Source organism: Streptococcus mitis (assembly GCF_946188695.1).
Lineage (GTDB): Bacteria > Bacillota > Bacilli > Lactobacillales > Streptococcaceae > Streptococcus > Streptococcus mitis_DF.
The window spans coordinates 1-55,161 of sequence record NZ_CAMHWI010000008.1; the positions used below are offsets into that span (position 1 = coordinate 1).

72 protein-coding genes and 1 riboswitch (1 of these 73 only partly in view) are annotated in these 55,161 nt (G+C 40.5%); of the genes, 66 read left to right on the top strand and 6 right to left on the bottom strand.

The window, feature by feature from the left end; translation table 11 throughout:
* Positions 1–139: 139 nt before the first annotated feature.
* The 3 genes from N8L33_RS04590 to N8L33_RS04600 form a co-directional block, all read right to left on the bottom strand.
* The gene (locus N8L33_RS04590) at positions 140–1,306 is read right to left on the bottom strand and encodes a tyrosine-type recombinase/integrase (protein ID WP_261058657.1); all 1,167 of its coding nucleotides are present in this window, start codon (positions 1,304–1,306) and stop codon (positions 140–142) included.
* 161 nt (positions 1,307–1,467) lie between these two features.
* Complete coding sequence (locus N8L33_RS04595) at positions 1,468–2,292, bottom strand: KilA-N domain-containing protein (protein ID WP_138705661.1); 825 nt, start codon at positions 2,290–2,292, stop codon at positions 1,468–1,470.
* 443 nt (positions 2,293–2,735) lie between these two features.
* Positions 2,736–3,251, bottom strand: a complete 516-nt coding sequence (locus tag N8L33_RS04600; RefSeq protein ID WP_004255065.1) for a helix-turn-helix domain-containing protein — start codon at positions 3,249–3,251, stop codon at positions 2,736–2,738.
* A 206-nt stretch (positions 3,252–3,457) separates the two neighbouring features.
* On the opposite strand from N8L33_RS04600, the gene N8L33_RS04605 reads away from it, so the two are divergent.
* From N8L33_RS04605 to N8L33_RS04930, 66 genes are all read left to right on the top strand, one after another.
* On the top strand, positions 3,458–3,658 hold the full coding sequence (locus N8L33_RS04605; RefSeq protein ID WP_000040971.1) for a helix-turn-helix transcriptional regulator: 201 nt from the start codon (positions 3,458–3,460) through the stop codon (positions 3,656–3,658).
* 15 nt (positions 3,659–3,673) lie between these two features.
* On the top strand, positions 3,674–4,450 hold the full coding sequence (locus tag N8L33_RS04610; protein ID WP_261058664.1) for a BRO family protein: 777 nt from the start codon (positions 3,674–3,676) through the stop codon (positions 4,448–4,450).
* Positions 4,441–5,067, top strand: a complete 627-nt coding sequence (locus N8L33_RS04615) for a Rha family transcriptional regulator (RefSeq protein WP_261058666.1) — start codon at positions 4,441–4,443, stop codon at positions 5,065–5,067. Before N8L33_RS04610 ends, N8L33_RS04615 begins: the two co-directional genes overlap by 10 nt.
* Positions 5,068–5,506: 439 nt before the next feature.
* Complete coding sequence (locus N8L33_RS04620; RefSeq protein ID WP_261058668.1) at positions 5,507–5,959, top strand: hypothetical protein; 453 nt, start codon at positions 5,507–5,509, stop codon at positions 5,957–5,959.
* A complete protein-coding gene (locus tag N8L33_RS04625; protein WP_261058675.1) occupies positions 5,956–6,156 on the top strand; it encodes a hypothetical protein in 201 nt (66 codons plus the stop codon). Before N8L33_RS04620 ends, N8L33_RS04625 begins: the two co-directional genes overlap by 4 nt.
* 1 nt (position 6,157) lies before the next feature.
* Positions 6,158–6,373, top strand: coding sequence for a hypothetical protein (locus N8L33_RS04630; RefSeq protein ID WP_138703084.1), 216 nt, complete (start codon positions 6,158–6,160; stop codon positions 6,371–6,373).
* Positions 6,370–6,663 (top strand): hypothetical protein, encoded by a 294-nt coding sequence (locus tag N8L33_RS04635; protein ID WP_173304411.1) that lies wholly within the window; start codon positions 6,370–6,372, stop codon positions 6,661–6,663. The genes N8L33_RS04630 and N8L33_RS04635 overlap by 4 nt, the downstream gene beginning before the upstream one ends.
* A complete protein-coding gene (locus N8L33_RS04640; RefSeq protein ID WP_000058833.1) occupies positions 6,644–6,985 on the top strand; it encodes a hypothetical protein in 342 nt (113 codons plus the stop codon). The genes N8L33_RS04635 and N8L33_RS04640 overlap by 20 nt, the downstream gene beginning before the upstream one ends.
* Positions 6,978–7,253 (top strand): hypothetical protein, encoded by a 276-nt coding sequence (locus N8L33_RS04645; protein ID WP_000492148.1) that lies wholly within the window; start codon positions 6,978–6,980, stop codon positions 7,251–7,253. Before N8L33_RS04640 ends, N8L33_RS04645 begins: the two co-directional genes overlap by 8 nt.
* Complete coding sequence (locus tag N8L33_RS04650; protein WP_000534152.1) at positions 7,246–7,392, top strand: hypothetical protein; 147 nt, start codon at positions 7,246–7,248, stop codon at positions 7,390–7,392. Before N8L33_RS04645 ends, N8L33_RS04650 begins: the two co-directional genes overlap by 8 nt.
* A gap of 1 nt (position 7,393) precedes the next feature.
* Entirely contained in the window at positions 7,394–8,254 is an 861-nt protein-coding gene (locus tag N8L33_RS04655) for a primase alpha helix C-terminal domain-containing protein (RefSeq protein ID WP_173304409.1), read from the top strand.
* Positions 8,255–8,417: 163 nt separating this feature from the next.
* On the top strand, positions 8,418–9,914 hold the full coding sequence (locus tag N8L33_RS04660; protein ID WP_000785436.1) for a phage/plasmid primase, P4 family: 1,497 nt from the start codon (positions 8,418–8,420) through the stop codon (positions 9,912–9,914).
* Positions 9,915–10,249: 335 nt separating this feature from the next.
* Positions 10,250–10,426, top strand: a complete 177-nt coding sequence (locus tag N8L33_RS04665) for a hypothetical protein (RefSeq protein WP_000694570.1) — start codon at positions 10,250–10,252, stop codon at positions 10,424–10,426.
* An 82-nt stretch (positions 10,427–10,508) separates the two neighbouring features.
* Positions 10,509–11,039 (top strand): hypothetical protein, encoded by a 531-nt coding sequence (locus N8L33_RS04670; protein WP_173304407.1) that lies wholly within the window; start codon positions 10,509–10,511, stop codon positions 11,037–11,039.
* 70 nt (positions 11,040–11,109) lie between these two features.
* Positions 11,110–11,613, top strand: a complete 504-nt coding sequence (locus tag N8L33_RS04675) for a hypothetical protein (protein ID WP_173304405.1) — start codon at positions 11,110–11,112, stop codon at positions 11,611–11,613.
* A gap of 1,091 nt (positions 11,614–12,704) precedes the next feature.
* A complete protein-coding gene (locus N8L33_RS04680) occupies positions 12,705–13,097 on the top strand; it encodes an ArpU family phage packaging/lysis transcriptional regulator (protein WP_261058708.1) in 393 nt (130 codons plus the stop codon).
* 52 nt (positions 13,098–13,149) lie between these two features.
* Positions 13,150–13,284, top strand: a complete 135-nt coding sequence (locus N8L33_RS04685) for a hypothetical protein (protein ID WP_257994393.1) — start codon at positions 13,150–13,152, stop codon at positions 13,282–13,284.
* A gap of 469 nt (positions 13,285–13,753) precedes the next feature.
* On the top strand, positions 13,754–16,585 hold the full coding sequence (gene uvrA / locus N8L33_RS04690) for an excinuclease ABC subunit UvrA (protein ID WP_261058711.1): 2,832 nt from the start codon (positions 13,754–13,756) through the stop codon (positions 16,583–16,585).
* Positions 16,578–17,639 (top strand): M24 family metallopeptidase, encoded by a 1,062-nt coding sequence (locus tag N8L33_RS04695; protein WP_084954304.1) that lies wholly within the window; start codon positions 16,578–16,580, stop codon positions 17,637–17,639. The genes uvrA and N8L33_RS04695 overlap by 8 nt, the downstream gene beginning before the upstream one ends.
* A gap of 57 nt (positions 17,640–17,696) precedes the next feature.
* A riboswitch (M-box (ykoK) riboswitch) is annotated at positions 17,697–17,847 on the top strand.
* Between the two features lie 194 nt (positions 17,848–18,041).
* Complete coding sequence (mgtA, locus tag N8L33_RS04700) at positions 18,042–20,702, top strand: magnesium-translocating P-type ATPase (protein WP_261058729.1); 2,661 nt, start codon at positions 18,042–18,044, stop codon at positions 20,700–20,702.
* Positions 20,703–20,837: 135 nt separating this feature from the next.
* The gene (gene spx, locus N8L33_RS04705; protein WP_000591165.1) at positions 20,838–21,236 is read left to right on the top strand and encodes a transcriptional regulator Spx; all 399 of its coding nucleotides are present in this window, start codon (positions 20,838–20,840) and stop codon (positions 21,234–21,236) included.
* Between the two features lie 65 nt (positions 21,237–21,301).
* The gene (locus N8L33_RS04710; RefSeq protein ID WP_261058740.1) at positions 21,302–21,871 is read left to right on the top strand and encodes an SP0191 family lipoprotein; all 570 of its coding nucleotides are present in this window, start codon (positions 21,302–21,304) and stop codon (positions 21,869–21,871) included.
* An 86-nt stretch (positions 21,872–21,957) separates the two neighbouring features.
* Complete coding sequence (locus N8L33_RS04715; protein WP_000507059.1) at positions 21,958–22,224, top strand: IreB family regulatory phosphoprotein; 267 nt, start codon at positions 21,958–21,960, stop codon at positions 22,222–22,224.
* A 3-nt stretch (positions 22,225–22,227) separates the two neighbouring features.
* A complete protein-coding gene (gene ruvX / locus N8L33_RS04720; RefSeq protein ID WP_004239076.1) occupies positions 22,228–22,647 on the top strand; it encodes a Holliday junction resolvase RuvX in 420 nt (139 codons plus the stop codon).
* Positions 22,648–22,662: 15 nt separating this feature from the next.
* Positions 22,663–22,968: a DUF1292 domain-containing protein gene (locus tag N8L33_RS04725; protein WP_000017620.1), complete on the top strand. Its 306-nt coding sequence runs from the start codon at positions 22,663–22,665 to the stop codon at positions 22,966–22,968.
* A gap of 352 nt (positions 22,969–23,320) precedes the next feature.
* On the top strand, positions 23,321–24,571 hold the full coding sequence (locus N8L33_RS04730) for a folylpolyglutamate synthase/dihydrofolate synthase family protein (RefSeq protein ID WP_261058743.1): 1,251 nt from the start codon (positions 23,321–23,323) through the stop codon (positions 24,569–24,571).
* 84 nt (positions 24,572–24,655) lie between these two features.
* Positions 24,656–25,117, top strand: coding sequence for an SP_0198 family lipoprotein (locus N8L33_RS04735; protein ID WP_261058745.1), 462 nt, complete (start codon positions 24,656–24,658; stop codon positions 25,115–25,117).
* A gap of 139 nt (positions 25,118–25,256) precedes the next feature.
* On the top strand, positions 25,257–26,789 hold the full coding sequence (gene cls, locus N8L33_RS04740) for a cardiolipin synthase (RefSeq protein ID WP_261058751.1): 1,533 nt from the start codon (positions 25,257–25,259) through the stop codon (positions 26,787–26,789).
* 254 nt (positions 26,790–27,043) lie between these two features.
* Complete coding sequence (locus N8L33_RS04745) at positions 27,044–28,582, top strand: damage-inducible protein CinA (protein ID WP_261058756.1); 1,539 nt, start codon at positions 27,044–27,046, stop codon at positions 28,580–28,582.
* Positions 28,583–28,701: 119 nt separating this feature from the next.
* Positions 28,702–30,909, top strand: a complete 2,208-nt coding sequence (gene nrdD / locus N8L33_RS04750) for an anaerobic ribonucleoside-triphosphate reductase (protein WP_261058764.1) — start codon at positions 28,702–28,704, stop codon at positions 30,907–30,909.
* Positions 30,910–30,920: 11 nt separating this feature from the next.
* The gene (locus tag N8L33_RS04755) at positions 30,921–31,061 is read left to right on the top strand and encodes a hypothetical protein (protein WP_000521615.1); all 141 of its coding nucleotides are present in this window, start codon (positions 30,921–30,923) and stop codon (positions 31,059–31,061) included.
* A gap of 43 nt (positions 31,062–31,104) precedes the next feature.
* Positions 31,105–31,611 carry a GNAT family N-acetyltransferase gene (locus N8L33_RS04760; RefSeq protein ID WP_261058777.1) on the top strand — a complete coding sequence of 169 codons (507 nt, stop codon included), beginning with the start codon at positions 31,105–31,107 and terminating at the stop codon, positions 31,609–31,611.
* A complete protein-coding gene (gene nrdG / locus N8L33_RS04765) occupies positions 31,604–32,194 on the top strand; it encodes an anaerobic ribonucleoside-triphosphate reductase activating protein (protein ID WP_261058781.1) in 591 nt (196 codons plus the stop codon). Before N8L33_RS04760 ends, nrdG begins: the two co-directional genes overlap by 8 nt.
* Positions 32,195–32,447: 253 nt before the next feature.
* The gene (gene rpsJ, locus N8L33_RS04770; RefSeq protein ID WP_001284513.1) at positions 32,448–32,756 is read left to right on the top strand and encodes a 30S ribosomal protein S10; all 309 of its coding nucleotides are present in this window, start codon (positions 32,448–32,450) and stop codon (positions 32,754–32,756) included.
* A gap of 82 nt (positions 32,757–32,838) precedes the next feature.
* Positions 32,839–33,465 (top strand): 50S ribosomal protein L3, encoded by a 627-nt coding sequence (gene rplC, locus N8L33_RS04775; RefSeq protein ID WP_000160197.1) that lies wholly within the window; start codon positions 32,839–32,841, stop codon positions 33,463–33,465.
* Between the two features lie 24 nt (positions 33,466–33,489).
* Positions 33,490–34,113, top strand: a complete 624-nt coding sequence (rplD, locus tag N8L33_RS04780; RefSeq protein ID WP_000024549.1) for a 50S ribosomal protein L4 — start codon at positions 33,490–33,492, stop codon at positions 34,111–34,113.
* Positions 34,113–34,409 carry a 50S ribosomal protein L23 gene (locus N8L33_RS04785; protein ID WP_001055347.1) on the top strand — a complete coding sequence of 99 codons (297 nt, stop codon included), beginning with the start codon at positions 34,113–34,115 and terminating at the stop codon, positions 34,407–34,409. The genes rplD and N8L33_RS04785 overlap by 1 nt, the downstream gene beginning before the upstream one ends.
* A gap of 17 nt (positions 34,410–34,426) precedes the next feature.
* Positions 34,427–35,260 (top strand): 50S ribosomal protein L2, encoded by an 834-nt coding sequence (gene rplB, locus N8L33_RS04790; RefSeq protein WP_000512910.1) that lies wholly within the window; start codon positions 34,427–34,429, stop codon positions 35,258–35,260.
* Between the two features lie 103 nt (positions 35,261–35,363).
* Positions 35,364–35,645 (top strand): 30S ribosomal protein S19, encoded by a 282-nt coding sequence (gene rpsS / locus N8L33_RS04795; protein WP_000533766.1) that lies wholly within the window; start codon positions 35,364–35,366, stop codon positions 35,643–35,645.
* A gap of 11 nt (positions 35,646–35,656) precedes the next feature.
* On the top strand, positions 35,657–36,001 hold the full coding sequence (rplV, locus tag N8L33_RS04800) for a 50S ribosomal protein L22 (protein WP_000818137.1): 345 nt from the start codon (positions 35,657–35,659) through the stop codon (positions 35,999–36,001).
* Positions 36,002–36,013: 12 nt separating this feature from the next.
* On the top strand, positions 36,014–36,667 hold the full coding sequence (gene rpsC, locus N8L33_RS04805; RefSeq protein WP_000529936.1) for a 30S ribosomal protein S3: 654 nt from the start codon (positions 36,014–36,016) through the stop codon (positions 36,665–36,667).
* A 3-nt stretch (positions 36,668–36,670) separates the two neighbouring features.
* A complete protein-coding gene (gene rplP, locus N8L33_RS04810) occupies positions 36,671–37,084 on the top strand; it encodes a 50S ribosomal protein L16 (RefSeq protein WP_000960946.1) in 414 nt (137 codons plus the stop codon).
* Positions 37,085–37,093: 9 nt separating this feature from the next.
* Positions 37,094–37,300 (top strand): 50S ribosomal protein L29, encoded by a 207-nt coding sequence (gene rpmC / locus N8L33_RS04815; protein WP_000772918.1) that lies wholly within the window; start codon positions 37,094–37,096, stop codon positions 37,298–37,300.
* 24 nt (positions 37,301–37,324) lie between these two features.
* Positions 37,325–37,585, top strand: coding sequence for a 30S ribosomal protein S17 (rpsQ, locus tag N8L33_RS04820; protein WP_000440801.1), 261 nt, complete (start codon positions 37,325–37,327; stop codon positions 37,583–37,585).
* Between the two features lie 25 nt (positions 37,586–37,610).
* Positions 37,611–37,979: a 50S ribosomal protein L14 gene (gene rplN / locus N8L33_RS04825; RefSeq protein ID WP_000616545.1), complete on the top strand. Its 369-nt coding sequence runs from the start codon at positions 37,611–37,613 to the stop codon at positions 37,977–37,979.
* A 78-nt stretch (positions 37,980–38,057) separates the two neighbouring features.
* Positions 38,058–38,363, top strand: coding sequence for a 50S ribosomal protein L24 (gene rplX / locus N8L33_RS04830; RefSeq protein WP_000497691.1), 306 nt, complete (start codon positions 38,058–38,060; stop codon positions 38,361–38,363).
* Positions 38,364–38,386: 23 nt separating this feature from the next.
* Complete coding sequence (gene rplE / locus N8L33_RS04835) at positions 38,387–38,929, top strand: 50S ribosomal protein L5 (protein ID WP_000013542.1); 543 nt, start codon at positions 38,387–38,389, stop codon at positions 38,927–38,929.
* A gap of 17 nt (positions 38,930–38,946) precedes the next feature.
* A complete protein-coding gene (locus tag N8L33_RS04840) occupies positions 38,947–39,132 on the top strand; it encodes a type Z 30S ribosomal protein S14 (protein ID WP_001085697.1) in 186 nt (61 codons plus the stop codon).
* Positions 39,133–39,416: 284 nt separating this feature from the next.
* Positions 39,417–39,815: a 30S ribosomal protein S8 gene (gene rpsH, locus N8L33_RS04845; RefSeq protein WP_000245504.1), complete on the top strand. Its 399-nt coding sequence runs from the start codon at positions 39,417–39,419 to the stop codon at positions 39,813–39,815.
* 186 nt (positions 39,816–40,001) lie between these two features.
* The gene (gene rplF, locus N8L33_RS04850) at positions 40,002–40,538 is read left to right on the top strand and encodes a 50S ribosomal protein L6 (protein ID WP_000086626.1); all 537 of its coding nucleotides are present in this window, start codon (positions 40,002–40,004) and stop codon (positions 40,536–40,538) included.
* An 83-nt stretch (positions 40,539–40,621) separates the two neighbouring features.
* Positions 40,622–40,978 (top strand): 50S ribosomal protein L18, encoded by a 357-nt coding sequence (gene rplR, locus N8L33_RS04855; RefSeq protein ID WP_000624044.1) that lies wholly within the window; start codon positions 40,622–40,624, stop codon positions 40,976–40,978.
* Positions 40,979–40,995: 17 nt separating this feature from the next.
* A complete protein-coding gene (rpsE, locus tag N8L33_RS04860) occupies positions 40,996–41,490 on the top strand; it encodes a 30S ribosomal protein S5 (protein WP_000874202.1) in 495 nt (164 codons plus the stop codon).
* A gap of 13 nt (positions 41,491–41,503) precedes the next feature.
* Positions 41,504–41,686, top strand: coding sequence for a 50S ribosomal protein L30 (gene rpmD / locus N8L33_RS04865; protein ID WP_000057241.1), 183 nt, complete (start codon positions 41,504–41,506; stop codon positions 41,684–41,686).
* A gap of 144 nt (positions 41,687–41,830) precedes the next feature.
* Entirely contained in the window at positions 41,831–42,271 is a 441-nt protein-coding gene (gene rplO, locus N8L33_RS04870) for a 50S ribosomal protein L15 (RefSeq protein WP_000766088.1), read from the top strand.
* Between the two features lie 12 nt (positions 42,272–42,283).
* The gene (gene secY / locus N8L33_RS04875) at positions 42,284–43,594 is read left to right on the top strand and encodes a preprotein translocase subunit SecY (protein ID WP_000465403.1); all 1,311 of its coding nucleotides are present in this window, start codon (positions 42,284–42,286) and stop codon (positions 43,592–43,594) included.
* Positions 43,595–43,850: 256 nt separating this feature from the next.
* Positions 43,851–44,489 (top strand): adenylate kinase, encoded by a 639-nt coding sequence (locus N8L33_RS04880; RefSeq protein WP_001050436.1) that lies wholly within the window; start codon positions 43,851–43,853, stop codon positions 44,487–44,489.
* Between the two features lie 116 nt (positions 44,490–44,605).
* The gene (infA, locus tag N8L33_RS04885; RefSeq protein ID WP_001029883.1) at positions 44,606–44,824 is read left to right on the top strand and encodes a translation initiation factor IF-1; all 219 of its coding nucleotides are present in this window, start codon (positions 44,606–44,608) and stop codon (positions 44,822–44,824) included.
* A gap of 24 nt (positions 44,825–44,848) precedes the next feature.
* Positions 44,849–44,965, top strand: coding sequence for a 50S ribosomal protein L36 (rpmJ, locus tag N8L33_RS04890; RefSeq protein WP_001808836.1), 117 nt, complete (start codon positions 44,849–44,851; stop codon positions 44,963–44,965).
* Positions 44,966–44,982: 17 nt separating this feature from the next.
* Complete coding sequence (gene rpsM, locus N8L33_RS04895; protein WP_000090781.1) at positions 44,983–45,348, top strand: 30S ribosomal protein S13; 366 nt, start codon at positions 44,983–44,985, stop codon at positions 45,346–45,348.
* A gap of 17 nt (positions 45,349–45,365) precedes the next feature.
* Positions 45,366–45,749, top strand: coding sequence for a 30S ribosomal protein S11 (rpsK, locus tag N8L33_RS04900; RefSeq protein ID WP_001118385.1), 384 nt, complete (start codon positions 45,366–45,368; stop codon positions 45,747–45,749).
* Between the two features lie 42 nt (positions 45,750–45,791).
* A complete protein-coding gene (locus N8L33_RS04905; protein WP_000568988.1) occupies positions 45,792–46,727 on the top strand; it encodes a DNA-directed RNA polymerase subunit alpha in 936 nt (311 codons plus the stop codon).
* A gap of 11 nt (positions 46,728–46,738) precedes the next feature.
* Positions 46,739–47,125, top strand: coding sequence for a 50S ribosomal protein L17 (gene rplQ, locus N8L33_RS04910; protein ID WP_000331493.1), 387 nt, complete (start codon positions 46,739–46,741; stop codon positions 47,123–47,125).
* A gap of 264 nt (positions 47,126–47,389) precedes the next feature.
* A complete protein-coding gene (locus tag N8L33_RS04915; protein WP_261058784.1) occupies positions 47,390–47,656 on the top strand; it encodes an ACT domain-containing protein in 267 nt (88 codons plus the stop codon).
* A 9-nt stretch (positions 47,657–47,665) separates the two neighbouring features.
* On the top strand, positions 47,666–49,003 hold the full coding sequence (locus N8L33_RS04920) for a PFL family protein (RefSeq protein ID WP_173234359.1): 1,338 nt from the start codon (positions 47,666–47,668) through the stop codon (positions 49,001–49,003).
* 17 nt (positions 49,004–49,020) lie between these two features.
* Positions 49,021–50,514: an N-acetylmuramoyl-L-alanine amidase family protein gene (locus N8L33_RS04925; protein WP_261058791.1), complete on the top strand. Its 1,494-nt coding sequence runs from the start codon at positions 49,021–49,023 to the stop codon at positions 50,512–50,514.
* Between the two features lie 232 nt (positions 50,515–50,746).
* Positions 50,747–51,439 carry a histidine phosphatase family protein gene (locus N8L33_RS04930; RefSeq protein ID WP_000241548.1) on the top strand — a complete coding sequence of 231 codons (693 nt, stop codon included), beginning with the start codon at positions 50,747–50,749 and terminating at the stop codon, positions 51,437–51,439.
* A gap of 254 nt (positions 51,440–51,693) precedes the next feature.
* Here the strand turns inward: N8L33_RS04930 and N8L33_RS04935 are convergent, their stop codons facing one another.
* The 3 genes in view from N8L33_RS04935 to N8L33_RS04945 are tightly spaced (at most 12 nt apart) and all read right to left on the bottom strand, a layout consistent with a single transcriptional unit that may run on beyond the window.
* Positions 51,694–53,352 carry an ABC transporter permease gene (locus tag N8L33_RS04935; protein ID WP_261058792.1) on the bottom strand — a complete coding sequence of 553 codons (1,659 nt, stop codon included), beginning with the start codon at positions 53,350–53,352 and terminating at the stop codon, positions 51,694–51,696.
* Positions 53,342–54,433: an ABC transporter ATP-binding protein gene (locus N8L33_RS04940; protein WP_261058794.1), complete on the bottom strand. Its 1,092-nt coding sequence runs from the start codon at positions 54,431–54,433 to the stop codon at positions 53,342–53,344. Before N8L33_RS04940 ends, N8L33_RS04935 begins: the two co-directional genes overlap by 11 nt.
* A 12-nt stretch (positions 54,434–54,445) precedes the next feature.
* A protein-coding gene (locus tag N8L33_RS04945) for an ABC transporter substrate-binding protein (RefSeq protein ID WP_261058800.1) crosses the window boundary here: on the bottom strand, positions 54,446–55,161 show its 3' portion. It continues 325 nt past the right edge of the window; the window shows 716 of its 1,041 coding nt (coding positions 326–1,041); its start codon lies beyond the right edge, outside the window; its stop codon occupies positions 54,446–54,448.

Genomic DNA, 55,161 nt, shown 5'->3' on the forward strand with positions numbered 1-55,161 from the left:
TTTCTACTGATTTCACGCGTTTTTCTCATACTGAAGGCTAGGTTGGGGGAAACTGGAAGTTAGTTTTAGAAGTTACCTATTGGATTTTTACTTTGTCTTGAAATGTTGATTTTTGAATTTGCTCCCCTTTTTGCTCCCCCTATAGTGCTTTTAGTGCAGTTTCGTAGAATGATACTGCTTTTTTTGCGTTCTCTTTTGAGAGGTGGCTATATATATCCATGGTCATTGATAAAGTGGAATGACCTAGGCGGTACTGGAGTTCCTTGTATGGTATTCCAGAGTTAAGCAAGAGACTAGCGTGAGTGTGACGGAATCCATGAAAGCCAATGTTAGGAACATCAGCACGCTTAAAATGTGTTTGCAATCTTCTTTTAAGTTTTGAACTGCTAGGATACTCATGAATGAAATCAGAAAATACCACGCTTTCACGTTGTCCTATCTTCCAAGCCTCTTTAGTTTGGCGTAGCTTGTATTGTTTCAGCATGCTAACAGTCGCTTGATCTATATCTATATCCCGATAACTAGCCTTAGATTTTGGGCTATTGATTTCTAGATCCCGATTTAGTGTTTTGGTAATATGCACAACGGCATTATCTAAATCTATATCAGACCAGGAAAGAGCTAAAGCTTCATTGATACGGCAACCAGTAGCCAATAGGAACTTATAGAGCGTTGTCTCATAGTAATAACGATATCTATCGCTATCTAAATTATCGAGATAACCAAGAAATTTTTTTAGTTCTTTATTTTCAAAGTGCTTTACTTTTTTCCGCTTTGCTTTCTGAGTGTTACGAGGTAAAACAACATCACGCGCAGGATTGGACGGTATCGCTTGCATGGTTACGCCATACTGTAAGATACGTTTGTTTAAAGCGTGTATCTTGTCATAATGTAGAAAAGCCCCTTTTTCCCCTCTATTAGTCTTGTCAGCAAGTTTGTTGATAATGGACTGGATAAGTGGAGTAGTGAGCTTATCCAGCTTGTAAGCCCCGAAAATGGGCAATATATGATTATCAATTAACTTTCTAACATTGCCTTGAGTGTTTGGCTTAACCGTATTCTTATAACTTTCTAACCAGAGATTGGCTAATTCTTGATAGTTTTTTATGGTGCTAGCCTTTTGTCTAGTAGATCCTGCTTTTTGAAAAGCTATTTTTTCTTGATTGGCTTTCTGCTTAACTTCCTTTTGTGTCCGCCCTGTTACCTTAGTTTTAACTTTCTTTCCTGTTACTTGGTCAATTCCTAGATATACATTAGCACGATAGACTCTGCTACCGTCTTTTTTTATAACTTCAGTTATTTTCATGATGATAAACCTTTCTAAAATACATCAGCAGGCAAGCTATTATTAAAAAGGTTTTAGATTGTGGTTTATATCATGCTAGGGCTTCATAGATTGCCCTGTATTCGATTTTAATTAGTCAGACGGCAAATTGTACCAGAATAAGAAACAAGGCGGATATGGGGCTATTTATCGGCTAGGCGCTTTAGATTGTCCAGAGCTTTTTGATTGTTTTTGTAAAGTACCTCTAACTGTTCTTTGGCGATTCTATTGAGTTCAGTTAGGCGGTTGCTTTGTGATAGCCCTTGTTTTATCATTTCAGCGTTAAGACTTTGTAAATTATTAAGAACTAATAACTGTTCAATAGTGGCATTATCTCGCTGATTACCGTCTTTTTCTGGGAAAGCTTTCTTGTATTCTTTGGCAGTCATACCGAACAAGGCAACATTAACCAAGTCAGCTTCAGAGGAGTAAGCGTATGATATTTGAGACGGCTGTAGTGTTGGGACAATATTTTCTTTAATTGCATCAGTTTGTATTGTGTAATTGAGTTTTGAAATATAGCGGTTCACTTGCCAATCTAACTGATTTCTATAGGCCTCTTCTTGTTTAAGCCGTTGATAGTCTTGAATGATGTAGAGTTTGAACTCTGGGGAAATCCAAGAAGCAAACTCAAAGGCTATGTCTGAGTGGGCATATGTTCCACCATAGCGTCCAGCTTTTGAAGTGATACCGATGGCGTTCATTCTTTCTATCCATTGTTTAGAAGTCATTACAAGCCTACCAGGTTCATTTCTAACCGTATGGAATTCCATACGGTTAAAATTTGGGTTATTAATACTTTCCCAAGTTGCTAAAAAGTCTATAGTAGCATAACTACTAAGCCAGTTTGAAATAACTATTCTAGGATCTTCGCTATTTTTATATTTAGCTATATCTGTCAAGCTAACATAATCAGTATTATTGGCTAGTAAAGTGATTTCTTTACCGTTTGCGTTGATTTTAACCATGGTAGTCCTTTCTAAAACATTGTAAGTGGTTGACATTTGTTGACATCAAAAAAATTAGTAGATATGGGGCTTATATAGGCTTGAAGTTTGAGCGAACCACGAGAATCCACGCGCTTCAGGATTGTTGAACATTGTGGCGCGTGGGTATGCTATAGGTCGTATTTTAAATGCAAGAGTGGTATAATGATGTTGTAATCATCTTATAGGGTGCGTCCTCTATAGTGTATAGAGAGTTAACATCAGCACCATCTGGTTCAATTAGGTTGATTATATTAGTCTTGATTAAAGGTAAGGGTATTGACTTACCTTTTTTTGTTGCTATTTTGCAATTTTGCCGTTTTTTGCGCTTTAGTCTGTAAAATTGGCTTTCTATTCTTTAATTTCCACCGTTTTTGCACAATAGACCATGGGATGGGGTTGCTATTGGCGAATATGGGGGATTTTTATCTTCCTCTCATAGCTAATAATTCAATAGTTTTACCTATATTTTCTTGTTCAGTTTCTGTTAGTATGCTCCATAAAGCTATAAATTTTTGTAATCTAGCAGGGAGAAATAGAAACGAGCTATAAAAGTCTTCACGGTGCTTTACAACTATTTCGGGAGGTACGGCAGTATTTTTATAGCTTTCATAAAATTGTTTATCAATATACTCATAAAAATCTTTTGTTCTTTCTCCGATTAGCTCTTTTATCTCTTGAGTGAGGAATGTTTCAACATCAGGATAGTTTGAAAAAATTGTTTTATCCAATGCTTTTTCTAATTCTCTATACTCACTATACCCCAACAGATATCCAACGCTTACCCCGAAGTAGTCAGCTAGTTGCTGGGCTTTTTCTGGTTTTATTTGGCTTTCTCCGTTTTCCCAATTTTGAAGAGTCCGATAATGAACCCCAATATTTTCAGCTAACTCTTTTTGAGATAGCTTTTTTTCTTGTCTTAATTCTTTCAATCTATTCATGCTTTATCACACCTTTCACAGAAGATTATATACTATATCTTAGAAAAAGTACATTTTTTTTGTGCAAAAATTAAAAAAACAGTTGACAATAGAAAAAATATTGTGTATCATACAAATCAAGCACATTAAAAATGTGCACAGCCCCTCCAACCTTTCACACTTTCAATCTATTCATGGAGGGGGATTTTTTAGAAAGGGGGAAACCTATGAGCAAACTACGAGGCTATCGAGTTATGTTAGGATTAACTCAGCAACAAATGGCGGACAATCTAAAAATTTCTTTGCAGTCGTACAACAACAAAGAATTAGGTAAAACGCCATTTAACGACAAGGAACGTCTAGCGATTAAGTCAATGGTTGCAGAAATCAAATCAGATATAACCATAGATGAACTATTTTATAGCTAGAAAGGCAGGCAAGCAATGAAGAGGAACTATACAAGGGTCATCGATGAAATGCGAACCACTCACGGGTTGAACTTGGTAGCTATTGGCCAACGAATAGGCATAGACCCCCGAACAGTTGGCAAGTGGGCACAGGGCAAGCATAAGCCCAACAAGGAAAGCAGAAAAAGGCTAAACAAGTTATACAGAGAGGTTAAGCAAGACATGACAACACAAGTAAGTATTTTTGAAGAGACAACAGACCAAGGGCAACTATTGCAGGTTGTCACTACTACTATTATTCACGGTCAACCATTGGACATCTACGGCAGTGAACAAGAACCGCTATTTTTAGCTAGGGCGATTGCTGAGATGATTGACTACAGCAAAACATCACAAGGATATTATGATGTGCAATCAATGCTAAGAAAAGTAGATGAAGATGAAAAAGTAAAAGGGACGCCTTTGGACGGTACTACGGAAACTTTCCGTAGTGGTCAACAAGTTTGGTTTTTAACTGAGCATGGACTCTATGAGGTGCTTATGAGGTCAACCAAACCAAAAGCCAAAGAGTTTAAAAAAGTAATCAAGCACATTCTGAAAGAAATCCGACTAAACGGCTACTACATGGCTGGGGAATTGGTGGAAGAACCACAGACCACTATAAAAGCCCCTAACACGTTGGTAGAGGCAGAGCGGTATTATATCGATACACTAGCCAAAGCCATTGCAGAGGCTCAAAATATGGACGAGAAGAGCCGTCTGACAAGCAAGTTAACCAAATTCATGCAGGAGGTAGAACCACAATGGAATTAGTCTATATGGACGGTAAAAAAGAGCCGTATACACTGAGCAGTATTGTGGCAGAATGCACGGGATTGCAACATCACACAATCACCAAGACGATCCGCAAACATCAAGCAAGATTTGAACAGTTCGGAAAGGTTGGATTTAAAATCCAAGCTATGGAAAGTGGCCAGAATACCAAGGACTATATTTTGAACGAACAACAAGCGACCTTGTTAGTTACATTCTTAAAGAACACCGAGCAAGTGGCCAACTTCAAAACCAACCTAGTCAAAGCATTCTTTGAAATGCGTGAGGAGCTTTCTAAGTTTCGTATGCAGAGGGCGCTAGAAAAGCCAAAAAGAAAAACACTGCATGACAGTATAGAAACATGGACTAATGCACCCAAGCACGCGCATAGCACCATGAACAACCTGCTACTAAAAGCAGTAACTGACAGGAACGCTAAGCAGTTAAGGGAAGAACGTGGGGGCTATAATGGCATTGATAGCTTGACAAGTGACGAGCTGGAGCAATACCAGGCATTTGAGGACATGGTAATAGCCATGATTGGCTTGAATATGAGTTATCAGGAAATCAAGGCTATGGTATTCAGAAATAAAAAAACACGCCAAAGAAGCGCATGAGAGCAACAAAAAAAGGCTTAGCAATAACCACACCGCAGAGCCTTTCACACTAACACTAAAACGAATTTAACAAAAAGCAGGCAAGCTATTATCAAAGAGGTTTTAGTAAAGATTTATACCTAGATTATAGCATATTTAGGGCAATTTGACCATACGGAGAGCGCCAACTCTTAAAACTGTACTTTCTCACGCTTTCAATTTGGCGACTCTGAGCGTGAAGATATCGTTTATAAGAAACAACTCAAAAAGCCCCACGCTCTCGGTCGGCAAACTTCTGAGCGTGAGGAACTTCATTGCAAGAAAAACTGTATAAGAAACAACCATTCCCCCCCCCCACACTCGCCATCGCCCAACTTTGAGTGTGAGGATATCCTGGATAGTAAAAAGCATTAAAAAGCCATCAGAGCAATTACACAACATAGAAACATAGGTAAAAAACATGACAGAAACAACATACGATATTATCGCTAAAAGCTTGGATAGAATTAGTATGGAATTACACCAAGCAGACGAAAACAATGATTTTTTCAGAATAGGACTCTTATCAGCACAATTAAAAGCTGTCAAAGAAAATTTACACCGCTTGCTTTGGATTGAACTTCCTGAATTGAATGACAGCCATAAAATCGAGGCAGTTTCTAAAAGCACTACGGGAATGTTTTTCCACCCTGGTATTTTTGAGATGGACGCTATGCGACAAGCATTCTTTAAACGCCAAGCTATGCACTTTTTTGAGAACGAAGCAGAGCAACAGGCGTATATAGAGCATGTTGAGAAGGAGTATTTAGGGGCTACTGTAACCTTTAAAGATATTCTTTTTAACTCTAAAAATGGAACTCAGAGAGTAAATAAAAGTTGTCTTATAGAGAAGTTTGAGGAGGCAATGCAATGACACTAGACTTAAACAACATGACACAAGCAGAATTTGATGAAGTAATGGCTGAAATCAAGGCAGAACGCCCCAGCGTCTTTCAGTTTATTGCTGATTTTTTAGATAGAAAGGTAACACCCAAAGAGGTAGATGAGTTTTTGAAGATGGAGCGAACTGATCAAGTGGACTATATCAAGAATTACAAAGCGAGGGCATGACATGAATGAATTAGATTTGACCAATACACAGGCGGTAATCTTTATGGTGGTATTGATTGGCTTATTGCTTTATTTAAACCACCGAGACCGCAAAAAAAGCGCCCAATTTGAGCGAGAAAACCAACAGACGATAGAAACACCTAGCGAGGATTTAAACCCTGATTATGGGCGATATATCCAGCTTGCAGGGGTAAGAGTTTACGGAGGGATGAAATGAGTTACATAGTGAAGATATACCTTGATAGTGAAAAAATACCAGATGAACCTTATTTTACTAAAGATATTTTTCTAGCTACGTGTATGGACAATGCAACAAAGTTAGCTGTAACTATGGGCTTGTTGACAAAACAAGCGTTTGATTTAGAGACTAAGACAGCTATTTTGAAAACCTTGGATACAATCATAGAAACTCAAAAAGATATTTTGCAAGGGGTAGTGAGCGGACAAATAACCTTTGTGAATAAAAGCAAAGGAGAGGAGGAACTGAATGAGTCTATCAGAGAATGACAAACGAGTATTAAGACTAATCAAGGTAGGGGCTGAGAACTCCATAACAGGGGCAGAAATCAGCCTGATCACTAAGCTAGCAGAAAGAACCGTGCAAGATATTATCAGCCGTCTAATCACGCGCCATAGCGTTCCTATTGTTGGGGTTCGCCATGGGACATTTAGAGGATATTTTATCCCAGCTAACAAAGAGGAGCTACTGGACGGAGCAAAAACATTTTACAATCAGATACGAGAAGAAGAAAAGCGCCTAGCGGTGTTGATGAACAGCGACCTAGAAAGCTACAAAGAAACCTTGAAGGAGGTGGGCGGATATGTTTAGCCTAAGCCGAGAAAGTGAGCAAGACCTAGTGCATGGCATTCTGGAGGTAGTGGAAAGATACCATGAAGCGCGTGATAGACTCAAACCACGACTGACAGGCTTAATATCAGCCCAGGAAGTCATGGACGAGTTAGATATAAAATATATGACACTCCAAAAATGGGAAAAAGCAGGGCTAAGACGATACCATCCACCGCTTGAAGATACAAGAAAGGTTTACTATAAAATAACTGACATCTGGAAGTTTCTGGGGGTAGAAAATGGGTAGATACATGACAGAGCCAGCTTATGCTGGTATGAAGTTAGCCAAGGAAGATAAAACCAAGGTCAGACGCCCAAAGTTGAAGCAACTCAAAGAACGGAAACAACTGAAGAAACTGAGGAAGAAACGTCGGAAAGGGAGCTGATATGACGATTTACGAGGCTAGAGGCTTTCAGGGTAATCTTGTCTATCCATTTGATAAAATTGAGCCGTTCCAGTACATTGAACGCTTTAAGCCTTTGGTAGTCCCTGAAGGGGCAAACATTGAAGAATTTAAACGTACACAAGCGCCTTACTGTATAAGTGGCAAAGTGACACCAGAAAAGCATGGCAGTTACAAGCGAAACAACTCCAGTCTAATCTATCGGGATTTGATTTTCCTTGATTATGACGATATACAGGGGACGTCTGAGGGCTTTATAAAGGCTGTTTCTAGCGCTTTATTTGGCTACTCCTATATCTTATACCCGACTATCAAACATAGCTTAGAAAAGCCCCGTTTTCGCCTTGTAGTGAAGCCTAACAACGTGATGAATGAGGCAACCTATAAGCAGGTAGTTAAGGAGATAGCGGACAAGATTGGGCTACCCTTTGACATGGTCAGTCTAACCTGGTCACAACTCCAAGGGCTACCAGTAACAACAGGTGACCCAGCAAGTTATCAAAAGGTTGTGGAGCATGGCCTAGATTATCCAGTCCCCAAGGTTGAACCAAGAGCGAAGCAAGAAACTACGGAGCGTTACAAGCCTAGAGCAAGTGGCCAGAGGTCAATGACCATGAGAATTATTGACACGCTTTTTAATGGCTTTGGAGATGAGGGAGGGCGCAACGTAGCACTGACACGCTTTGTAGGTTTACTCTTTAATAAGTGGGTTGATTGCGACCTAGAGACCGCCTACGAGCTGACAAAGATAGCTAATAGCGTGACAGTTGAACCATTGCCTATTGAAGAGCTAGACCGCACTTTTAGCAGTATAGCACGGGCTGAATATAGAAAGAGAGGATAGAACCATAGAACTAGAAGAATTAGGAAACCTAGAAAGTGAAATCTTAGAGGCGCGTGAAAGCGAAGATAAGCACTTTAAGACTTTCAAAGGTGTTAGGGGACAGCTTATCAAAGAGTGTCAAGAAATCAAGGACAAGGCTTATCAGCAAGCTTATGAAGAAGTTATGGCAGACAGCAAACACCTTGAAAATGTAAAGGCAGGCAGGTTGACCGAGGCCCAGCATGAAGAACTAGCCCAGCAGAAAGGCGAGGAAAAGAGCAGTAAGGCCTTACCAACTAATCCGCTGGGAGTTGCTATTATGTTAAAAAAGTACGTCCGATTTATTAGAATTAAGCCAGAGGCACAAGGGCAAAAAGCCCCATTATATTTCTATAATCCTGATTTTGGTATCTGGTTAGAGGATAATGAATTTTTGCAAGATCTTATTTCTGTCATTTATCCAAACGCAACGGAAAAACAGGCATTTGACACGCTTTATAAAATAGCTAGACAGAGCCAAATGAGGGAAATCCAAGGCAATTATACTGTAATTGGGAAACAGCTATACAATGCTAAGACAGGCATTTTTGAAGAAACGACACCAGAGATTACAGCAACAAGAAAGATAAAAACAGGTTATAGCCCTGGAGCAGAAGAGCCTATAATTAACGGCTGGAAGCCGACAGCTTGGCTTTTAGAGTTGTTTGACGGTGACAAGGAGCTTTATAACCTTGCTATCCAGATTATAAAAGCAAGCGTCACAGGGCAGTCTTTGCAAAAAATCTTTTGGCTTTTCGGTGAAGGTGGAACAGGAAAAGGAACTTTTCAGCAGTTACTTATAAACCTAGTTGGTATGGAAAATGTGGCAAGTTTGAAGATCACTGGTTTAACAAAAAGTCAATTTTCAACGTCTATATTATTGGGAAAGTCGCTTGTAATCGGTGATGATGTACAAAAGGACGCAGTAATTAGAGACACTTCAGATATGTTTAGCTTAGCAACAGGCGACATAATGACCATAGAGGACAAAGGGAAACGCCCTTATAGCATACGCCTTAATATGACGGTAGTACAATCTTCTAATGGTTTACCAAGAATGAACGGGGATAAATCAGCTATTGATAGGCGATTTAGAATTTTACCTTTTACCAAAATATTCAAAGGTAATCCTAACAAGGCTATCAAAGACGATTACATTAACCGCAAAGAAGTGCTGGAGTACCTGGTTAAGTTGGCTATTGAAACACCAATCGCTGACATTAACCCTACGAAGTCTATTGAAATACTTGAAGAACACCATAAGGACATGAACCCCGTTATTGATTTTGTTTCTAAGTTTTTTACTGATGAATTGACAAGTGAGTTTATTCCTAATAGTTTTGTCTATCACGTTTGGAAAGGTTTCCTAGAATACTATGGTATTAAAGAAAACAGGTCAGAAATGGGCTTACATCGAGAAATCAAAAGCAACCTGCCTGAAGGTTTCGCAGTTGGCCAGAAGGTTATCCCTGCAGGGCAACAGATCCATAAAGGTTTTTATCCTAAAGAAGACCTACCGCCGTTTGCAAGCGTAGCCTATGCTAATGGTAGGGCAACACCCGAAAAGCAGAAAAAGCCAAAGAATGAACGCGGGTATTACAACCATTGGCCAGAGTACAAAAAGAGAAGGAAAAGAAAATAAGAATTTTATACACTTTACACAGTAGGGCAAAAATTTTATACACTTAAAAACGTTGTCATATCAAGGGTTTTATACACTTTATACGAAAAACACGGAAATAAAAAAATTTCCTTATATTATGTTTTAAAAATGGGGTCCCTATTATCCCTATATATGTTTTTATTTTAATGTATAAAGCGTATAAAGTGTATAAAACAATAGCAAAAACCTTGGCATTACTGACTTTATTTTTTATACACTTTTAAAAACAAGTGTATAAAATTTGTAAGAAGCGTATAAAAAAGGGGACAGAAAAATCAATTAAGTACAAAAGGAGTACAAAAGGAGTAAAAAACATGAAAATTAAACTATTTTTTTATTACAAATGGCAACAATCACTAGAAAATTTTGAACAGGAAGTAAATGATTTTATGGCGACCGTGCAGGTAATTGATGTAAAACATTCAACCGCAACCGTAGGAGATAGTGATGGTATGGGTGCGATTGCTGGTTTGCTAGTATTATACAGATAACAAAATGGGGTAGATAGTACCGACCCCCTTGCAATGGTGTAACTACTAGTGACACCCTTAAAACAGAAAGAGGAAAAACAACATGACATTAAAAACATTTTCAGATAAAGCAAAAACATTCACTTTCACTTACTATTTTTGTGATCAGGCGACCGCTCAAGTAGCAGGTCACGCGCTACTGGGATATATGACTGGAACATATTGCCAGCCTGTAATCTCATTGACCTACAAGGATAAGGGAACGCTTGTCGCTGAGTATGTGGAAGATCACAAGCTAAACAAGACTTTCAAGCGTATTTGTGATAGCTTTAAAGACTACCACAAACAACCAGAAGAGGCTGAAGCATTTGAGGAACGTTATAAACGGGAGCGCGTGCTTCAACTCAAAGAGTCAGAGGATTTTGAGAGTTTGCTGGAGAAAGTAACAGACTACGAGCTAGAACTATTAGACTATGCTGATCGCTTGCTTTCTGATAAGCCTATCCCTATGGACTCTATGACCGCTTTTGGTACGTTGGAAAAGCTGGGCGATGAAAGTATTAGCCTACTCCAAAAGTTGGACGTAGAGGGCGAATATAAAGGCCTTGCTGGTTATACAGAGCATTTGAAGTAGGACACAGGGGAGCAATCCCCTTTTTGCTATCAAGTCAATAGTTTTGGGTTTTTCCATATAGGGGGAAATAATGAAGCAGTTAGCAATAGAAACAATCACTAAACCAATGAAGCTGAGAGGAATATCTAAGGGTATAGCAGAGTTGGACGGTAAACGTTTAGAGATTGATTTGGATAATTTAATGATTGATTTTGGTGTAGAGTCATTTGAATTAGACAGAATAGCAGGAACTAAGGGAGGTAATCGATATTTCTTTCTTTGCCCTGATTGTGGTAGACGGTGCAGGTTGCTTTATAAACGGTATTTATATTTTAGTTGCGGTACTTGTCTAGATATCCACAAGAGTACCCTGAACCGTAGCAAAACGGATTGCCAATACTACTGGGAGCTTGCACTAAAAGAAGCCAGAAAGGTAGAACCAGGGTGGAGTCCTAGACGTGGTAGATATATGTTTGATGGTTTCCCTGAAAGACCAAGGTATATGAAGCGTGACAGGTATCATAAGCACTATAAGAAGTTTTTGAAGTATATTGAAAAAGGGGATAGATTTTGGCTGAATGGTTCGAGATTGTGAGACAATATGAAGTAGTGTGCAATTTACAAAACGAACAAATACTACATATTAGACGGTTTGAATGTTAAAAAAAGCTAGATATATCAAGGATTTAAGTAAGCAGAGCGTTCCAAAAAAGGGTGAGGTTTTGGTGAGGTAGCATATATAAAAAGTATAAGATTAGTATAAGGTTGTGTATTTAAAAATACTAAGGTTTTACAAAGGTACAGGGCTTTTTTTCTAGTGATAGAACCACAAGATAGAGAGGTTTACCGAGGGTTAGAAAAGGTGAGATTTTTCTTAGGTAGTGGCAGTAAATATGACTGACAAATGGCAGGGTTATGTGTGTTGAACTCCGAGCGAACGCCGAGAAAGTGGCTATATCCCCCTATCATTTATCAAGCAGATAAGAGCAATAATAACCCTCCTTAACTCCCTGAGAAACGACAAGCAGATAAGCGAAGTTTTTAGCCCTCTTATTTCGGATCTACTCCTTGCAGAATGACAAGCAGATAAGGATGACAATAACCCTTCTTAATTGCTTACAAAACGATAGGGAGTTAAGACAAATTTAAAAGCTCCTTATTTTCGTTTTTCTCCTTGTCAAACGGTAAGGGAATAGGACAGGAAATAACATCGCTTATTTTGATTTTGCTCCCTGAAAAACTGTAAGGAGATAAGGAGACTTATTAGCTTCCTTAATTTGGATTTTCTCCTTACAAAATTACAGGGGAATAAGAACTAAAATAACTCCCCTTATTTTCCTACCAAATGATAAGGAGATAAGAGCAGTTTAAAAGTCTGTTATTTTGGATTTGTTGCTTATAAAACGATAAGCAGATAAGCAAAGAAATAACTTGCCTTAATTGCTTGCAGAATGACAAGGAAATAAGAGAGATAAAAACATCCCTTAATTGCTTATCAAACCATAAGGAGATACGGGGGCTATCTCCCTCCCCACGCGCTTCTATGAGCTTCACACCGTCATTGTACATTTTTTCTCACGGGAAAACATTTGAAGCTAGAGCGAACATAGAGAAATAGCAAAAAAAGCCAAGGCGCTCCGCCTCAGCTATAATCTCAATAATATTATATCACAAAGGAGCGAACTAATGGAGCTGGATAAGTTTAAAACGATGATGAACGTCAGAGAGCGGATGACTTACTTTCTACGTTTCCAGAGGATGGCAGGAAGTGAAAACCAAGTTACGATAGATGAAGAGGCTTGGAAACTTGTCTTACCTGATCAGTGGAATTTGAGCGGTGAGCATGAAAAAGCAATACGTGAGGGGTTGGAGATATTCGCCCACGACATCAACAGCATAGAGAACGAGAGAGCCAGAAAATACTTCATTATCCATTATTGCTACATGAGAAAGAAAACAATGAGCGAATGCGTAGAAATGGCAGGTACTAGCTCCACTAGCTACCACCGATACAAACAGATAGCCGTCTTAAACTTTGCGAGAATCCACCAGAACGGAGAGCTAGAAGCATATAAGTAGGCGTTTGTGGTGTTTTGTTGAGAAATGTTAAGATTTAAGTGAGGGGGATGACATGATTGAAGATTTTTTGATTGATCTGGAGAATATCCAATTAGAGGATATGGAGATAGATTTAAACATGGATTTTGAAATAGATGTTGACCTTGATGGTTTAGATTTAACCTTACTACAAGAATTAGAAGCGTAAATGTTGGCAAATGTAGGCGTAGGCTTCATATTCGCCCCCTATTTCGCTTGGTTTCGTACTGGACAACTAAAGCACCACGGACAAACTACAAGCCCTTAGAAACGAATCTGGGGGCTTTTGTGAGGCCATAATCTTATAAACCACGCGCTTCATGGTATAATATACCTATCAGCAACCAGCAATAAAAAAAGCACGTTTGACCGTGCTAGTTTCTTGCCTGCTGAACTCGTCAAATCTTAGCCCTTTTGTGGGGCTTTTTTGCTCCCCTTTTTGCGTACTTTGGGGGAGCAAGTAGTAAAAAGTAATGTTAGTGTTTTTTGTTCAAAAGCGCGTGATATAAGGGTCAGGAAGCCCTAAGAAAACATAAAATAAGAAGTTTTTTATTATACTACAAAATCGGCCTTTTGGGTAATAGAATCTCACTTTTTTTGGTATAATGGTAAGCAATAATGGACTAGAAAGAACAAAGATGCAAGATAAAATTGTCATTCATGGGGCGCGTGCCCATAATTTAAAAAATATTGATGTGGAGATTCCGCGAGACAAGCTGGTTGTTGTGACCGGCTTGTCAGGTTCAGGGAAATCCAGTCTGGCCTTTGATACCCTCTATGCGGAGGGACAACGTCGCTATGTGGAGAGCTTGTCAGCCTATGCTCGTCAGTTTTTGGGAAATATGGAGAAGCCTGATGTAGATGCCATTGATGGTCTCAGCCCAGCTATTTCCATCGACCAGAAAACGACTAGTAAAAACCCTCGCTCGACGGTAGGAACCACGACTGAAATCAATGACTATCTGCGTCTCCTCTACGCGCGTGTGGGGACGCCTTACTGTATCAACGGGCATGGGGCTATCAAGGCTTCTTCTGTGGAGCAGATCGTTGATAGGGTCTTAGAATTGCCAGAACGCCAGCGCCTACAAATCTTAGCACCAGTTATCCGCAAGAAAAAAGGACAGCACAAGAGCGTCATTGAAAAGGTTCAGAAAGATGGTTATGTCCGTGTCCGTGTGGATGGGGAAGTCTATGATGTGACCGAAGTGCCAGAGTTGTCCAAGAGCAAGCAACACAATATTGATGTCGTAGTTGACCGTATTGTCATCAAGGAGGGCATTCGTAGTCGTCTCTTTGATTCCATTGAGGCTGCCCTTCGTATTGCAGAAGGCTATGTCATTATCGACACTATGGACGACTCTGAGTTGCTCTTCTCTGAGCATTATGCCTGTCCAGTTTGTGGCTTTACTGTTCCAGAGTTAGAGCCACGTCTCTTCTCCTTCAATGCTCCTTTTGGTTCTTGTAGTGAGTGTGACGGCTTGGGCATCAAGCTGGAGGTGGATACTGATTTGGTAGTGCCAGATGCCAGCAAAACCTTACGTGAGGGGGCGCTAGCACCTTGGAATCCTATCTCATCCAACTACTATCCAAACATGCTAGAGCAGGCTATGACAGCTTTTGGAGTAGATATGGATAAGCCTTTTGAGGACTTGTCAGAAGAAGACAAGAACTTGATTCTTTACGGCTCAGATGGCAAGGAATTCCATTTCCACTATGAGAATGAATTTGGTGGCGTGCGCGATATCGATATTCCTTTTGAGGGAGTTGTCAATAATATCAAGCGTCGCTATCACGAGACAAACAGCGATTACACGCGCACCCAGATGCGCCTCTACATGAATGAGCTGACTTGCGGAACCTGTCACGGTTATCGCCTCAATGACCAGGCCTTGTCTGTCCGTGTTGGTGGCCAGCAAGGACCACATATCGGAGAAATTTCAGACCTGTCTATCGCTGACCACTTGGACTTGGTAAGCAAGTTGACTCTGTCTGAAAATGAATCTATTATTGCTCGTCCCATTCTCAAGGAAATCAAGGATCGTTTGACCTTCCTTAATAACGTGGGTCTTAACTATCTAACCCTGTCACGTTCGGCAGGAACCCTTTCAGGTGGGGAGAGCCAGCGTATTCGCTTGGCGACCCAGATTGGTTCCAACTTATCAGGTGTCCTTTATATCCTGGATGAGCCGTCAATCGGTCTCCACCAGAGAGATAATGACCGCCTGATCGTCAGTCTCAAAAAGATGCGCGACTTGGGTAATACTCTCATAGTAGTGGAACATGACGAAGATACCATGCGTGAGGCTGATTATCTGATTGACGTTGGTCCCGGTGCAGGTGTTTTTGGTGGGGAGATTGTTGCGGCAGGAACCCCTAAACAGGTTGCTCGCAACAGCAAGTCTATCACAGGTCAGTATTTATCAGGCAAACGTGCCATTCCAGTGCCAGAAGAGCGACGTGTCGGAAATGGTCGTTTTATCGAGGTGACGGGAGCGCGTGAGAACAATTTGCAAAATGTCACGGCTCGCTTCCCACTAGGAAAATTCATCGCCGTTACAGGGGTATCTGGCTCAGGGAAATCGACCTTGATCAACAGTATCCTCAAAAAAGCTATTGCCCAGAAGCTCAACCGTAATTCAGACAAACCTGGTAAATTTAAGACTATTACAGGGATTGAGCATGTCGACCGCTTGATTGATATTGATCAGAGCCCGATCGGACGAACGCCGAGGTCTAACCCTGCTACCTATACAGGAGTTTTTGACGATATACGTGATCTTTTTGCTCAGACAAATGAAGCCAAGATTCGAGGCTACAAGAAGGGGCGTTTCAGTTTCAACGTCAAGGGTGGTCGCTGTGAAGCCTGCTCAGGTGACGGGATTATCAAGATTGAGATGCACTTCTTGCCAGATGTTTACGTGGCTTGTGAAGTCTGCCACGGGACCCGCTACAACAGTGAGACCCTAGAAGTCCACTACAAGGAAAAAAATATCTCGCAGGTCTTGGACATGACCGTCAACGACGCGGTAGAGTTCTTCCAACACATTCCTAAGATTCAACGTAAACTCCAGACCATCAAGGATGTGGGACTGGGCTATGTGACGCTAGGGCAACCAGCTACCACCCTTTCTGGGGGAGAAGCCCAGCGTATGAAACTGGCTAGTGAACTCCACAAACGCTCGACAGGAAAATCTTTCTACATTCTGGATGAGCCGACGACAGGTCTTCATACCGAAGATATCGCTCGCTTGCTTAAAGTCTTGGCTCGCTTTGTCGACGATGGCAATACAGTCCTTGTTATCGAGCACAATCTAGATGTTATTAAGACTGCAGACCATATTATTGACTTGGGACCTGAGGGCGGTGTCGGTGGTGGAACCATCATCGCAACAGGAACTCCAGAAGAAGTAGCGGCCAATGAAGCCAGCTACACAGGACAGTATTTGAAAGGAAAGTTACATCATGAATAAACGTGTACAAGCATTTCTAACGAAAATGCAAGAAAAAGAACTAGATGGTATCATTATCAACAACCTTAAAAACGTCTATTATTTGACTGGTTTTTGGGGTTCAAATGGAACAGTTTTTATCAGCCGTGACCGTCAGGTCTTGGTGACAGACTCTCGCTATATCATTGCAGCCAAGCAAGAAACCAGTGGTTTTGAGATTGTGGCTGACCGTGATGAATTGGCTGTCATTGCAGGCATTGTTAAGGATATGGGCTTGTCTCGAATCGGTTTTGAGGACGAGATTTCAGTGTCTTATTATCACCGTATGCAGGCAACCTTTGAAGGAATTGACTTGCTTCCACAAACTCAGTTTGTTGAAGGTCTTCGAATGATTAAGGATGAGGCAGAGATTGCAGCTATTCGCAAGGCTTGTTCTATCTCAGACCAAGCTTTCCGCGATGCACTTGACTTTATTAAGCCAGGAAAGACTGAAATTGAGATTGCCAACTTTCTTGACTTCCGTATGCGTGAGTTGGGAGCATCTGGCTTGTCTTTTGACACTATCTTAGCTAGCGGAATCAACTCTTCTAAACCTCATGCTCATCCCATGCACAAACCAGTTGAGCTAGGAGAAGCCATTACTATGGACTTCGGTTGCCTTTATGACCACTATGTCAGTGATATGACACGGACTATCTATCTAGGACATGTTAGCGACGAGCAGGCAGAGATTTACAATACGGTTTTGAAAGCTAACCAAGCCTTGATTGACCAGGCTAAGGCAGGATTAGGTTTCCGTGACTTTGACAAAATCCCTCGTGATATTATCATCGAGGCAGGCTATGGCGACTACTTTACCCACGGTATTGGACACGGTATTGGACTGGATATCCATGAGGAACCATACTTTAGCCAGACTTCTACAGAAACTATTAAGGCAGGTATGGCCTTGACCGATGAACCAGGTATCTATATCGAAGGCAAATATGGCGTTCGTATCGAGGATGATATCCTGATTACAGAGACAGGTTGTGAATTGTTGACCCTTGCTCCAAAAGAGTTGATAGTTATTTAAGAGTCAAACAACTCAAATGATTGACTTTTAAATTTTAAAGGTTTATACTGAAAGACGAAAACGGTAGGTGAGGCTACCATAGGGATACGGATGACTACCGCAAAGCAGTGGAGACACTACTCGTTGGTCAACAGTCCTGGTCGCGAAGGCCAAGACTAAGCTCATTACATTGCCCTATGGAGTTAAAGCTTGAACGAAAAACAGATAATTAGTTTTTTAATCCTGCCATTTTATGGTGGGATTTTCTACTGTTTAAATCAAAGAAAGGAGACAGACGATGCAAATTGACGACCATCCGGAACCGCACATACACAGCCAATCGCTGATTTGTGTCGTTCTGCCCTTATAAAGTGATTGGTCTCTGTGTATGAAACACATCATTCATACAGATAGGAGAAACCAATGAAAACTACAAAAGAAAGATTAGCAACAGCTATTCATACATCTTTAAACGAAACTCTATCTTTTTATAAGACAAGTCTAACAGGCTTGACTGAGGAGCAGGTGGAGAAAAATCGTGACCTATATGGCGAAAATACCATCACAAAGGGTCAAGAAGACAGTATCCTCAAAAAGATTTACGAATCCATTATCAATCCTTTTACGATCATCTTACTGGTCATCGCCGTGATTTCCTTGGTGACCAATGTCTGGTTGGCAAAACCAGGTCAAGAGGATCCGACGACTTCTATTATCATCGTTGTCCTAGTCCTCATTTCTGGTGGCATACGCTTTGTCCAAGAACTCCGTAGTGATAAGGCTGCGACCAATCTATCAAAAATGATTGTCAACACAGCGACTGTCATTCGTCAAGGAGAAATCCAAGAAGTACCTATCGATGATTTGGTAGTGGGTGACATGGTTAAATTAAGCGCTGGAGACATGATTCCAGCAGATCTTCTTTTATTTGAGTCGCGCGATTTCTTTGTACAACAGTCTGGCTTGACAGGTGAAAGTGAATCGGTTGAAAAATTGGCCTTGACCAAGGCAACAGTTCAACAATCTGATAGTCTGCTAGAAGCAGAAGCGCTCGCCTTTATGGGAACCAATGTCTTGTCTGGTAGTGCCAAGGCCGTGGTTTTAGCAGTTGGTGATGATACCATGATGGGGGCCATTGAGCAGACTTTGAACACCTATGATGAGCCTACTTCGTTTGAACGGGAGATGAATAGTATTTCGTGGCTCTTGATTCGTTTGATGCTGGTCATGGTGCCCATCGTTTTCTTGTCCAATGGTTTAACAGATGGCGACTGGCTGGAAGCTGGCGTATTTGCCTTGAGTGTGGGTGTCGGGCTGACACCTGAGATGCTTCCTATGATTATCACGGCCAGTCTAGCAAAAGGTTCTATTATCATGGCTAAGGAAAAAGTGGTTATCAAGAAACTCAATGCCATACAGGACTTAGGGGCGATTGATATCTTGTGTACAGATAAGACAGGAACTCTAACTCAAGACGAAATCGTTCTAGAATATCCCTTGGACATCCACGGACGCTTGGATTTGACTGTCTTGAGACGAGCTTATCTCAATTCCTATTTTCAAACTGGTCTGAAAAATTTGATGGACAGAGCCATCATCAGTAGAACTGAAAAAGAAGCTAAAGAACACGCTATTCTACAAAATTTGGATACTAGCTTCCAAAAAATAGATGAATTGCCCTTTGATTTTGAACGTAGACGGATGAGTGTTATCGTTAAGGATGAACACGAAGTTGTTAGTTTGGTAACCAAGGGTGCCCTAGAGGAAATGCTTGCGATTTCCAGTCATGCGGAATACCAAGGAGTGATTACTCCCTTGACAGATGCTATTAGAGAGGAAATATTAGCGGAAGTCCGACAACTAAATCAACAAGGTTTGCGTGTCTTGGGAGTGGCTTATAAGTCAGGTTTGAGGGAAGATCATGCCTATACAGTTGATGATGAAGGGGATATGATTCTAACTGGTTATTTAGCCTTTCTAGATCCACCAAAACCATCTGCAGCACCAGCAATTAAGGCTTTGTTAGAACATGGAGTTCAAACAAAGATTTTGACGGGAGACAACGAAAAAGTTACCCAAGCAGTCTGTGAAAAGGTTGGTTTGGATATCAATCAGATGCTGTTGGGGTCTGAAATTGATCAGATGAGTGATCAAGAATTGGCCCAAGCTGTAGAGGAGGTAACCGTCTTTGCCAAACTTTCTCCTGACCAAAAAGCAAGGATTATTTTGCAATTTAAGGCTAATGGTCATGCTGTCGGCTATATGGGAGATGGAATCAATGATGCCCCTTCTATGAAAGTAGCAGATGTGGGGATTTCTGTTGATACAGCAGTAGATATTGCTAAAGAAACAGCTGATGTTATCCTACTTGATAAGGATCTCATGGTGCTTGAAAAAGGACTTGTTGAAGGTCGTAAGGTCTATGCCAATATGACCAAATATATCAAGATGACGGTCAGTTCTAATTTTGGAAATATCTTATCCCTATTGGTCTCTGGAATCTTTTTACCCTTTTTACCAATGGCACCAGTCCATTTGATTATCCTAAATCTAGTCTATGATTTGTCTTGTATTGCCTTGCCTTTTGACAAGGTGGACAAAGATTTTTTGAGAAATCCGCATACCTGGGAAGCCAAGTCCATCACACGTTTCATGGTTTGGATGGGGCCTATTTCTTCTGCCTTTGATATTTTGACCTTCATTTTGCTTTATTTTATCATTGTACCTATGACGACAGGTCATGCCTATGTTCATGGAGCAGAGTCGGCCGTAGGATTTATTGTCTTGTTCCAGACAGGTTGGTTTATCGAGTCTATGTGGTCACAAACTATGGTTATCCATATGTTGCGTTCAGCTAAAATTCCCTTTTTACAAAGTCGTCCGGCTTGGCTCGTTCTTGTGACAACCTTATTGGCTGCAGCCTTTGTGACCTTCCTTCCCTACAGTCCTCTCGCAAGCCTACTTCATCTCACTCCTTTAAAACCGATTTATTTCATCTTTTTACTTTTCATCATTATTTTGTATATGATTAGCGTGACAATTGTGAAAAAAATCTATATCAAGAAATATAAAGAATGGCTGTAAATTTCATTTTGTCAAGAAAAAAGTACGAAAATGACGAAAAAAGTCAAAAAAATTTAAAAATAGGTCGCAAGTCGGATGTTTTTTATGGTATAATAGACTAAACTGATAGTAACATGTAGCGAAAGGGGTAGGTACATGATTAAAATTTATACAGTCTCAAGTTGTACTAGCTGTAAAAAAGCAAAAACCTGGCTCAATGCCCACCAGTTAAGTTATAAAGAACAAAATCTTGGTAAAGAAGGAATTACGAGGGAAGAATTACTGGATATTCTAACCAAAACAGATAATGGAATAGCCAGCATCGTTTCATCTAAAAATCGCTATGCCAAAGCCCTTGGAGTGGATATTGAAGATTTGAGTGTCAATGAAGTCCTCAATCTGATTATGGAAACACCGAGAATTTTAAAGAGCCCAATCCTTGTGGATGAAAAACGTTTGCAAGTTGGCTACAAGGAAGACGATATTCGTGCCTTCCTACCACGCTCTGTCCGTAATGTAGAAAATGCAGAAGCACGTTTGCGTGCAGCTCTATAAACATCAAGGCTGGGAGCAATTCCCAGTCTTATTCTATTTTAATCTCAAAAAGAAAGAAGAAAGAAATGAAAAAAGTTGTTCTTGTTAGTCTAGCTTTCCTTTTTGTCCTAGTTGGTTGCGGACAGAAAAAAGAAACTGGACCAGCTACAAAAACAGAAAAGGATACGCTTCAGTCGGCATTGCCAGTTATTGAAAATGCTGAGAAGAATACAGTTGTAACCAAGACGTTGGTCTTGCCGAAATCAGATGATGGTAGCCAGCAAACTCAAACTATTACTTATAAAGACAAGACTTTTTTGAGCCTAACCATCCAACAAAAGCGTCCAGTCTCAGATGAGTTGAAGACCTATATTGACCAACATGGAGTGGAGGAAACTCAAAAAGCTCTCCTTGAGGCGGAGGAGAAGGATGAGTCCATCATTGAAGCTCGTAAATTGGCAGGCTTTAAGCTTGAAACCAAATTATTGAGTGCAACCGAACTTCAAACAACGACTAGTTATGATTTTCAAGTTTTGGATGTCAAGAAGGCTTCCCAGTTGGAATATTTGAAGAATATTGGCTTGGAAAATCTTTTGAAAAATGAACCAAGCAAATATATTTCAGACAGATTGGCAAATGGTGCGACAGAACAGTAGAAAATCCAAATAAATAGACTGCCTGAATTGTAGAACGTAAGGAATTATGCTATAATGGTACTATTCTAAGGAAAGAGGGTGTTAGAATGGGATTTACTGAAGAAACAGTACGTTTTAAATTGGACGATTCCAATAAAAAAGAAATTAGCGAAACTCTGACTGATGTTTATGCTTCGTTGAACGATAAGGGCTACAACCCAATCAACCAAATCGTAGGTTACGTATTGAGTGGAGACCCTGCCTACGTTCCTCGTTATAATAATGCACGAAATCAAATCCGTAAGTATGAGCGTGATGAAATCGTTGAGGAATTGGTCCGCTACTACCTTAAAGGACAAGGAGTCGATCTATAACCTATGAGAATTATGGGATTGGACGTCGGTTCAAAAACGGTAGGGGTGGCGATTAGCGATCCGCTCGGTTTTACAGCTCAAGGGCTTGAAATCATCCAAATCAATGAGGAGCAAGGCCAATTTGGTTTTGATCGCGTTAAGGAGTTGGTTGATACTTACAAGGTGGAACGATTTGTAGTGGGTTTGCCTAAAAACATGAACAATACAAGCGGACCGCGCGTGGAAGCTAGTCAAGCATACGGAGCAAAGCTAGAAGAGCTTTTTGGTTTACCAGTAGACTATCAAGATGAACGCTTGACAACAGTCGCCGCAGAGCGCATGTTGATTGAACAAGCAGATATCAGTCGCAATAAGCGCAAGAAAGTCATTGATAAGTTAGCAGCTCAGCTGATTTTACAAAATTATTTAGATAGAAAATTTTAATACAAAGGAGAGGCTATGTCACACGATCATAACCACGACCACGAAGAACGTGAATTAATTACACTAGTAGATGAGCAAGGGAACGAAACCTTGTTTGAAATCCTTTTGACGATTGATGGAAAAGAAGAATTTGGTAAAAACTATGTTCTTCTAGTGCCAGTTAACGCAGAAGAAGACGAAGACGGACAAGTAGAAATCCAAGCTTACTCATTCATCGAAAACGAAGATGGAACAGAAGGCGAATTGCAACCAATCCCAGAAGACTCAGAAGACGAATGGAACATGATTGAAGAAGTCTTCAACAGCTTTATGGAGGAGTGAAAATATCCGGGGGATATTTTTACCCTGACGCTAAAAATAAAAACCGTCAGTAAGTCCGGGGGACGTTTTTACCCCAGCTCCTGAAAATTAGAAGAGTTGGAATGTTCAGTGGACGTGTTTAGCCCTGCGCTAGAAATTAGAAACGCAGGCAGTTCAGTGAACATTTTTACCCTTACGCTAAAAATAAAAACTGTCAGTAAGTCCAGTGGATATTTTTACCCCAGATTAACATTCATAGGAGCTAGTGATTAGCTAACCAGGTAAGAGGTTGGGACGAGAATCCTGACCTCATTTTTTGTTATCTACGGAATTTTGCTAGGTAATTGATTAGACTTTTGTCAAGGAGATGTATATGTTTGAAGTAGAAGAATGGCTCCATAGTCGGATTGGTTTGAATTTTCGATCAGGTTTGGGCCGAATACAGCAAGCGGTGGATTTGTTAGGAAATCCTGAGCAGTCTTACCCTATTATCCACGTAACAGGAACTAATGGAAAAGGTTCTACCATTGCTTTTATGAAGGAATTATTTATGCGGCATGGTAAAAAAGTTGCGACCTTTACCTCCCCCCATATTGTCTCTATCAATGACCGAATCTGCATTAATGGGCAACCAATAGCTGATGCAGACTTTATCCGTTTAGCTGAGCAAGTCAGGGAGATGGAAAAGACGCTTGTGCAAACCCATGATCAGTTGTCCTTTTTTGAATTGCTGACCTTGATTGCTTTCCTCTACTTTAAGGAGCAAGAGGTGGATTTGGTTTTACTAGAAGTGGGAATTGGTGGCTTACTTGACACGACCAATGTGGTAACTGGAGAGATTGCTGTTATCACCTCCATTGGGCTTGACCATCAGGAGACCTTGGGCGATAGTCTAGAAGCGATCGCAGAGCAAAAAGCTGGTATTTTCAAGGCTGGTAAGAAGGCAGTGATTGCCCAATTGCCCCCAGAAGCTAGGATCGTTTGTCAGGAAAAAGCTGAATCTTTAGCTGTTGACCTTTATCAGGCAGATAAGGATTTCTCAATGCTGAATGGCGATTTTTCAAGCTCTTTGGCTAATCTTTCACAGTTGAAAATAGGCTTGGAAGGAGCTTATCAGCAGGAAAATGCGGCCTTGGCGTTGCAAGCATTTCTTCTCTTTATGAGGGAAGGAAAGGAAGTTGTTGATGAGCAGGCTGTAAGACAGGCTTTAGCGAAGACCCATTGGGCTGGTCGCTTGGAGCGTATTCGTCCGCAGATTTACTTGGACGGTGCCCATAACCTCCCTGCCTTGACTCGCTTGGTTGAGTTTATCAAAGAAAAAGAGCAAGGAGGTTATCGTCCTCAAATCCTCTTTGGAGCCTTGAAACGTAAGGATTATCAAGGGATGTTGTGTTATCTGACTGAAAATTTGCCTCAGGTGGAACTCAAGGTGACCGGCTTTGACTATCAAGGTTCTCTGGAAGAGACAGATGTAACAGGTCACGATATAGTTCCTTCTTATCGTGAATTTATCAGCAATTTTGAAGAAAGAGCCGATACCCAGGATTTGTTGTTTGTTACAGGCTCTCTCTATTTTATCTCAGAAGTACGGAGCCACCTACTAGCTCACGAGCAGATAAATTGATCTCCTTTTTTGAACTTGTTATACTAGGGGAACTACCAGTTAGGAGGAAATTTCTCTAAATTGGTAGCAGAAAGGAAATTCATCATGAAATTAAAAACATTCACACTTTCTCTTGCTTCTTTAGCAAGTCTTAGTCTCTTAGTAGCTTGTTCACAAAGAGCGCAGCAGGTTCAACAACCAGTAGCTCAACCGCAAACACAACAAACTCAACAATCACAAGCAGCTTCATCTTCTACAGAAAATACAAATCAGGCAGCAACAAGTTCTTCACAAAACACAGTTACGGCTCAACCAACTAATATTGATGGGACTTATACTGGTCAGGACGAAGGAGACCGTATCACTTTAGTGGTAACTGGAACAACTGGCACCTGGACACAGGTAGAAACTGATGGGGAACAAGAAATCAAGCAGGTTAGCTTCGACGCTGCTAATCAACGCATGATTATTGGTGATGATGCCAAGATTTATGCAATCAATGGCAATCAGATGATTATTGACGATATGGATAGAGACGCGTCTGATCGTATCGTTTTATCAAAATAGACTGGAAGGAGACTGGATTTTTCGGTCTCTTTTATGATTACTCAGAAAAATGATTATAAATACTTGCCTTCTAGCGAATACCTGAGTTATACTAGTATCAATTACTTGTTTTTAGCATTCAAAATGTCAAGGAGGGGATATGAAATATAGAAAATTTCAATTATTGATGTCCAAGTATGGCTTTAGTCTTTCGATTATGCTACTTGAACTGTGTCTTGTTTTTGGTCTCTTTCTTTATTTAGGGCGTATGGCTCCTATTCTATGGGTCATTCTCTTAATCTTTATGAGTATGGCGACCATTGTTGCTATTGTCAATCGTTCCATGGCACCTGAAAGCAAGGTGATGTGGTTAGTGGTAACTTTTGTTCCCGTTATTGGTCCTTTGCTTTATCTGATGTTTGGTGAAAGGCGATTGTCCAAAAAAGAAATCAAGCAGTTGGACAAACTTGGTTCCATGCATTTTCGGGAGGATAACAGTAAAGCTCTCCGCCAGAAATTGAAGGAAGATGATAAGGCGGCTTACGGAGTTATCAAATCTTTGTTAAGTATGGATAGCAATGCCGACGTCTATGATCGAACAGACTCACAATTCTTTTCTTCGGGTGAAAGCATGTGGCAACATATGTTGGAAGACCTCAAGAAAGCTGAAAAGTTTATCTTTCTAGAGTACTATATTGTCGAAGAAGGTCTGATGTGGAATAGCATATTAGATATACTAGAGCAAAAGGCAGCTCAGGGTGTAGAGGTCAAGATGCTCTATGATGATATCGGCTGTATGGCAACTTTGCCTGGAGATTATACTATTCAGCTTCGTAGTCGAGGGATTGAAGCCCATAAGTTTAACAAGGTGATCCCTCGTTTGACGGTGGCTTACAACAATCGGGATCATCGGAAAATCCTTGTCATAGATGGTCAGGTAGCTTATACAGGAGGTATTAACTTAGCCGATGAGTACATCAATCATGTAGAACGCTTTGGATATTGGAAGGACAGTGGGATTAGCATAGATGGCCCTGGTGTCAAGGCTCTAACCCGTCTCTTTTTGATGACTTGGTACATCAATCGTGGGGAAATCAGCGATTTTGACCAGTATCACTTGGAAAATCAGCCTTGTTCTGGCCAAGGACTGTGCATTCCTTACGGTAGTGGACCCAAGCCCATCTTCCGTACCCAGGTAGGGAAGAAAGTCTATCAAAGTTTGATTAATCAGGCTACCGATTCAGTCTATATCACAACGCCCTATTTGATTATTGACTATGATTTAACAGAGAGTATTAAAAACGCGGCCATGAGGGGTGTTGATGTCCGCATAGTGACACCTTTCATTCCAGATAAAAAATTAATCCAACTCATCACGAGAGGAGCCTATTCGGATTTGTTGTCGGCGGGAGTAAGGATTTTTGAGTATAGTCCAGGCTTTATACATAGTAAACAAATCCTAGTGGATAAGGACTTTGCTGCAGTTGGGACCATTAACTTAGATTATAGAAGTTTGCTTCACCACTATGAAAATGCAGTCTTGCTATATAAAACAGAATCAATCACAGAGATTCAAAAAGATTTTCAGGAGATTTTTTCAGCATCGCAAGAAATTTTCCCTCATACGATAAAAAATAGCTGGTATCAAAAATTGATTAAGGAAATTGCCCAGTTATTCGCCCCAATCTTATAAGAAATCTAGGACTTAGGATACAACCCAGTCCTATTTTTCTTGCCTTTTACGAATAAGAAGATGTAGGAGGAATGATGCTGACTCAGAAAGAATTGTATTATATCATGTCATTTAAACAGACGCATTTACACCGATTTCGGGAAATTGAAACCTTTGTGAAACTATGCAAAAAATCACTCAAACAGCCATCGCAAGCTGACAATCCTAGGACTTTTTGATATACTAAGACAGATAAATTGAATAGGAGAAACGATATGAGTGTGTATGGTAGAGTAGAAGAAGTTCATCAGGAGAATCGTGAACCTCTAGAATACCAAATCGAACAAGAATCGCATCATCGTGAATCAAGTCGTCTTCCTTTGGTAAAAATTTTACTATGGAGTACGCTTGTAACAGGAATAACTCTAGGAGTACCGCTATTACTCGATTTAATGAGTGCACAAGAAGTGCAAGATTTTTATACAGGTTGGGCGCTTCATCAGACGGGGAAAATTTACAGCGACTATTATGGAAGTCAAGGCTTGCTTTATTATTTGTTGACTTACGTGACTCAGGGCGGATTTTTCTTTGCCATTTTTGAGTGGTTAGCCTTGGTAGCAGGAGGATTTTTCCTCTTTCGATCGGCGGACACTTTGACAGAGCAAGGAGACCAAGCTGGACAACTGGTGACTATTTTTTACATGCTAGTTACAGGTCTTGCTTTTGGTGGAGGGTATGCGACTATTTTAGCGCTTCCCTTCTTATTCGCGGCCTTTAGTTTAGTTGCTGCTTACCTAAGCAATCCAAGCCATGATAAGGGATTTGTACGGATTGGGCTGGCTTTGGCGGGAGGATTTTTCTTTGCTCCCTTGGCATCGCTCCTGTTTATTGCTGTAGTGAGTTTAGGCTTGTTGGTCTTTAACCTTGGGCATAGACGTTTTGCACATGGATTTTATCAGCTTTTTGCAGTGGCTTTAGGTTTTTCACTTGTCTTTTATCCAACTGCCTACTATAGTGTTGCAACAGGAAGTTTTGAGGATGCGATTAGTGGAATTTTGTATCCAATTCATTCTATTCGTTTGGCTTCTGTTTCGGCATTGTTAGAAAATGTTTTGTTTTATGGGTTGTTGGCTCTTGGCATGGGAGTTTTGGTTTTTGTCTTTTTAGGTCTCTTTCAATCTAAATCCTCTAAACTATATGTCATCTCAGTGCCTGCGAGTTTGTTCCTAATTTTAGGTTTGGTAGTGATTTTCTTTACACAGGATCCCCTACATGCATCCCGTTTGATGCTCATTTTCCCTGTCTTTCTTCTGCTTTTAGTGTCCAATATCAAGGGGCAACAGAGTGGTCGTAGCGTTAGAAGAAGACGCAGAGAAGAGCCTGTTAGTCTCTGGCATCGCTATACTAAGGGGAATCTTTACCTACCAATTTTAACTTTGTTATACCTTTTAGCTGTTCCTTTTTTGATGAGGTTTGTCCTTTATCCAGTACCTTATCAAGAACGTGAGAGTCTTGCTGATTTGGTGAAAGAGGAGACAAGTACGGAAGATGCTATCTATGCATGGGATGATACTGCAACTCTTTATCGTAAGAGTGAGCGCTTGTCGCCATCGGCTATTTTGTCCCCATTGCACTATACAGCAACTGAGGAAAATTGGAATAAGCTACTCAATGACTTGAAAGAAAAACAACCCAAGTTGATTGTGGTAAACGATAAGGTAGCAGTCTGGTCTGAAGTGGAAACACTCTTGAAAGAAAATTATCAACAAGTAAAGACTGATTACTCAGAGTTCAAAGTCTACAAAATTAAATAACCAAATCAATATCTTGTGTATTTTTAAAAATTTTAGGATTTTTAACACAAGATATTGATTTTTCTTTTTAGAGTGGTATAATACTTTTTAGAAAGAACATTTTAGAAAAGAGCATGCATATGATTGCACTAGAAGAAAAAATTACAATTTTGCCAACTCTCTTCGTTGAAAAACGAGATGGGAGACGTGTTGTATTTGATGTGGACAAGATTGACAAGGCTCTCCACAAGGCGGCTGACAAGGTTATGGATGTGACACCCTTGGTTGAAAAGCGCCTAAATGCTCTGACCGAGCGAATTGTCACAGAAATTCATAGTCGCTTTCCAAAGGGGGTTAAGATTTACGAAATTCAAAATATCGTAGAACATGAACTCCTCGAAGCCAAAGAATATGCGCTGGCTGAAGAGTATATCACTTATCGAACACAGAGGGATTTTGAGCGCTCAAAAGCGACGGATATCAACTTTAGTATCCATAAGCTGCTCAATAAAGATCAAGCAGTTGTCAATGAAAATGCCAATAAAGACAGCGATGTCTTCAACACCCAGCGTGATTTGACAGCAGGGATTGTTGGGAAGTCAATCGGACTGCAAATGCTCCCTAAGCACGTAGCCAATGCCCACCAAAAGGGGGATATCCACTATCATGACTTGGACTACAGTCCCTATACCCCTATGACCAACTGCTGTTTGATTGATTTCAAGGGGATGTTGGAAAATGGTTTTAAGATTGGGAATGCGGAGGTAGAGAGTCCCAAGTCTATTCAGACTGCGACAGCTCAGATTTCCCAAATCATTGCTAACGTTGCTTCTAGCCAGTACGGTGGCTGTTCAGCTGACCGTATCGATGAAGTTTTGGCGCCTTATGCAGAGAAGAATTACCAAAAACATCTCAAAGATGCAGAAGAGTGGGTTTTGCCTGACAAACGGGAAGATTACGCTTGGAAGAAAACACAAAAAGACATCTATGATGCCATGCAATCTCTTGAGTATGAAATCAATACCCTCTTCACTTCAAATGGACAAACACCCTTTACTTCACTGGGTTTTGGTCTGGGAACTAGTCGTTTTGAACGGGAAATTCAAAAAGCTATCTTGACCATTCGGATCAAGGGGCTTGGTTCAGAACATCGAACAGCTATCTTCCCAAAACTTATCTTCACGCTTAAAAGAGGTCTTAACTTGGAAGAAGGGACTCCCAACTATGACATCAAACAGTTGGCCCTCGAGTGCGCAACCAAACGGATGTATCCAGATGTCTTATCTTATGATAAGATTGTTGACTTGACTGGTTCTTTCAAGGTACCTATGGGCTGCCGTTCTTTCCTTCAAGGATGGAAGGATGAGAATGGTGTAGAAGTCAATTCAGGTCGGATGAATCTAGGTGTTGTGACGGTCAATCTTCCTCGCATTGCCCTCGAATCTGAAGGCGATATGAACAAGTTCTGGGAAATCTTCAACGAGCGTATGAATATCGCTGAAGATGCTCTGGTTTACCGTGTCGAACGTACTAAAGAGGCGACGCCAGCAAATGCTCCTATCCTTTATCAGTACGGTGCTTTTGGCCATCGTCTAGGTAAAGAAGAAAATGTTGACCAGCTCTTTAAGAATCGTCGTGCAACCGTTTCGTTGGGTTACATCGGTTTGTATGAAGTAGCGACAGTTTTCTTTGGAAATAGCTGGGAACACAATCCAGACGCCAAGGAATTCACGCTGGATATCATTCGTGATATGAAACGTCGTGTAGAAGAGTGGTCAGACCAATATGGCTACCATTTCTCCATTTACTCAACACCGTCCGAAAGTTTGACAGACCGTTTCTGTAGACTAGATACAGAGAAGTTCGGTCCTATTCCTGATATTACAGATAAGGAATACTACACTAACTCTTTCCACTACGATGTTCGTAAAAATCCAACCCCGTTTGAAAAATTGGACTTTGAGAAAGTCTATCCAGAAGCAGGTGCGTCAGGTGGTTTCATTCATTATTGTGAGTATCCAGTTCTTCAACAAAATCCTAAAGCCTTGGAAGCTGTTTGGGACTATGCCTATGATCGCGTGGGCTATCTAGGCACCAATACTCCGATTGACCGTTGCTACAAGTGTGACTTTGAAGGGGATTTTGAACCAACTGAGAGAGGATTTGCTTGTCCAAACTGTGGCAATAGTGACCCTAAAACCGTAGATGTGGTCAAACGAACTTGTGGATATCTAGGCAATCCTCAAGCGAGACCGATGGTAAACGGCCGTCACAAGGAAATCGCTGCGCGTGTCAAACACATGAATGGCTCAACGATTAAAATAGCTGGCCATCAAGTAACAAATTAGAAAGAAATGAAATGGGAAAATATCAACTAGACGATAAGGGGCGTGCACAAGTGACCCGTTATCATGAGAAACACTCTAAAGGTGGAGCTGGTAAGAAAGAACGCTTGCTCAACCTCAAAGAACAATTTTTAAACAAGAATAAGAAAAAATAAAAGTGAGAGTCAGCTCTCGCTTTTCTCATAGTGGGAGGTAAGGATGGAACTACGCAGACCAAGATTAGCAGATAAAGAAACAGTTTTAGAGATGATGGCAGAGTTTGAAAAGAGCCAATCAGCCCATGATGGAGGCTTTTGGGATACAGAGAACTTTGTGTATGAAGAGTGGTTGGAAAGTAATCAGAATCAGAAAATGGGGATTAATCTGCCTGAAGGATGGGTTCCTGCAATTCAGTTAGTAGCTTTTTCCGGGAAAGGTCAAGCACTTGGATTTCTTAACCTCCGATTGCGCCTCAATAACTTCCTACTAGAAAAAGGTGGCCACATTGGCTATTCCATCCGTCCATCAGAAAGAGGCAAGGGTTATGCTAAAGAAACTCTCTGTCAGGGTTTGCAAGTTGCTAAGGAAAAGAACATCAAGAAAGCTCTTGTGACCTGTAGCGTGAATAATCATGCTAGTAGAGCAGTCATTCTAGCAAATGGAGGTCTCATTGAGGATGTTCGTAATGGAGTCGAGCGTTATTGGATAGAGGTAGCGAATGAATAATCCAAAACCACAAGAATGGAAAAGCGAGGAGCTTAGTCAAGGGCGTATCATTGACTACAAGGCCTTTAACTTTGTAGATGGAGAAGGCGTGCGCAACTCTCTCTATGTATCAGGTTGTATGTTTCACTGCGAGGGATGTTATAATGTTGCGACTTGGTCTTTCAATGCTGGCATTCCCTATACCGCAGAATTAGAAGAACAGATCATGGCAGATCTTGCTCAACCTTATGTTCAGGGCTTGACCTTGCTGGGAGGAGAACCTTTTCTCAATACGGGTATTCTCTTGCCCCTTGTTAAGCGCATTCGAAAGGAATTGCCAGACAAAGACATCTGGTCCTGGACGGGCTACACTTGGGAAGAAATGATGCTGGAAACTCCGGATAAACTGGAACTCTTATCACTGATTGATATTCTAGTCGATGGACGGTATGATCGAACTAAAAGAAATCTTATGCTTCAGTTTCGAGGTTCGTCCAATCAACGAATTATCGATGTGCAAAAATCCCTCAAAAGTGGGCAAGTAGTGATTTGGGACAAACTCAATGACGGAAAAGAAAACTATGAACAGGTGAAGAGAGAGTAACTTTCTTCCATAAAATACTTAAATAAATGACCTGTCAAAAAAGAAAACATTTTCATGTTAAAAATTTTAAAAAACAGCAACAAATCCCTTGCAATCGCAGGGGCTTTGTGTTATTCTATTATGGTGCTGTAAATTACAGCTTTAGCTTTGATGCAAGAGGTTGCGACACGCTCGGTTGCATTGCCACGCAACACCGCGTCGGTTTTCTTGTGGAGCTAGCCTATTATCTTAAATAGACGAAAAGGAGAAAAAGATGGCAAACAAAAAAATCCGTATCCGTTTGAAAGCTTACGAACACCGTACGCTTGACACAGCGGCTGCAAAAATCGTAGAATCAGCTACTCGTACAGGTGCACAAGTTGCGGGTCCAATCCCACTTCCAACTGAACGTAGCCTCTACACAATTATTCGTGCGACTCACAAATACAAAGACTCTCGCGAACAATTTGAAATGCGTACACACAAACGTTTGATCGATATCGTTAACCCAACTCAAAAAACAGTTGATGCCTTGATGAAATTGGATCTTCCAAGTGGTGTAAACGTAGAAATCAAACTTTAATCTAAAGCTTGATACCTCGAGCATAAAAAACGCTCGTTAAAAACTTTTTGAATAAAAAATATAGAAAAGGAACTATTTTCTCATGACAAAAGGAATCTTAGGGAAAAAAGTGGGAATGACTCAAATCTTCACTGAAGCTGGCGAATTGATCCCTGTAACAGTTATCGAAGCAACTCCAAACGTTGTTCTTCAAGTTAAAACTGTTGAAACAGACGGATACAACGCTATCCAAGTTGGTTTCGATGACAAACGCGAAGTATTGAGCAACAAACCTGCTAAAGGACATGTAGCGAAAGCTAACACGGCTCCTAAGCGCTTCATTCGTGAATTCAAAAACGTTGAAGGCTTGGAAGTTGGTGCTGAAATCACAGTTGAAACATTCGCAGCTGGAGACGTTGTTGACGTAACTGGTACTTCTAAAGGTAAAGGTTTCCAAGGTGTTATCAAACGCCACGGACAATCACGTGGACCAATGGCTCACGGTTCTCGTTACCACCGTCGTCCAGGTTCTATGGGACCTGTTGCACCTAACCGCGTATTCAAAGGTAAAAACCTTGCAGGACGTATGGGTGGCGACCGCGTAACAATTCAAAACCTTGAAGTTGTACAAGTTGTTCCAGAAAAGAACGTTATCCTTATCAAAGGTAACGTACCAGGTGCTAAGAAATCTCTTATCACTATCAAATCAGCAGTTAAAGCTGGTAAATAATAAGGAAAGGGGAATACAGTCAAAATGGCAAATGTAACATTATTCGACCAAACTGGTAAACAAGCGGGCGAAGTTGTTCTTAACGATGCAATCTTTGGTATCGAACCAAACCAATCTGTTGTGTTTGATGTGATCATCAGCCAACGTGCTAGCCTTCGTCAAGGAACTCACGCAGTTAAAAACCGCTCAGCTGTTTCAGGTGGTGGACGCAAACCATGGCGTCAAAAAGGAACTGGACGTGCTCGTCAAGGTTCTATCCGCTCTCCACAATGGCGTGGTGGTGGAATCGTCTTCGGACCAACTCCACGTAGCTATGCGTACAAACTTCCTCAAAAAGTTCGTCGCCTTGCGCTTAAATCTGTTTACTCAGAAAAAGTTGCTGAAAATAAATTTGTAGCCGTTGATTCTCTTGAATTTACAGCTCCAAAAACTGCTGAATTTGCAAAAGTTCTTGCAGCTTTGAGCATCGATTCTAAAGTCCTTGTTATTCTTGAAGAAGGAAACGAATTCGCAGCTCTTTCAGCTCGTAACCTTCCAAACGTGAAAGTTGCGACTGCTACAACTGCAAGTGTTCTTGACATCGCAAATAGTGACAAACTTCTTGTTACTCAAGCAGCTATCTCTAAAATCGAGGAGGTTCTTGCATAATGAATTTGTATGATGTTATCAAAAAACCTGTCATCACTGAAAGCTCAATGGCTCAACTTGAAGCAGGAAAATATGTATTTGAAGTTGACACTCGTGCACACAAACTTTTGATCAAGCAAGCTGTTGAAGCTGCTTTCGAAGGTGTTAAAGTTGCTAACGTTAACACAATCAACGTAAAACCAAAAGCTAAACGTGTTGGACGTTACACTGGTTTTACTAACAAAACTAAAAAAGCTATCATCACACTTACAGCTGATTCTAAAGCAATCGAGTTGTTTGCTGCTGAAGCTGAATAATCTAAGGAGGAAATATCGTGGGAATTCGTGTTTATAAACCAACAACAAACGGTCGCCGTAATATGACTTCTTTGGATTTCGCTGAAATCACAACAAGCACTCCTGAAAAATCATTGCTTGTTGCATTGAAGAGCAAGGCTGGTCGTAACAACAACGGTCGTATCACAGTTCGTCACCAAGGTGGTGGACATAAACGTTTCTACCGTTTGGTTGACTTCAAACGTAACAAAGACAACGTTGAAGCAGTTGTTAAAACAATCGAGTACGATCCAAACCGTTCTGCAAACATCGCTCTTGTACACTACACTGACGGTGTGAAAGCGTACATCATCGCTCCAAAAGGTCTTGAAGTTGGTCAACGTATCGTTTCAGGTCCAGAAGCAGATATCAAAGTCGGAAACGCTCTTCCACTTGCTAACATCCCAGTTGGTACTTTGATCCACAACATCGAGTTGAAACCAGGTCGTGGTGGTGAATTGGTACGTGCTGCTGGAGCTTCTGCTCAAGTATTGGGTCAAGAAGGTAAATACGTTCTTGTTCGTCTTCAATCTGGTGAAGTACGTATGATCCTTGGAACTTGTCGTGCTACAGTTGGTGTTGTCGGAAACGAACAACATGGACTTGTTAACCTTGGTAAAGCAGGACGTAGCCGTTGGAAAGGTATCCGCCCAACAGTTCGTGGTTCTGTAATGAACCCTAACGATCACCCACACGGTGGTGGTGAAGGTAAAGCACCAGTTGGTCGTAAAGCACCATCTACTCCATGGGGCAAACCTGCTCTTGGTCTTAAAACTCGTAACAAGAAAGCGAAATCTGACAAACTTATCGTTCGTCGTCGCAACGAGAAATAATATTAAACTAGTCGCTTAAGTAACTAGTAAATCCGCCAGCTCGGTAGCGCTCCATAGGAGCGCAAGCCGCTGTGGTACAACATTTAAAGGAGAAAATATAAAAATGGGACGCAGTCTTAAAAAAGGACCTTTCGTCGATGAGCATTTGATGAAAAAAGTTGAAGCTCAAGCTAACGACGAAAAGAAAAAAGTTATTAAAACTTGGTCACGTCGTTCAACGATCTTCCCAAGTTTCATTGGTTACACTATCGCAGTTTATGACGGACGTAAACACGTACCTGTTTACATCCAAGAAGACATGGTAGGTCACAAACTTGGTGAATTTGCACCAACTCGTACTTACAAAGGTCACGCTGCAGACGACAAGAAAACACGTAGAAAATAAGGAGAACATAAATGGCAGAAATTACTTCAGCTAAAGCAATGGCTCGTACAGTACGTGTTTCACCTCGTAAATCACGTCTTGTTCTTGATAACATCCGTGGTAAAAGCGTAGCCGATGCAATCGCAATCTTGACATTCACTCCAAACAAAGCTGCTGAAATCATCTTGAAAGTTTTGAACTCAGCTGTAGCTAACGCTGAAAACAACTTTGGTTTGGATAAAGCTAACTTGGTAGTATCTGAAGCATTCGCAAACGAAGGACCAACTATGAAACGTTTCCGTCCACGTGCGAAAGGTTCAGCTTCACCAATCAACAAACGTACAGCTCACATCACTGTAGCTGTTGCAGAAAAATAAGGAGGTAAAATCGTGGGTCAAAAAGTACATCCAATTGGTATGCGTGTCGGCATCATCCGTGATTGGGATGCCAAATGGTATGCTGAAAAAGAATACGCGGATTACCTTCATGAAGATCTTGCAATCCGTAAATTCGTTCAAAAAGAACTTGCTGACGCAGCAGTTTCAACTATCGAAATCGAACGCGCAGTAAACAAAGTTAACGTTTCACTTCACACTGCTAAACCAGGTATGGTAATCGGTAAAGGTGGTGCTAACGTTGATGCACTCCGTGCAAAACTTAACAAATTGACTGGAAAACAAGTACACATCAACATCATCGAAATCAAACAACCTGATTTGGATGCTCACCTTGTAGGTGAAGGTATTGCTCGTCAATTGGAGCAACGTGTTGCTTTCCGTCGTGCACAAAAACAAGCAATCCAACGTGCAATGCGTGCTGGAGCTAAAGGAATCAAAACTCAAGTATCAGGTCGTTTGAACGGTGCAGATATCGCCCGTGCTGAAGGATACTCTGAAGGAACTGTTCCACTTCACACACTTCGTGCAGATATCGATTACGCTTGGGAAGAAGCAGATACTACATACGGTAAACTTGGTGTTAAAGTATGGATCTACCGTGGTGAAGTTCTTCCAGCTCGCAAAAACACTAAAGGAGGTAAATAACCAATGTTAGTACCTAAACGTGTTAAACACCGTCGTGAATTCCGTGGAAAAATGCGCGGTGAAGCAAAAGGTGGAAAAGAAGTAGCATTCGGTGAATATGGTCTTCAAGCTACAACTAGCCACTGGATCACTAACCGCCAAATCGAAGCTGCTCGTATCGCCATGACTCGTTACATGAAACGTGGTGGTAAAGTTTGGATTAAAATCTTCCCACACAAATCATACACTGCTAAAGCTATCGGTGTGCGTATGGGATCTGGTAAAGGGGCACCTGAAGGTTGGGTAGCACCAGTTAAACGTGGTAAAGTGATGTTCGAAATCGCTGGTGTATCTGAAGAGATCGCTCGCGAAGCGCTTCGTCTTGCTAGCCACAAATTGCCAGTTAAATGTAAATTCGTAAAACGTGAAGCAGAATAAGGAGAAGGCATGAAACTTAATGAAGTAAAAGAATTTGTTAAAGAACTTCGTGGTCTTTCTCAAGAAGAACTCGCGAAGCGCGAAAACGAATTGAAAAAAGAATTGTTTGAACTTCGTTTTCAAGCTGCTACTGGTCAATTGGAACAAACAGCTCGCTTGAAAGAAGTTAAAAAACAAATCGCTCGTATCAAAACAGTTCAATCTGAAGCGAAATAATAGACTAGGGAAGGAGAAATTTCAATGGAACGCAATAATCGTAAAGTTCTTGTTGGACGTGTTGTATCTGACAAAATGGACAAAACAATCACAGTTGTAGTTGAAACAAAACGTAACCACCCAGTCTATGGTAAACGTATTAACTACTCTAAAAAATACAAAGCTCATGATGAAAACAATGTTGCCAAAGAAGGCGATATCGTACGTATCATGGAAACTCGTCCGCTTTCAGCTACAAAACGTTTCCGTCTTGTAGAAGTTGTTGAAGAAGCGGTCATCATCTAATCAAACCTGAAAGGAGAAAACTGAAATGATTCAAACAGAAACTCGTTTGAAAGTCGCAGACAACAGCGGTGCTCGCGAAATCTTGACTATCAAAGTTCTTGGTGGTTCAGGACGTAAATTTGCAAACATCGGTGATGTTATCGTGGCATCTGTAAAACAAGCTACTCCTGGTGGTGCGGTTAAAAAAGGTGACGTTGTTAAAGCAGTTATCGTTCGTACTAAATCAGGTGCTCGTCGTGCTGATGGTTCATACATCAAATTTGACGAAAACGCAGCAGTTATCATCCGTGAAGACAAAACTCCTCGCGGAACACGTATCTTTGGCCCAGTTGCACGTGAATTGCGTGAAGGTGGCTTCATGAAGATCGTGTCACTTGCTCCAGAAGTACTTTAATTTTTAGAAACAAACTAGTCCCCTGGATTTACCTCCAGGGTGCCCTTATGGGCGTAAGAAAAATCAAGGAGAAACCTAATGTTTGTAAAAAAAGGCGACAAAGTTCGCGTAATCGCTGGTAAAGATAAGGGAACAGAAGCTGTTGTCCTTACTGCCCTTCCAAAAGTAAACAAAGTTATCGTTGAAGGTGTTAACATCGTTAAGAAACACCAACGTCCAACTAACGAGCTTCCTCAAGGTGGTATCATCGAGAAAGAAGCAGCTATCCACGTATCAAACGTTCAAGTTTTGGACAAAAATGGTGTAGCTGGTCGTGTTGGTTACAAATTTGTAGACGGTAAAAAAGTTCGCTACAACAAAAAATCAGGCGAAGTGCTTGATTAATCACGAAGGAAAGGAGAAGTATAATGGCAAATCGTTTAAAAGAAAAATATCTTAATGAAGTAGTTCCTGCTTTGACAGAACAATTCAACTACTCATCAGTGATGGCTGTGCCTAAAGTAGATAAGATCGTTTTGAACATGGGTGTTGGTGAAGCTGTATCAAACGCTAAAAGCCTTGAAAAAGCTGCTGAAGAATTGGCGCTTATCTCAGGTCAAAAACCACTTATCACTAAAGCTAAAAAATCAATCGCCGGCTTCCGTCTTCGTGAAGGTGTTGCGATCGGTGCAAAAGTTACCCTTCGTGGTGAACGTATGTACGAATTCTTGGATAAATTGGTTTCAGTTTCACTTCCACGTGTACGTGACTTCCACGGTGTTCCAACAAAATCATTTGATGGACGCGGAAACTACACACTTGGTGTGAAAGAACAATTGATCTTCCCAGAAATCAACTTCGATGACGTTGACAAAACTCGTGGTCTTGACATCGTTATCGTAACAACTGCTAACACTGACGAAGAGTCACGTGCATTGCTTACAGGCCTTGGAATGCCTTTTGCAAAATAATATAGGAGGTAAATCTAATGGCTAAAAAATCAATGATTGCTAAGAACAAACGTCCAGCGAAGTTCTCTACTCAAGCTTATACTCGTTGTGAAAAATGTGGTCGTCCACATTCAGTTTACCGCAAATTTAAACTTTGCCGTGTTTGCTTCCGTGAATTAGCTTACAAAGGACAAATTCCTGGTGTAACAAAAGCATCTTGGTAATTTAAGATATCAAGGGCGTCAAAACTCCAAGTGAAAATAGGAAACTTGACGAAGAAACTAAAGTTTCTAGGAAAGTTTATCTTTTTCACACAGAGTTTAGCCCGGGTTCAGTTGGGCTTGCCAATTTGAACACGAGCTACAGCTTTGGCAAAAAAGACCAATTTTCTTTGGAGCATCGCTCCTGCATCAAATTGCCTATTTTTGCTCTTGCTGTTACGCTCTTTGTATCATGTATTAACTAGCAAGTGCAACTTGCAAACTACTAGTAAGAGGAGAAAAATAAAATGGTTATGACTGACCCAATCGCAGACTTCCTAACTCGTATTCGTAACGCTAACCAAGCGAAACACGAAGTACTTGAAGTACCTGCATCAAACATCAAAAAAGGGATTGCTGAAATCCTTAAACGCGAAGGTTTTGTAAAAAACGTTGAAATCATCGAAGATGACAAACAAGGCATCATCCGTGTATTCCTTAAATACGGACCAAACGGTGAAAAAGTTATCACTAACTTGAAACGTGTTTCTAAACCAGGACTTCGTGTCTACAAAAAACGTGAAGATCTTCCAAAAGTTCTTAACGGACTTGGAATTGCTATCCTTTCAACTTCTGAAGGTTTGCTTACTGATAAAGAAGCACGCCAAAAGAATGTTGGTGGAGAAGTTATCGCTTACGTTTGGTAATGTTTAGCTCCCAATTTCTTTGTGACTCTTCGTTATCGTCTCTTGCCTAACCCAAAGTTATGCCTGCGAGACGATGCCTAGATTCACTTTGAGATTGAAACTAAATGTTCCTTTAAATCGAGAAATCGATTTAACCCCGTGAAAACTGGCCGTTCTGGCCTGACAATTTAACAGGAGAAAATAAACATGTCACGTATTGGTAATAAAGTTATCGTGTTGCCTGCTGGTGTTGAAATCACTAACAATGACAACGTTGTAACTGTAAAAGGACCTAAAGGAGAACTTACTCGTGAGTTCTCAAAAGATATTGAAATCCGTGTGGAAGGTACTGAAGTAACTCTTCACCGTCCAAACGATTCAAAAGAAATGAAAACTATCCACGGAACTACTCGTGCCCTTTTGAACAACATGGTTGTTGGTGTATCAGAAGGATTCAAGAAAGAACTTGAAATGCGCGGGGTTGGTTACCGTGCACAACTTCAAGGATCTAAACTTGTTTTGGCTGTTGGTAAATCTCATCCAGACGAAGTTGAAGCTCCAGAAGGAATTACTTTTGAACTTCCAAACCCAACAACAATTGTTGTTAGCGGAATTTCAAAAGAAGTAGTTGGTCAAACAGCTGCTTACGTACGTAGCCTTCGTTCACCAGAACCATATAAAGGTAAAGGTATCCGTTACGTTGGTGAATTCGTTCGCCGTAAAGAAGGTAAAACAGGTAAATAATGTTGAGTGGTTGATTCTCAACCACCAACCTATTTTCCAACTTTGTGCATAGCACACGATTTAAAACTAAAGAGGTGAAAACTGTGATTTCAAAACCAGATAAAAACAAACTCCGCCAAAAACGCCACCGTCGCGTTCGCGGAAAACTCTCTGGAACTGCTGATCGCCCACGTTTGAACGTATTCCGTTCTAATACAGGCATCTACGCTCAAGTGATTGATGACGTAGCGGGTGTAACGCTCGCAAGTGCTTCAACTCTTGACAAAGAAGTTTCAAAAGGAACTAAAACTGAACAAGCCGTTGCTGTCGGTAAACTCGTTGCAGAACGTGCAAACGCTAAAGGTATTTCAGAAGTGGTGTTCGACCGCGGTGGATATCTATATCACGGACGTGTGAAAGCTTTGGCTGATGCAGCTCGTGAAAACGGATTGAAATTCTAATAGGAGGACACTAGAAAATGGCATTTAAAGACAATGCAGTTGAATTAGAAGAACGCGTAGTTGCTGTCAACCGTGTTACAAAAGTTGTTAAAGGTGGACGTCGTCTTCGTTTCGCAGCTCTTGTTGTTGTTGGTGACCACAACGGTCGCGTAGGATTTGGTACTGGTAAAGCTCAAGAAGTTCCAGAAGCAATCCGTAAAGCAGTAGATGATGCTAAGAAAAACTTGATCGAAGTTCCTATGGTTGGAACAACAATTCCACACGAAGTTCTTTCAGAATTCGGTGGAGCTAAAGTATTGTTGAAACCTGCTGTAGAAGGTTCTGGAGTTGCCGCTGGTGGTGCAGTTCGTGCCGTTGTGGAATTGGCAGGTGTGGCAGATATTACATCTAAATCACTTGGTTCTAACACTCCAATCAACATTGTTCGTGCAACTGTTGAAGGTTTGAAACAATTGAAACGCGCTGAAGAAGTTGCTGCCCTTCGTGGTATTTCAGTTTCTGATTTGGCATAAGAAAGGGGATAAAATGGCTCAAATTAAAATTACTTTGACTAAGTCTCCAATCGGACGCATTCCATCACAACGTAAAACTGTTGTAGCACTTGGACTTGGCAAATTGAACAGCTCTGTTATTAAGGAAGATAACGCTGCTATCCGTGGTATGATCACAGCAGTATCTCACTTGGTAACAGTTGAAGAAGTAAACTAATGAATTTTTAGGGGATGTGCACTATACCATCCCCTAAAACTAGATATAGTCATCTATGATGATGTTGTATAGGCGAGTTGATGGGGGAGACAACCTTTTCTCCCTTATCGGCGCTAGCATTTTACAAAAGAGGAGAAAATAAAAATGAAACTTCATGAATTGAAACCTGCAGAAGGTTCTCGTAAAGTACGTAACCGCGTTGGTCGTGGTACTTCATCAGGTAACGGTAAAACATCTGGTCGTGGTCAAAAAGGTCAAAAAGCTCGTAGCGGTGGCGGAGTTCGCCTTGGTTTTGAAGGTGGACAAACTCCATTGTTCCGTCGTCTTCCAAAACGTGGATTCACTAACATCAACGCTAAAGAATACGCAATTGTGAACCTTGACCAATTGAACGTCTTTGAAGATGGTGCTGAAGTTACTCCAGTTGTTCTTATCGAAGCAGGAATTGTTAAAGCTGAAAAATCAGGTATTAAAGTTCTTGGTAACGGTGAGTTGACTAAGAAATTGACTGTGAAAGCAGCTAAATTCTCTAAATCAGCTGAAGAAGCTATCACTGCTAAAGGTGGTTCAGTAGAAGTCATCTAAGAGAGGTGACCTATGTTTTTTAAATTATTAAGAGAAGCTCTTAAAGTCAAGCAGGTTCGATCAAAAATTTTATTTACAATTTTTATCGTTTTGGTCTTTCGTATCGGAACTAGTATTACAGTTCCTGGTGTGAATGCCAATAGCTTGAATGCTTTAAGTGGATTATCCTTCTTAAACATGTTGAGCTTGGTGTCAGGGAATGCCATGAAAAACTTCTCAGTTTTTGCTCTTGGTGTTAGTCCCTACATTACGGCCTCTATCGTTGTCCAACTCTTGCAAATGGATATTTTACCCAAATTTGTAGAATGGGGTAAACAAGGGGAAGTAGGTCGAAGAAAATTAAATCAAGCTACTCGTTATATTGCTCTTGTTCTAGCCTTTGTGCAATCTATCGGGATTACAGCAGGTTTTAATACTTTGGCTGGAGCTCAATTGTTGAAAACAGCTCTTACTCCACAAGTCTTTATCATGATTGGTATCATCTTAACAGCTGGTAGCATGATTGTGACTTGGTTGGGAGAGCAAATTACAGATAAGGGGTACGGAAATGGTGTTTCTATGATTATCTTTGCCGGGATTGTTGCCTCAATTCCAGAGATGATTCAGGGCATCTATGTGGACTACTTTGTGAATGTCCCAAGTAGCCGTATCAACTCATCTATCATTTTCGTAATCATTTTGATTATTACTGTATTGTTGATCATTTACTTTACAACCTATGTTCAACAAGCAGAATACAAAATTCCAATCCAATATACTAAGGTTGCACAAGGTGCTCCATCTAGCTCTTACCTTCCTTTGAAAGTAAACCCTGCTGGAGTTATCCCTGTTATCTTTGCAAGTTCGATTACTGCAGCGCCTGCGGCTATTCTTCAGTTTTTGAGCGCTACAGGTCATGATTGGGCTTGGGTAAGAACAGCACAAGAAATGCTGGCAACAACTTCACCAACTGGTATTGCTATGTATGCTTTATTGATTATTCTCTTTACATTCTTCTATACGTTTGTACAGATTAATCCTGAAAAAGCGGCAGAAAACCTACAAAAGAGCGGAGCCTATATCCATGGAGTTCGTCCTGGTAAAGGTACAGAGGAATATATGTCTAAACTTCTTCGTCGTCTTGCAACTGTTGGTTCTCTCTTCCTTGGTGTGATTTCTATTTTACCGATCGTGGCAAAAGATGTTTTCGGACTTTCAGAAGCAGTTGCTTTTGGGGGGACTAGTCTTTTGATCATTATCTCTACGGGTATTGAAGGAATCAAACAATTGGAAGGTTACCTATTGAAACGTAAGTATGTTGGTTTCATGGATAGAACAGAATAAAAGTATTTACTGATACTCTTCGAAAATCAAATTCAAACCACGTCAGCTTCACCTTGCCGTACTCAAGTACAGTCTGCGGCTAGCTTCCTAGTTTGCTCTTTGATTTTCATTGAGTATGAATCAGTAAATGCTGAGGGAGTGGAGGTTTAAACTCTAACATTTGTGAGAGTTTGGTCTCCCCTCTTCTATTTTGTTTTTAAATAGGGGTGAAAAGAATTTTTGCTTCTATTTAAAAATAAAATAAGGAGATCAGATCATGAATCTTTTGATTATGGGCTTACCTGGTGCAGGTAAGGGAACTCAAGCAGCAAAAATCGTAGAACAATTCCATGTTGCACATATCTCAACAGGTGATATGTTCCGCGCTGCAATGGCAAATCAAACTGAAATGGGTGTTCTTGCTAAGTCATACATTGACAAGGGTGAATTAGTTCCTGACGAAGTTACAAATGGAATCGTAAAAGAACGTCTTTCACAAGATGATATTAAAGAAACAGGATTCTTGTTGGATGGTTACCCACGTACAATCGAACAAGCTCATGCCTTGGACAAAACATTGGCTGAACTTGGCATTGAACTAGAAGGTGTCATCAACATTGAAGTGAATCCAGATAGCCTCTTGGAACGTTTGAGTGGTCGTATTATCCACCGCGTAACTGGAGAAACTTTCCACAAGGTCTTTAACCCACCAGTTGACTATAAAGAAGAAGATTACTACCAACGTGAAGATGATAAGCCTGAGACAGTCAAACGTCGTTTGGATGTTAATATTGCTCAAGGGGAACCAATCATTGCTCACTACCGTGCCAAAGGTTTGGTTCATGACATCGAAGGTAATCAAGATATCAATGATGTCTTCTCAGATATCGAAAAAGTATTGACAAATTTGAAATAAAGCGTTTTTCACACTTGCAAAAATCCGCTACAAATGTTATACTAAGATAGTCTGACTTATAATTGTTGTCTCTGTGTCTAGAGGCATCGAATCGAAATTTATGGAGGTGCTTTTGCGTGGCAAAAGACGATGTGATTGAAGTTGAAGGCAAAGTAGTTGATACAATGCCGAATGCAATGTTTACGGTTGAACTTGAAAATGGACATCAGATTTTAGCAACAGTTTCTGGTAAAATTCGTAAAAACTATATTCGTATTTTAGCGGGAGATCGTGTTACTGTCGAAATGAGTCCATATGACTTGACACGTGGACGTATCACTTACCGCTTTAAATAATCGAAAAACTTGGAGGGATAAGAAATGAAAGTAAGACCATCGGTCAAACCAATTTGCGAATACTGTAAAGTTATTCGTCGTAATGGTCGTGTTATGGTAATTTGCCCAGCAAATCCAAAACACAAACAACGTCAAGGATAAGATAGAAAGGAGAAAACATGGCTCGTATTGCTGGAGTTGACATTCCAAATGACAAACGCGTAGTAATCTCATTGACTTATGTTTATGGTATCGGACTTGCAACATCTAAGAAAATTTTGGCTGCTGCTGGAATCTCAGAAGATGTTCGTGTACGTGATTTGACATCAGATCAAGAAGATGCTATCCGTCGTGAAGTGGATGCAATCAAAGTTGAAGGTGACCTTCGTCGTGAAGTAAACTTGAACATCAAACGTTTGATGGAAATCGGTTCATACCGTGGTATCCGTCACCGTCGTGGACTTCCTGTCCGTGGACAAAACACTAAAAACAACGCTCGCACTCGTAAAGGTAAAGCTGTTGCGATTGCTGGTAAGAAAAAATAATATAGGAGGTAAAAGTCTTGGCTAAACCAACACGTAAACGTCGTGTGAAAAAGAATATCGAATCTGGTATTGCTCATATTCACGCTACATTTAATAACACTATTGTTATGATTACTGATGTGCATGGTAATGCAATTGCTTGGTCATCAGCTGGTGCTCTTGGTTTCAAAGGTTCTCGTAAATCTACACCATTCGCTGCTCAAATGGCTTCTGAAGCTGCTGCTAAATCTGCACAAGAACACGGTCTTAAATCAGTTGAAGTTACTGTAAAAGGTCCAGGTTCTGGTCGTGAGTCAGCTATTCGTGCGCTTGCTGCCGCTGGTCTTGAAGTAACAGCAATTCGTGATGTGACTCCAGTGCCACACAATGGTGCTCGTCCTCCAAAACGTCGCCGTGTATAATCATCGCATTACACTGCTTTTCGTTTAAGAGGGAGTAACTAAATGATCGAGTTTGAAAAACCAAATATAACAAAAATTGATGAAAATAAAGATTATGGCAAGTTTGTAATCGAACCACTTGAACGTGGCTACGGTACAACTCTTGGTAACTCTCTTCGTCGTGTACTTCTAGCTTCTCTACCAGGAGCAGCTGTGACATCTATCAACATTGATGGTGTGTTACATGAGTTTGACACAGTTCCAGGTGTTCGTGAAGACGTGATGCAAATCATTCTGAACATTAAAGGAATTGCAGTGAAATCGTACGTTGAAGACGAAAAAATCATCGAACTAGATGTCGAAGGTCCTGCTGAAGTAACAGCTGGTGACATTTTGACAGATAGCGATATTGAAATTGTAAATCCAGATCATTATCTCTTTACAATCGGTGAAGGTTCTTCTCTAAAAGCGACTATGACTGTTAACAGTGGTCGTGGATATGTACCTGCTGATGAAAATAAAAAAGATAATGCACCAGTTGGGACACTTGCTGTAGATTCTATTTATACACCAGTTACCAAAGTCAACTATCAAGTTGAACCTGCTCGTGTAGGTAGCAATGATGGATTTGACAAATTAACCCTTGAAATCTTGACAAATGGAACAATTATTCCAGAAGATGCTTTAGGGCTTTCAGCACGTATTTTGACAGAACATCTTGATTTGTTTACAAATCTTACTGAGATTGCCAAGTCAACTGAAGTGATGAAAGAAGCTGATACTGAATCTGACGATCGTATTTTGGATCGTACGATTGAGGAACTGGACTTGTCTGTGCGTTCATACAACTGTTTGAAACGTGCCGGTATCAATACTGTGCATGATTTGACAGAAAAATCTGAAGCAGAGATGATGAAAGTACGAAATCTTGGACGCAAGAGTTTGGAAGAAGTGAAACTCAAACTCATTGATTTGGGTCTTGGATTAAAAGATAAATAAAGGAGGAATACATGGCTTACCGTAAACTAGGACGCACTAGCTCACAACGTAAAGCAATGCTTCGCGATTTGACAACTGACCTTTTGATCAACGAATCAATCGTGACAACTGAAGCTCGTGCTAAAGAAATCCGTAAAACTGTTGAAAAAATGATTACTCTAGGTAAACGTGGTGATTTGCATGCACGTCGTCAAGCTGCTGCTTTCGTACGTAATGAAATCGCATCTGAAAACTATGATGAAGCAACTGATAAGTACACTTCTACTACAGCACTTCAAAAATTGTTCTCAGAAATCGCACCTCGTTATGCTGAACGTAACGGTGGATACACTCGTATCCTTAAAACTGAACCACGTCGTGGTGATGCAGCGCCAATGGCGATCATTGAATTAGTATAAAATCATCAATTTTGTTGAGTGTTATGATGATGGAGTCTTGTGCTCTTAGTCTAGCTCTGGTCTACCGCTAGGATTTCGGTCCTAGCGGGAACACTCATCATAAGTTGGGATAGTAGACGCTTGTTTACGAAATTGTTTTTTGCTTAAGAACAACTTCGTAAGCAGGCGTTTTTGAGTATTTTTGTTAGAATTATGCTATACTATTTGAAAAGAATCCTGTTTAATGTTCAGGTTTCCTATTAAAAGAAGAATTGGAGTTTGCTTATGAAAGCGATTATAACTGTTGTTGGTAAAGATAAATCTGGAATTGTTGCAGGCGTTTCTGGTAAAATTGCAGAATTGGGTTTGAACATAGACGATATCTCTCAAACTGTCTTGGATGAATATTTCACGATGATGGCTGTCGTCTCTAGTGATGAAAAGCAAGATTTCACTTATCTTCGTAATGAATTTGAAGCTTTTGGACAAACTTTGAATGTGAAAATTAATATTCAAAGTGCTGCGATTTTCGACGCTATGTATAATATCTAGGAGGTGCACATGGATATTAGACAAGTTACTGAAACCATCGCCATGATTGAGGAGCAAAACTTCGATATCAGAACCATTACCATGGGAATTTCTCTTTTGGACTGTATCGATCCAGATATCAATCGTGCTGCGGAGAAAATTTATCAAAAGATTACGACTAAGGCAGCAAATTTAGTAGCTGTTGGTGATGAAATTGCAGCGGAGTTGGGAATTCCAATCGTTAATAAGCGTGTATCGGTGACTCCTATTTCTCTGATTGGGGCGGCGACAGATGCAACAGACTATGTGGTTCTGGCAAAAGCGCTTGATAAGGCTGCGAAAGAGATTGGTGTGGACTTTATTGGTGGTTTTTCTGCCTTGGTACAAAAGGGTTATCAAAAGGGAGATGAGATTCTCATCAATTCTATTCCTCGGGCTTTGGCAGAAACGGATAAGGTCTGCTCGTCAGTTAATATCGGCTCAACCAAGTCTGGTATCAATATGACGGCTGTCGCAGATATGGGACGAGTTATCAAGGAAACGGCAACTCTATCTGATATGGGGGCAGCTAAGTTGGTTGTATTCGCTAATGCTGTTGAGGACAATCCGTTTATGGCAGGTGCCTTCCACGGTGTTGGGGAAGCTGATGTTATCATCAACGTCGGGGTTTCTGGTCCTGGTGTGGTCAAGCGTGCCTTGGAAAAAGTTCGTGGAGAGAGCTTTGACGTAGTAGCAGAAACAGTCAAGAAGACTGCCTTTAAAATCACTCGTATCGGTCAATTGGTTGGTCAGATGGCCAGCGAGAGACTGGGTGTGGAGTTTGGTATTGTGGACTTGAGTTTGGCGCCAACTCCTGCGGTTGGAGATTCTGTAGCACGTGTCCTTGAGGAAATGGGACTAGAAACAGTTGGAACGCATGGAACGACGGCTGCATTGGCTCTCTTGAATGACCAAGTTAAGAAGGGCGGAGTGATGGCCTGCAACCAAGTCGGAGGTTTGTCTGGTGCCTTTATCCCTGTTTCTGAGGATGAGGGAATGATTGCTGCAGTGCAAAATGGCTCTCTTAATTTGGAAAAACTAGAAGCCATGACAGCTATCTGTTCTGTTGGTTTGGATATGATTGCCATTCCGGAGGATACACCTGCTGAAACCATTGCGGCTATGATTGCAGATGAAGCTGCAATTGGTGTCATTAACATGAAAACAACAGCTGTTCGTATCATTCCAAAAGGAAAAGAAGGCGATATGATTGAGTTTGGAGGCCTATTAGGAACTGCACCTGTTATGAAAGTCAATGGAGCTTCGTCTGTCGATTTCATCTCTCGTGGAGGACAAATCCCAGCACCAATTCATAGTTTTAAAAATTAAGAGATTAGGAGAAAATGATGAAAAAAGAAATGAAACATGCTTTAGTAGCTTTGGGACTGTCGACTTTACTAGTACCAACGTTTGCCAATCAAGTAGTTTATGCACAAGAAGAAAGCCATGAAACTGCTATTAGTACAACACCAGAAGAGATTAAGAAAGTAATTGCAGAATATAAAAAAGCACAGATAGATTTTATGAGGAAGAATGAAGAACACTTTCTTAATTTAGTGAAGCAAATAGACTGGAGTGTACTTTCTTTCTCACAAAATGATATCGAATTTCTTAATAATAGTATTTCTGAACGCTTTAATGAAAATCTTCAATATTTTATAGATTACATTGATAAAGAAGAAAAGAATCTAATAGCAAATATTGGGGATTGGAAATATAGAAAAGAAAGATTTGAATTTCATGAACCTCGAAATGATAATAGAAATTATGATAGTGAACTAAAAACTTATATTTTTAGAGCAATAGTAGATAAGAAGAAAGAACTTGTCACTGCTCAAATTAAGAAAAATCCGTATTACACAAATCTTGAAAGAGAAAAAATGTTACGTCTTTTGTATAGCTATGATAACTGGGGAGGACATAGTACATCTGGTTGGAACGAAAAATATAAAATATTTAATGATGAAGAACAATTGGATATATTTTTAAAAAGACTACCAACGTTTCTATCAGACGATTTTCAAGCATTTTCATTAGCACCTACTGAAAAGAATATCAGAGAAGTTAATGCTGTTGCCTTTATGGAGAAGACGGCCATTAGTAATGACGATTCACTTTCGAAAGCAGATAAAGTTTCTATGTTTAGTAAGATTGATGACATAGTAGAAGAAGCTGTTAAAAAGATCAAAACAGAAGCGGATATACATGAGGATGGTAATTACAAAAATAGTCGAATGTTATCCCCTGAAGAGTTATCTGTCTTTACTAAGCGTATCGAAGATGTTTACCAAGGCAAAGCTAAGCCTAAGGTGACAAAAGAAGAGGCTATTCAAGCAGTTTCTACTGGAACTTCATCCTCAGTTTCAACTTCAACTCAATCTACCGTTACCTCTAATGGAGAGACTAAGAAAGATCATCAAGCAAGTAAGTGGTTTAAAGAGTCTGGGAAATGGTACTACAATGACCTCTCTGGCAATCTTGTAAGAAATCGTTGGGTAGGCCGTTATTATCTAAAAGCAGATGCTTCAATGGCTGCAAGTGAATGGATTTATGATGAAGATTATAAGAGCTGGTTTTATGTAGATTCAACTGGTAGTTATGTGGAGAAAGCTTGGCAGGGCGAATACTACCTAAAACGTGGCGGTTACATGGCTAAGAGCGAGTGGGTATTTGATTCTCAGTATGATAGCTGGTATTATCTGAACCAAGATGGCAAGTATGCTCGTAACCAATGGATCAAGGATGGAGATAAGTGGTATTACTTGTTATCTGATGGGAAATTGGCAAAAAACATGACTATTAACGGTTATAAAGTAAATGAAAAAGGTGAATGGGTTTAATTTTTTAAGTTCTATTTAAGGTTAGGTGTGTATACTATAATCATTAAATAAAGACCTCCTAATATTATTTGAAATAGATAACTCTGATTTAGTTTGAATTTGATTTTCATCTAATATCTTTATTTAATAGACCTCCTAAACTTTTTCATAATAATCTCCTGCAAAAGTCACCTGTCTGGGTGGCTTTTGTTTTATCATCCATGATATAATAGAAGCAAACGGAGGACGGAAAATGGTAAAAGTACGATTGTATTTGGTACGTCATGGCAAGACTATGTTTAACACGATTGGTCGAGCGCAAGGTTGGAGCGATACTCCCTTAACAGCTGAAGGTGAGCGAGGGATTCAAGAATTAGGAATCGGTTTGAGAGAATCTGGTCTACAGTTTGAGCGCGCTTATTCGAGTGATTCTGGGCGCACCATTCAGACAATGGGAATCATCCTTGATGAACTTGGCTTGCAGGGGAAAATCCCTTACCGCATGGACAAGCGTATCAGAGAATGGTGTTTTGGTAGCTTTGACGGAGCTTATGATGGCGATCTTTTCATGGGCATTATTCCTCGTATCTTTAATGTGGACCATGTTCACCAATTATCTTATGCTGAACTGGCTGAGGGCTTAGTAGAGGTCGATACAGCTGGTTGGGCTGAAGGCTGGGAAAAACTCAGTGGCCGAATCAAGGAAGGTTTTGAAGCGATTGCCAAAGAAATGGAAGAGCAAGGTGGGGGCAATGCCCTAGTCGTGAGCCACGGAATGACCATTGGAACCATTGTGTATCTGATTAATGGCATGCATCCGCATGGTCTCGATAATGGTAGCGTGACGATCCTTGAATATGAGGACGGCCAGTTTAGCGTAGAAGTTGTCGGCGACCGTAGTTACCGAGAACTAGGACGTGAGAAGATGGAGGAAGCCTCTATTTAATACTCTTCGAAAATCTCTTCAAACCGCGTCAACGTCGTCTTGCCGTAGATATATGTAACTGACTTCGTCAGTCTTATCTACAACCTCAAAGCAGTGCTTTGAGCAACCTGCGACTAGTGTCCTAGTTTGCTCTTTGATTTTCATTGAGTATAATCAGTCTAGACTTGCTTGCTCTGAACTAGGGATTTGATAAGAATATCAAGATAAGAAAAACAGCCGAGGGTAATCCTTTCGGCTGTTTTTGATGGGGAAAACTAAAGTGTAATGCTGTTGCTTTTAGAGATTTTCATAAACAAGAGCAAGGAACCTACTGTTAGAATAGTCAGGATAGTTGACAAGGCTGCGGCTACACCGTAATTTCCTCTGAGAACCTCTGTATAAATAGCTACAGTCATTGTTCTTGTTTTGACATTGTAGAGGAGGATAGAAGTAGAAAGTTCTGAAATCATTGTAACCCAAGATAGGATAGCTCCAGAGATAATACCAGATAGCATCATTGGAGTTGTAATCTTGGCAAAGGTATTGAGGCGACTACTTCCTAAGCTCTCAGCAGCTTCTTCAATACTTGGTGCAATTTGTTGCAAGCTAGCAACAGATGAGCGAATAGTATAAGGCAATCTTCTGACAGATAGGGACATAATCAAGATGAAAGCTGTCCCTGTAATCATAAGGAATCCACTTCCAAATAGACCGGTATTGAAGGAAGAAATGAAGGCAATCCCTAGAACGGTTCCTGGTACAATATAAGGTACCATACTGAGGCTGTCAATTAAGTTTGTAAACAAATTCCGTTTTCTAACGGCTAGGTAGGAGATAAATGTTGCGAATAGGACAACTAGAACTAAGGCAATCAAAGGGATACGAATGGTATTGAAAATAGCAGATCCCATACGATTGAAAGCTACCTTGTAACTGTTTAGAGAATAACCTTTGACAAATACCATACCTGATGTTTTTAGGAAAGAAGTATAAATCAAGTAGACTTGAGGTAGAACAGAGAACAAGATAATTCCGTAGACTGTTGCATAAATGGCAACCATTTTTCCTTTTGTAGTTTTTTTAGGCTCGATTGGATGGAGCGAATTCATACTGAAACTGTAGCGATTTGAAATGTATTTTTGGATAAGGAAAATTGCCAAGGCAATGATAATCGCCATAATTGCTAAAGCAGATGCAAAAGCAGAATTTCCTCCAACCTCGCTAATAAATTGTGTATAAATCAAGACCGGGAAAGTCCGATATCCTTCACCAATTAACATCGGTGTTCCAAAGTCTGAGAATGCTCTCATAAATACAAGCAGGGCAGCCGCTAGTAAGGTTGGAACGAGGAGAGGTAAAACAACCGTTACGATACGCTTAAATCCGAAGGACCCCATGCTTTCAGCGGCTTCAAGTAGAGAATTGTCAATACTTTTCATTGTCCCAGCAACGTATAGAAATACCAGTGGGAATAGTTGCAGTGTGAAGACAAGCACAATTCCTTTGAATCCATAAATATCGATAGCTGGAAGATGAAGGGAATTTGTCAGGAATTTAGTAATGACCCCATTTCGTCCCAGCAAGAGAATCCAGGAGTAGGCTCCTACGAAAGGAGCTGACATGGAAGCAATGATAATCAATATTTGTAGAAATTTCTTTCCCTTGAAGTCATACATGGAAAAGAGGTAAGCTAATAAGGTTCCTACAACCAAGGAAGTGATAGTAGCGGTAATGGAAACCTTGAAACTATTGACGAGTGTCTCAGAGTAGTAGGCTTTACTAAAGAAAGTGACAAAATTAGCTAGTGAGAATTGTCCTTCATGTATGAGTGCTTGCTTGAGCACAGTAACGATAGGATAAACGAGAAAGACAAGATAGGTAAGAAAGATGAAGAAAGAGGAGGCTGTCCAAATGTTTAGTTTTTTACGTTCCATGGTTGACTCCTTTTATCAGGTTTTGAGAACCATCTGCAGAAAAGACGTTTAATTTTTGAGTATTGATTCGTAGACGAATACGATCGCCTTTTTGTAGATCTTCTTCAAAAGTTGATTCTTCACTAACTTGAATTTTTGAGGCAAAGCCTGTCTCGATGAAGTATTCAGTGTTCAGTCCAAGATAGACGCTATCACTAATAGTGCCTTCAATCTCTCCAGATTCATCTTTGATAAACTCTTCAGGACGAATACTTACATGAATAGCTTGTTCCTCAGCCTGATCAAGAGCTGGCATTCGAAGGGCATAGCCGTCTGAAAAGACGATATAAGCGCCGTCGCTCCGTTTTTCGAGATTGGCAGGGATAATATTTGTGCGTCCGATAAAGGTGGCCACAAACTCATTAGCTGGTTTATGATAGAGTTCTTTTGGTCGGCCGATTTGTTGGATCACCCCATCTTTCATAACAGCAATTTGGTCTGAAATAGCCATGGCTTCTTCTTGGTCGTGGGTCACATAGACGGTTGTAATTCCCACTTCGTGTTGGATTTCTCGAATGGCTTGACGCATATCCAAGCGAAGTTTGGCATCTAGGTTACTAAGTGGCTCGTCCATGAGGAGAACACTTGGATTAACCGCTAAGGCGCGTGCCAAGGCGACACGTTGTTGTTGTCCACCACTAAGTTTATCGGGCTTTCGATCCGCATATTGAGCAATTTGCATGAGCTCAAGATACTTATTGGTCTGTTGGACCAATTCTTCTTTTGGAACCTTCTTTTGCTTGAGACCAAAAGCAACATTATCTCGGACAGTCAAATGTGGGAAAATAGCGTAGTTTTGGAAAACCATCCCGATATTGCGTTTGCTGGGTTCCATATTATTGATTTTTGTATCATCGAAGTAAAATTCTCCGCCTTCGATACTGTTGAAACCTGCAATCATACGAAGAAGAGTCGTTTTCCCACATCCTGAAGGACCAAGGATGGTAAAGAGACTTCCTTTGGGAATTGTAATATTTAAATTATCAATAACAGGGACATCGTGGTAGATTTTTTTGGCGCTAATAATTTTGATCTCACTCATAGTGAACCTCTTTTACTGTTTAGATTGGATATCTGTAAAAATATCATTGTACTTTTTAAGAATGGCAGATTTGTTTTTAATGACATAATCTGAGTCTTCAGTGGCAATATTGATTTCTGTCATAGCCTTCATATTTTTATTGGTTTTAGCATTTTTACGAATGGGTCTGATTGTTGTTTCAGTTCCTAGCTTATCTTGGATTTCTTGAGAAAGGAGGAAATCGATAAATTTCTTGGCGTTTTCCATGTGTTTGGCATTTTTAACGATAGCCGCGTTACCAGGTAAAAAGACGGTTCCTTCTTTTGGATAAATGACTTTTACATCAACCCCATCATTTAAGAGTTTTAAGGCAGGATCTTCATAGGTGAGTCCTACGGCCATTTCTCCATCGGCGACAGCTTTGTAAACATTTGAAGAACTAGATGCAATCTTTCCATCTACTAGGGTAAAGAGATTTTTCACATAGGTCCAAGCTTGTTCATTTTCGTATCCACCTTGATCGACAAGCATGTTTGTTAATTGTGCAAAGGCGCTAGAAGCATTACTTGGATCAGCAGTAGCGATTTTTCCTTTTAATTTAGGATTGAGTAGATCATTGTAGCCTTCAATTTTAATATCTTTTGTAAGAGCTGAATTGGCAATGATGACACTGACATCAAGTGTATAAGGCGTGTAGAATCCGGTTTTATTTTGATATTCAGGGATTATCTGGTCGTTCTCTTGAGAAA

Coding starts and splice junctions, on each gene's coding strand:
- N8L33_RS04590 (WP_261058657.1), bottom strand. CDS start 1,306: ATGAAAATAACTGAAGTTATAAAAAAAGACGGTAGCAGAGTCTATCGT.
- N8L33_RS04595 (WP_138705661.1), bottom strand. CDS start 2,292: ATGGTTAAAATCAACGCAAACGGTAAAGAAATCACTTTACTAGCCAAT.
- N8L33_RS04600 (WP_004255065.1), bottom strand. CDS start 3,251: ATGAATAGATTGAAAGAATTAAGACAAGAAAAAAAGCTATCTCAAAAA.
- N8L33_RS04605 (WP_000040971.1), top strand. CDS start 3,458: ATGAGCAAACTACGAGGCTATCGAGTTATGTTAGGATTAACTCAGCAA.
- N8L33_RS04610 (WP_261058664.1), top strand. CDS start 3,674: ATGAAGAGGAACTATACAAGGGTCATCGATGAAATGCGAACCACTCAC.
- N8L33_RS04615 (WP_261058666.1), top strand. CDS start 4,441: ATGGAATTAGTCTATATGGACGGTAAAAAAGAGCCGTATACACTGAGC.
- N8L33_RS04620 (WP_261058668.1), top strand. CDS start 5,507: ATGACAGAAACAACATACGATATTATCGCTAAAAGCTTGGATAGAATT.
- N8L33_RS04625 (WP_261058675.1), top strand. CDS start 5,956: ATGACACTAGACTTAAACAACATGACACAAGCAGAATTTGATGAAGTA.
- N8L33_RS04630 (WP_138703084.1), top strand. CDS start 6,158: ATGAATGAATTAGATTTGACCAATACACAGGCGGTAATCTTTATGGTG.
- N8L33_RS04635 (WP_173304411.1), top strand. CDS start 6,370: ATGAGTTACATAGTGAAGATATACCTTGATAGTGAAAAAATACCAGAT.
- N8L33_RS04640 (WP_000058833.1), top strand. CDS start 6,644: ATGAGTCTATCAGAGAATGACAAACGAGTATTAAGACTAATCAAGGTA.
- N8L33_RS04645 (WP_000492148.1), top strand. CDS start 6,978: ATGTTTAGCCTAAGCCGAGAAAGTGAGCAAGACCTAGTGCATGGCATT.
- N8L33_RS04650 (WP_000534152.1), top strand. CDS start 7,246: ATGGGTAGATACATGACAGAGCCAGCTTATGCTGGTATGAAGTTAGCC.
- N8L33_RS04655 (WP_173304409.1), top strand. CDS start 7,394: ATGACGATTTACGAGGCTAGAGGCTTTCAGGGTAATCTTGTCTATCCA.
- N8L33_RS04660 (WP_000785436.1), top strand. CDS start 8,418: ATGGCAGACAGCAAACACCTTGAAAATGTAAAGGCAGGCAGGTTGACC.
- N8L33_RS04665 (WP_000694570.1), top strand. CDS start 10,250: ATGAAAATTAAACTATTTTTTTATTACAAATGGCAACAATCACTAGAA.
- N8L33_RS04670 (WP_173304407.1), top strand. CDS start 10,509: ATGACATTAAAAACATTTTCAGATAAAGCAAAAACATTCACTTTCACT.
- N8L33_RS04675 (WP_173304405.1), top strand. CDS start 11,110: ATGAAGCAGTTAGCAATAGAAACAATCACTAAACCAATGAAGCTGAGA.
- N8L33_RS04680 (WP_261058708.1), top strand. CDS start 12,705: ATGGAGCTGGATAAGTTTAAAACGATGATGAACGTCAGAGAGCGGATG.
- N8L33_RS04685 (WP_257994393.1), top strand. CDS start 13,150: ATGATTGAAGATTTTTTGATTGATCTGGAGAATATCCAATTAGAGGAT.
- uvrA (WP_261058711.1), top strand. CDS start 13,754: ATGCAAGATAAAATTGTCATTCATGGGGCGCGTGCCCATAATTTAAAA.
- N8L33_RS04695 (WP_084954304.1), top strand. CDS start 16,578: ATGAATAAACGTGTACAAGCATTTCTAACGAAAATGCAAGAAAAAGAA.
- mgtA (WP_261058729.1), top strand. CDS start 18,042: ATGAAAACTACAAAAGAAAGATTAGCAACAGCTATTCATACATCTTTA.
- spx (WP_000591165.1), top strand. CDS start 20,838: ATGATTAAAATTTATACAGTCTCAAGTTGTACTAGCTGTAAAAAAGCA.
- N8L33_RS04710 (WP_261058740.1), top strand. CDS start 21,302: ATGAAAAAAGTTGTTCTTGTTAGTCTAGCTTTCCTTTTTGTCCTAGTT.
- N8L33_RS04715 (WP_000507059.1), top strand. CDS start 21,958: ATGGGATTTACTGAAGAAACAGTACGTTTTAAATTGGACGATTCCAAT.
- ruvX (WP_004239076.1), top strand. CDS start 22,228: ATGAGAATTATGGGATTGGACGTCGGTTCAAAAACGGTAGGGGTGGCG.
- N8L33_RS04725 (WP_000017620.1), top strand. CDS start 22,663: ATGTCACACGATCATAACCACGACCACGAAGAACGTGAATTAATTACA.
- N8L33_RS04730 (WP_261058743.1), top strand. CDS start 23,321: ATGTTTGAAGTAGAAGAATGGCTCCATAGTCGGATTGGTTTGAATTTT.
- N8L33_RS04735 (WP_261058745.1), top strand. CDS start 24,656: ATGAAATTAAAAACATTCACACTTTCTCTTGCTTCTTTAGCAAGTCTT.
- cls (WP_261058751.1), top strand. CDS start 25,257: ATGAAATATAGAAAATTTCAATTATTGATGTCCAAGTATGGCTTTAGT.
- N8L33_RS04745 (WP_261058756.1), top strand. CDS start 27,044: ATGAGTGTGTATGGTAGAGTAGAAGAAGTTCATCAGGAGAATCGTGAA.
- nrdD (WP_261058764.1), top strand. CDS start 28,702: ATGATTGCACTAGAAGAAAAAATTACAATTTTGCCAACTCTCTTCGTT.
- N8L33_RS04755 (WP_000521615.1), top strand. CDS start 30,921: ATGGGAAAATATCAACTAGACGATAAGGGGCGTGCACAAGTGACCCGT.
- N8L33_RS04760 (WP_261058777.1), top strand. CDS start 31,105: ATGGAACTACGCAGACCAAGATTAGCAGATAAAGAAACAGTTTTAGAG.
- nrdG (WP_261058781.1), top strand. CDS start 31,604: ATGAATAATCCAAAACCACAAGAATGGAAAAGCGAGGAGCTTAGTCAA.
- rpsJ (WP_001284513.1), top strand. CDS start 32,448: ATGGCAAACAAAAAAATCCGTATCCGTTTGAAAGCTTACGAACACCGT.
- rplC (WP_000160197.1), top strand. CDS start 32,839: ATGACAAAAGGAATCTTAGGGAAAAAAGTGGGAATGACTCAAATCTTC.
- rplD (WP_000024549.1), top strand. CDS start 33,490: ATGGCAAATGTAACATTATTCGACCAAACTGGTAAACAAGCGGGCGAA.
- N8L33_RS04785 (WP_001055347.1), top strand. CDS start 34,113: ATGAATTTGTATGATGTTATCAAAAAACCTGTCATCACTGAAAGCTCA.
- rpsS (WP_000533766.1), top strand. CDS start 35,364: ATGGGACGCAGTCTTAAAAAAGGACCTTTCGTCGATGAGCATTTGATG.
- rplV (WP_000818137.1), top strand. CDS start 35,657: ATGGCAGAAATTACTTCAGCTAAAGCAATGGCTCGTACAGTACGTGTT.
- rplP (WP_000960946.1), top strand. CDS start 36,671: ATGTTAGTACCTAAACGTGTTAAACACCGTCGTGAATTCCGTGGAAAA.
- rpmC (WP_000772918.1), top strand. CDS start 37,094: ATGAAACTTAATGAAGTAAAAGAATTTGTTAAAGAACTTCGTGGTCTT.
- rpsQ (WP_000440801.1), top strand. CDS start 37,325: ATGGAACGCAATAATCGTAAAGTTCTTGTTGGACGTGTTGTATCTGAC.
- rplN (WP_000616545.1), top strand. CDS start 37,611: ATGATTCAAACAGAAACTCGTTTGAAAGTCGCAGACAACAGCGGTGCT.
- rplX (WP_000497691.1), top strand. CDS start 38,058: ATGTTTGTAAAAAAAGGCGACAAAGTTCGCGTAATCGCTGGTAAAGAT.
- rplE (WP_000013542.1), top strand. CDS start 38,387: ATGGCAAATCGTTTAAAAGAAAAATATCTTAATGAAGTAGTTCCTGCT.
- N8L33_RS04840 (WP_001085697.1), top strand. CDS start 38,947: ATGGCTAAAAAATCAATGATTGCTAAGAACAAACGTCCAGCGAAGTTC.
- rpsH (WP_000245504.1), top strand. CDS start 39,417: ATGGTTATGACTGACCCAATCGCAGACTTCCTAACTCGTATTCGTAAC.
- rplF (WP_000086626.1), top strand. CDS start 40,002: ATGTCACGTATTGGTAATAAAGTTATCGTGTTGCCTGCTGGTGTTGAA.
- rpsE (WP_000874202.1), top strand. CDS start 40,996: ATGGCATTTAAAGACAATGCAGTTGAATTAGAAGAACGCGTAGTTGCT.
- rpmD (WP_000057241.1), top strand. CDS start 41,504: ATGGCTCAAATTAAAATTACTTTGACTAAGTCTCCAATCGGACGCATT.
- rplO (WP_000766088.1), top strand. CDS start 41,831: ATGAAACTTCATGAATTGAAACCTGCAGAAGGTTCTCGTAAAGTACGT.
- secY (WP_000465403.1), top strand. CDS start 42,284: ATGTTTTTTAAATTATTAAGAGAAGCTCTTAAAGTCAAGCAGGTTCGA.
- N8L33_RS04880 (WP_001050436.1), top strand. CDS start 43,851: ATGAATCTTTTGATTATGGGCTTACCTGGTGCAGGTAAGGGAACTCAA.
- rpmJ (WP_001808836.1), top strand. CDS start 44,849: ATGAAAGTAAGACCATCGGTCAAACCAATTTGCGAATACTGTAAAGTT.
- rpsM (WP_000090781.1), top strand. CDS start 44,983: ATGGCTCGTATTGCTGGAGTTGACATTCCAAATGACAAACGCGTAGTA.
- N8L33_RS04905 (WP_000568988.1), top strand. CDS start 45,792: ATGATCGAGTTTGAAAAACCAAATATAACAAAAATTGATGAAAATAAA.
- rplQ (WP_000331493.1), top strand. CDS start 46,739: ATGGCTTACCGTAAACTAGGACGCACTAGCTCACAACGTAAAGCAATG.
- N8L33_RS04915 (WP_261058784.1), top strand. CDS start 47,390: ATGAAAGCGATTATAACTGTTGTTGGTAAAGATAAATCTGGAATTGTT.
- N8L33_RS04920 (WP_173234359.1), top strand. CDS start 47,666: ATGGATATTAGACAAGTTACTGAAACCATCGCCATGATTGAGGAGCAA.
- N8L33_RS04925 (WP_261058791.1), top strand. CDS start 49,021: ATGAAAAAAGAAATGAAACATGCTTTAGTAGCTTTGGGACTGTCGACT.
- N8L33_RS04930 (WP_000241548.1), top strand. CDS start 50,747: ATGGTAAAAGTACGATTGTATTTGGTACGTCATGGCAAGACTATGTTT.
- N8L33_RS04935 (WP_261058792.1), bottom strand. CDS start 53,352: ATGGAACGTAAAAAACTAAACATTTGGACAGCCTCCTCTTTCTTCATC.
- N8L33_RS04940 (WP_261058794.1), bottom strand. CDS start 54,433: ATGAGTGAGATCAAAATTATTAGCGCCAAAAAAATCTACCACGATGTC.